Genomic DNA, 57,671 nt, shown 5'->3' with positions numbered 1-57,671 from the left:
GCAGGTACGCGGCCTGCGCTTCGGGCGTGCCCTGCGGCAGGTCCTTGAACTCCGAGCGGACCGACGCCGGGTTCCAGTAGTCGTCGCGCTCGTTCCACGGGCCGATTTCCCACACCGGCGCGTACTCGCAGCGGCTGCCGTCGGTGCGGCACACGCGGGCGGTGTAGTTGCCGGTTCCCTTGGGGGACACGGACTTCCCGGAGGGGAAGGAGACGAAGTGGTCGTGGCTGGTGATGACGTGGCCGTTGGCGGTGGTGCCCCCGACGAGGCCTTCGCGGGTCCCGTAGACCTTGTAGGTCAGCGCGGCCGTGGCGGCGAGCGCGTTCACCTGCGGCGCGCCGGCGGCGCTCAGCGAGACACCGCTGACGGACGGGCGGACGCCGTCGGTGTCGCTGTGCAGGCCGATGCGCACCTGCACGGAGCTGACGCTGGTCTTGAACGCCGTCCCGGCGGGCGTCCACTCGGTCCAGTCGTCCGCGCCGGTGCGGCCGCGGACGTCGACCTCGACCGCGGTGCCCTTCGGCGTGTCGGCGGTCAGCTGCGCGTCGACGCGGTTCGCCGGCGTGCCGAGTGCGTGCTCGGCGGTGACGAGGCTGCCCTCGCTGCCCGCGAAGACCCGCGCCGTTCTGTGCCACGCGGCGTCGGCCAGGGTCAGCGTTCCGCCCGCGCCGGTGACGTTGACGTCGTCACTGTCCACAGTGGACAGGTCGGCCGTCCAGCTCGCGCCGGTCGCGGCCTGGGCGGGGGCTCCGGCCAGCGCCGTCACCGCCCCGGCGGCCAGGACCGCCGCGGTCACGCGGCCGGCCTTCATGATCCGGATCATCCCCGGTTCTCCTCTCGCACTCGTTCACTCGAACGTGGCGAAAGATTGACGGGGTGGCGTACATGATCCGTACAAGCAGGACACGACGTGCTTGTGCGCTGGGGGTCAGGCGGAAAGCTCCCGCCAGATGGCCAACGCCCGCTCCGAATAGTCCCGGGACCGCTCCGGCTGCGAAAGCGCCCGGTGCAGCTCGCCGAGCAGCTGCGAAACCTCGGCCTCGGACCGCCGGTCGCCGTTGCGCCGGTGCACCGACAACGAGTTCACCAGCAGCAGCTGGGCGTGCGCGAAGTCCCCGCTGTGCAGGCACAGCTCCCCGAGGTTCTGGTTGGCGTACCCCACGCAGTGGTCGTCGCCCAGCTCGGTGAAGATCGCGATCGCCTGGTCGACGTGCTCGCGGGCCGCCGCCAGGTTGCCCTGGTGCTGGAACAGCAACCCCAGCCGCTTGTACGCGTGGGCCTCGCGGTGGCGGTCGCCGATCGCCGCCGACAGTTCCAACGCGTCGGTGAACCAGCGCTTCGCTGCCGCGTAGCAGCCTCGCGACATCCAGACCGCGCCCGCGCCCAGCCGGGCCACCGCTTCGCCGTTCGGGTCGCCTTCCTCCGCGAACAGCTTCAGCGCCTCGTGGCAGTGGTCGAGCGCCAGGCCGTCCTCGCCGTCGATGCGCAGGATCGTGGCCAGCCCGGTGAGCGCGATCGCCACGCCCTGCGCGTCGCCGACCCGCTCGAACAGCGCCTTCGACTCTTCGAACGCCACGCGCGATTCGGCGTATTCGTCCTGGTAGAGCAGGTACTGCGCGAGGTTGCGCTGCACGATCGCCTCCGCGCGCAGCGAACCGGTCCGGCGGGCCGCCGCCAGCGCGATCGTGTGCGTGCTGTGCCAGTCGTCCTGGTGGCCGCGCAGGTCGAAGTACGGCGTCAGCGCCGACGCCAGCTGCCACGCGAGGTCGTCGAAGCCGTGCGAAGCGGCCAGCGAAACCGCTGCGACGCTGGTGTGCCGCTCGGCCGCGAACCACGCCGCCGGGTCGTCCGGCAGCACGTCCGCCGGCACCTCCGGCCGCGGCAGCTCGTCGTCGCGGTACATGCCGAAGAAGTGCAGCGGCATCCGCCGCGCGGCTTCCAACGCCAGCGCCAGGTATCCCTCCAGCACCCGGCGAAGCGCGGCGCGCGTCTTCGCCGCGTCGCTCTGCTCCGCCAGTTCCACGGCGTACACGCGCAGCAAGTCGTGCAGCCGGTAGCGCGGCTGCCCGGCCGGATCCGAGCCGACGAGCTCCACGAGGTGGCCGTCGACCAGCACGTCGAGGACGTCTTCGGCGTCCCGGCGGCCCAGCACGGCCGCGACCGCCCACGCCGGGAACTGGACCGGCCCCAGCAGGCCGAGCCCGCGGAACGCCGTCGCCGCCGACATCGGCAGCAGGTCGTAGGACAGCGTCACGCTCGCGCGGACGGCGAGGTCGCCGACGCGCAGCTCGTCGAGCCGCCGGTGCTCGTCGCGCAGCCGGTCGGCCAGCAGCCGCAGCGTCCAGCCCGGCCGGTGTGTCAGCTTCGCGCCGGCCACCCGGATCGCCAGCGGCAGGTGCCCGCACTGGCGCAGGATCGCCGCCGCGCTCTCGGGTTCGGCGGCCACCCGCTCGGCGCCGACGATGCCCTGCAGCAGCCGCGCGGCCTCGGCCTCGGGCAGCAGGTCGACGTCGACCGGCTGCGCCCCGGCCAGTCCGGGCAGCCGGATCCGGCTGGTCACCAGCACCGCGCACGCCCCGGCACCCGGTAGCAGCGGACGCACCTGGGCGGCGCTGCCGGCGTCGTCGAGCACGATGCACATCCGCCGCCCGGCCAGCCGCGACCGCAGCAGCGCCGAGCGTTCCGCCGGTTCGCGCGGCAGGCCGGCGTCCGGGACGCCCAGCGCGCGCAGCAGTTCCGCGAGCACACCCATCGGCGCGCGCGGCGACGACGACGTGCCGGCCAGGTCGACGTGCAGCTGCCCGTCGGGGAAGTCGTCGCGGACCGCGTGCGCGACCCGCACGGCGACCGCCGACTTCCCGACGCCGGGCGCGCCGGAAAGCACGACGACGGCGGGCGTGCCGGAGTCCGCGCGCTCGCGGAGCAGGCCGACGACCTGGCGGAGCACCTCGTCGCGGCCGGTGAAGTCCGGCAGGTCCAGCGGCAGCTGGCAGACCGGGACGAACTCCGCCGGGCGCACGGCGGGCGCGGTTTCGGAGACCAGGGTCGCGCGCAGTTCGCGCAGCCGCGCGCCGGGTTCGGCGGCGAGCTCTTCGCGCAGGACGCGCTCGGCGGATTCGTACGCCTCGACGGCGTCCGCGGTCCGCCCGGCCGCGCGCAACGCGACGATCAGCTGCGCCCACAGCTCTTCGCGCAGCGGGTGCTCGGTGACCAGGCCGCGCAGCTCGGCGACGGCCTCGCCGCAGCGGCCGAGGTCGATCCGCGCCCGCAGGCGCTGTTCCTGCACGGACAGGCGGAGTTCGGCGAGCCGGGCGACGGTCGCGCCCCAGCTGTGGTCGTGCGGCAGTCCTTCGAGGACTTCGCCGCGCCACAGGGCATCGGCCCGGTCGAGGAGCTTGAGAGCGCTTTCGGCGTCGGCGCGGTCGAGCGCTTCCTGCGCTTCGCCGGCCAAGGCCGTGAAAGCGAGGTGGTCCAGTTCTTCCGGCGACGCGGTCAGCAGGTAGCCGGAGGCGCGGCTGCTGATCCGTTCGCCGAGGTCGGGGTCGATCTCGGCGAACCGTCTTCGGAGCGAATGGACGTAGGTGCGGATGTTCGCCGCGGCGGACCGCGGCGCCGAGTCCGGCCACAGGACCTCGACCAGCACGTCGGCGGACACGACGACGTTCGGCTGCAGCGCCAGCGCGGCCAGCAGCAGCCGGGGCTTCGGCCCGCCGAGCGGGATCACCCGCCCGGAAGCGGTGACCTCCAGCGGACCGAGGACACGGATGTTCAGCGAGGTGGCCTCAACCTGCCCGATGAGTTCCCCCATAGCCGGATGCTATGGCCCGTTCGACCCCATGGGCTAGATCCATTCGGAGTGTCTGCGCACGCCGTGGGCGCTTTGTACGAGTCGTGTACGAGCCCCGGTCACGCTCCCGCCATGAAGCGTTCGAACCTCCGGCGTATGGCCGGCCTAGGGGTCGTGCTCGCGACGGTCGGCGCGCTCGCGGTGGGCGGCGCGCTCGAAGCGTCGGCCGCCGCGACCGGCACCGTGAAGACCGCGGGCGACCCCCTCAACGTCCGCCGGGCGCCCACCGCGAGCGCGACGGCCGTCAAGACCGTCGCGAACGGCGCGTCCGTGACCATCGACTGCCAGACCACCGGCACGTCGGTGACCGGGACCTACGGCACGAGCACGTTGTGGGACTACGTGCCCGCGCTCGGCGGGTACATCTCGGACACCTACGTCTACACCGGCTCCGACCAGCGGGTCGCCCCCGACTGCGGGGTCGGCTCGGGCAGCGGCCAGTGCGCCGGCGCCTGCGCGGGCGAGGCGACGTACCGCTCGTCCGACTCGCACTTCCTCGTCTACGACAAGAACGCCGACGGCTACTCGGCCGTCGTCGCCTACTGGCTCAAGGGCGGCGCCGGGCCGTTCTACGTCTGGAACTCCGGTGGCGAGGGCTCCTCGGTGGACAAGGCCGTGAGCGTCCCGCACGGCGGCTGGGTCTTCTACAAGGTCTGCGTCGCCAACTACACCACCGCCAAGCCCGCGCTGCTGTCCTGCAGCGACGGCATCACCGACTTCGCGGCCTGACCGCGTCCCCCGAAAGGCTTTCCGACATGGTTGACCTCACCCGGCGCAAGGTGCTGCTCGGCGGGCTCGCCGCGGTCACCGCCACCGCGGCGTCGGCCGCGCTGCCGTCCTGGGCGAACGCCCGCACCGCCGCGGCCGCACCGGCCATCCACGACCCCTTCCAGCTCGGCGTCGCCTCCGGCGATCCGCTCCCCGACAGCGTGGTGCTGTGGACGAGACTCGCGCCGGCGCCGCTCAACCCGGACGGCTTCGGCGGCATGCCGGACGCGACCTACCCGGTCGCCTGGGAGATCGCGAACGACGAGGCGTTCACCTCGGTCGTGCAGAGCGGTTCGGTGGACGCGGTCCGCGCGGCCGCGCACAGCGTCCACATCGAACCCGTCGGCCTGCAGCCCGCGCGGGAGTACTTCTACCGCTTCAAGACCGGCGGCTACATCTCCCCGGTCGGCCGGACGCGCACCGCGCCCGCCGCCGGCGCCGCGGTCAACCAGCTCAAGTACTGCTTCAGCTCCTGCCAGCATTGGGAGGAGGGCTACTACCACGCGTACAAGGGCATCGTGGCCGACGACCCCGACCTGGTGCTGTTCCTCGGCGACTACATCTACGAGAAGAAGTCGGGGCGCGCCGCGCAGGAGCGCAATCCCCGCAGCCTGGCCTTCACCGAGGACGTCACCACGCTCGCGCAGTACCGCGCCCGCCACGCCCAGCACAAGACCGACGCCGACCTGCAGGCCGCGCACGCGATCGCGCCGTGGATCGTGGTGTTCGACGACCACGAGGTGATGAACAACTGGAACGGCACCACTTCGCCGGCTTCGGCCGCGCGCAAGGCCGCCGGGTTCCAGGCGTTCTACGAGAACACCCCGATCCGCTCGACGGCCAAGCCGAACGGCTCGTCGATCCAGCTGTACCGCCAGTTCGTCTGGGGCAACCTGGCCCGCTTCCACATGCTCGACACGCGGCAGTACCGCAGCGCCCAGGTCCCCGACCCGTCCGGTGACGCCGGCCCGGCCTGCACGGACATGCGCAGCACCTCGCGCAGCATCCTCGGCAGCACCGAGGAAGCGTGGTTGCTCAAGCAGTTCGAATCGCACCCGACCACGTGGGACTTCCTCGGCCAGCAGGTCTTCTTCGCCACCCGCGACGGCGACGGCAACAAGGCCACCTGCGAAAGCCCCGACTCCTGGCAGGGCTACGAGGCCTCCCGCAACCGGATCCAGCAGGGCTGGGTCGACCGCAAGGTCGCCAACCCGGTCGTGCTCACCGGCGACGTCCACCGGCACTGGGCGGCCGACCTGCGGCTGGACTACTTCGACCACAGCGACCCGGTCATCGGCTCCGAGCTGGTCACGACGTCGGTCACGAGCAACAGCGACACCGCGTCCGCGCCGAGCTCGACCTGGTACGCGAACAACCCACACGTCAAGTACTGCAAGGGCGAGCGCGGCTACGTCCGCGTCACGACCACGCCGTCACAGACGCGGGCGGACTTCATGACGACGTCCGACACCAGCGTCTACGACCCGGCGTCGGTCGTGATCAAGAACGACCGCAGCTACGTAGTGCAAGCAGGCAAGCCCGGGCTCCAGCAGGTCTGAGGCCGGGACGCTACGCTGCGTGACGTGACTGAAGAACTGGGCCTGCGGGAGCGCAAGAAGCTCCGCACGCGGGCGGCGATCTCGGCGGCGGCGATCGGGCTCTTCCTCGAGCGCGGGTTCGACGCCGTCGGGGTCGCCGAGGTGGCGCGGGTGGCCGAGGTGTCCAAGCGGACCCTCTTCGCCTACTTCCCGACGAAGGAGGACCTGGTGCTGCACCGGTTCGCCGACCACGAGACCGACGCGGCGGACGTGGTCCGCGCGCGCCGGCCGGGGCAGGGTGCGCTGTCGGCCCTGCGGGAGGCGTTCCTGCGGGGGCTGGAAGAGCGTTCGCCGGTCACGGGCCTCTGCGACGAACCCGCGGTCCTGGCGGTGTTCCGGCTGGTCACCGGCACGCCGGCGCTGCTGGCGCGGCTGGCGGAGTTCACCTCCGCCGGGGAAGCGGCGCTGGCGGCCGCGCTCGCCGAGGCCGGGGTCGCCCCGCTCGACTCGGCGCTCGCCGCGGCGCAGATCGCGGCGGTCCGCCGGACCCTCGCGACGGCCAACATGGACGCGGTCGCCGCCGGCGTCCCCGCGGCCCGGCGGCACCCGGAAGCCGTCGCGGCGGCCGAACGGGCGTTCCACCTGCTGACGTCCGGCCTAGGGTTCGCCTGAGCCACCCGGATCATGCCGGATTCATGGTCCGGACCATGACAAATGCACGGTTTCGCCGGGCCCCGCGAAGGTAGACTGCGGAAATCCTGAAAGGACGCCGGAGCCGGCCCCGGTGTCCCGACCGCTTTCCGGCCTCACGAACACCGGGGGGACCCGCGTCCGACTGGGGGTGGCGCGGGTCCCCCCGGCCTCACGGTGAATGCTTTCCCGGCGATCTTGACACCCCGCTCGCGGCGCTCGTAGGCTGAGTGCTCCGCCGTCATGCCGAGCTTTTCTCGAATCCATGACAAGGCGGTTACCCGTGAAAAGATTCCTGCTGATCTCGTGCGCGGTGGCGGGACTGGTGGTGGCCGGTGCCGGCGTCACCACCGCCGCACCCGGCGGCGTTTACGACGTCAAGGACTACGGCGCCAAGGGAAACGGGTCGACGAACGATTCCGGCGCCATCGACAAGGCGATCACGGCCGCGAACGCTGCGGGCGGCGGCACGGTCCGCTTCACCTCCGGCACCTACAAGTCGGCCAACACCGTCCACCTGAAGAGCAACGTGACGATCCAGCTGGACGCGGGCGCGACGATCACCGGGTCCAGTGCGGACAGTTACGACAAGCCCGAGTCCAACCCGAACGACGACTACCAGGACTACGGCCACAGCCACTTCCACAACGCGATGTTCTTCGGCGACAAGCTGACGAACATCGCGTTCACCGGCGCCGGCACGATCGACGGCGGCGGCAACCTCATCACCGGCAACCCGAAGTCCGGCGAGGCCGACAAGATCCTGTCGCTCACCCGCTGTGACGGGCTCACGCTGTCCGGGATCAAGCTGCGCCGCGGCGGGCACTTCGCGGCGCTGATCAACGGCTGCACGAACGTCGTCTCCGACCACCTCACGATCGACACGGCGAGCGACCGCGACGGCTGGAACATCATCAGCACCACGAACGTCACGATCACCAACGCGACCATCGCGGCGAACGACGACGCATTGGTGTTCAAGAGCGACTACGCGCTCGGCGCGAAACTGCCGAACGGGAACGTGACGGTGACCGGCGCGAAACTGTCGGCGGTGTGCTGCAACGCGCTGATGTTCGGCTCCGAGACGTGCGGTGACTTCACCGGTTACCAGTTCTCGGACATCACGATCACCGGCGCGCACAAATCGGGACTCGGGATCGTTTCGATGGACGGCGCGAAGATTTCCGACGTGCACTACCGCAACATCACGATGTCGGGCACGTACTCGCCGATCATGATGAAGATCGGCACGCGCAAGCGGTGCGGGAACAAGCCGGGTGTCGGCTCGATCAGCGGCATCACCTTCGACAACGTCACCGGCACGCACACGGGCACGAACTTCAGCCCGACGATCTGGGGCGCGGACAGCTCCCACCGGGTCTCGGACGTGACGTTCACCGGCGTGCACCTGAACGTCCCGGGCGGCAACGGCACCATGGGCACCGGGGTGCCGAGCAACGACTCGACCGACTACAACCCGAAGAGCATCGGTACGCGGCCCTCGTACGGCTGGTACGTGCACTACGCGTCGGGCATCAAGTTCGTGGACAGCTCGGTGGAGTTCGCCAAGGACGACGGCCGCCCGGCGAGCATCGTGAACAACAGCTCCGACGTGACGTTCGACCACTTCACGGCGGAGAAGGGCAGCAAGAGCCCGTTCGACGTCGGCTTCCAGACGGTGGCGGGCTACTGCGTCAAGGACTCGGCGACGACGTCGGGTTCGGCCCTGCGGGTGAACACCTCGGGCTCCAGCTCGAACTGCTGACACGAAGGGGCCCCGGCTCGAGAGCCGGGGCCCCTTCTGCGGCGCGCCTGCGTGGTCAGTGCGAGTACTGCTCGTTCATGATCAGGAACGCGCCCAGGCCGTGGAAGTCGTTCGTCTTGCGGGCCCGGGCGTAGTAGTAGGACAGGTCGCCGACGTTCGTGCCCTCGCAGATGTCGGTGATGTTCGTCAGCCCGTCCGAGCCGACGGACACCTTCTTCAGCACGCCGGCGTACCCGCGGTCCGCCACCGCCTGGTACGACGAGGGCAGGTAGCCGCGTTGCACCCCGCGGGCCATCGTGAACGTGTACATCGACGACGCCGAGGTCTCCAGCCAGTTCTTCGAGTCGCCGCCGCGGTCGACGACCTGGTACCAGCGGCCGGTCGCGGGGTCCTGGTACCGCTGGTAGCCCGCCGCCAGGAACTGGACGATCTCGATCAGCGCGGGCCGCCGCGGGTGGTTCGCCGGCAGCACCTCGAGGATGTCGATCGCCGCCATCCCGAACCAGCCGATCGCGCGGGCCCAGTGGTACTTCGAGTGGTGGCCCGCGCCGGACGCCCAGGACTCGGACCCGTCCTCGTCGTAGGCGTGGTACAGCAGGCCCTTCGCCGGTTCGCGCAGGTGGCTGAAGTAGACGACCAGGTTCTTCGCCGACTCCTCGAAGCAGTAACCCCCGTCGCCGAACGCGGCGCCGTAGAGCGCGAGGAACGGCTGGGCCATGTAGACGCCGTCGCCCCACAGCTGGCCGACCTTGCTGGTCGCGTGGAACATGCCGCCGTCGGACGTGCGGGGGTAGCCGGGGAAGCGCTTGCGCAGCTGGTCGGCCGCCGTCTTGTACTTCTTGCGCCCGGTTTCGGCGAACAGCAGCGGCAGCATCTGGCACGAGCGCATCGAGTCCAGGTTGGTGAAGCTGTTCGAGATCCCGCTGTCGGTGATGAAGCGGTCGTACCACGCGACGATGTAGTCGAGGTACTTCTTCTCGCCGGTGCGCTTGTAGAAGAGGTACTGGCCGTAGAGGTACAGCCCTAGGGTGTAGCCCCAGCCGCCGATCTTGTCCGGAGTGTAGCGCTTCATCGTGGAGTCGATGACGGCGCGCGACCAGTCCGGCGGCGCCTCCACGCCGCCGATCGGGGGAAGCCGGTCCGCCGCGCGCGCGACGGGACCCGCCGCGGCCAGGGCGCCCAGCGCGCCCAGGGTGCCGGCCAGGACCGCGCGCCGGGTCGGGCGAAGGGGGTGCTCGGACATTCGACGTCCTTTCGTGCACGGGCCCCGGTGAGCGGGCAGTTCCGCGGGGGCACCTTCGGTGAAGGTGCCCCCGTGGAGTAGGTGGCCGGGATGCCGATCCGCCGTCCGTCGGCATCCCGACCGGCTCAGGGGGTGGGGCGCGGCGTGCTGCCCTGGTCGCCGGAGCGGTGGGGGAGAGCGAAAGCGCTCTCTGGGGAAACATCTACTCGCCCCCGGGAGGCCGAGTCAAGAGAGATCGGATCTCTCGTGTCATATATCAGATATTTAACCCGATCGGCCGCAGTCGCGATGTACCGGCCGCTGGGACGCCGGGAAAAGGTCGGATCTCAGCCTTGACCGGCCCTCGGCGACAGGAGTACACCACCGAGTGGACCAGACCACTGGAGGTCGTTCATGTCAGCCAAGTTCCTGCGCCGGGTCCTCGCCGCGTGCGCTTCCCTGCTGGTGGTGGCCGGACTCGCCGCCGCGCCCGCGTCGGCCGATCTGCAGAAGCCGTCCCAGCAGTGGCTGCGCGACAGCCAGGCGGGCCTGTTCCTGCACTGGGGCATGCGCACGTCGCCCGGCTACACCAGTTGCGGCGCCTGGGAAAAGGCGATCACCGACGGCGGGTGGAGTCCCGCCTACTGGGTCACCGAAGCCAAGAAGCTGCACGCGTCCTACCTCGTGCTGGCGTCGTTCCACAGCCGGCTCGGCTACTCGCGGGCGTGGCCGTCGAAGATCCCGGGCAGCTGCACCACCAAGCGCGACTTCCTCGGCGAGCTGATCGCGGCGGCGAAACCCCAGGGGCTCAAGGTCATCCTCTACATGACCAACGACGCCCAGTGGCACGACGAGGGCGGTCACGAGTGGCTCGACTCGGCGGGCTACTCGAAGTACAAGGGCAAGACGGTGAACCTCGACAGCCAGGACGGCTTCGGCCAGTTCAGCTACGACAACTTCTTCGAGGTCATGAAGAACTACCCGGACCTCGGCGGGTTCTGGATCGACAACGACAACGCCTACTGGGAGTCGCACGACCTCTACCGGCAGATCTACCAGCAGCGGCCGGACTACCTGCTGAGCAACAACAACGAAGACACGCCGATCATGGACACGATCAGCAACGAGCAGAAGACCGGCATGACGCCGGCGTACGACTACCCGCAGGCGACCTACACGGCGATGCCGCGCCTGACCGAGGCGTGCTTCAAGCTGCCCGACACCGGCTCCTGGTGGTACGGCGGCTCCAACTCGGCGGTCAACAAGGCGCTGAACATCGGACGTCTGGTGACGAACTCGGGGTCGTCGATCAAGTCCCTGATGGCCGAGACGGCGATGGTGAACGGGAAGTTCCCGTCGAACCAGGAAGCGTTCAACAACTTCGCCGCCGGGTACCTCGACGGGATCTGGGAGTCGCTCGGCGGCACCGAAGGCGCCGGGTACATGTACGGCGGCATGCAGCCCGGCTTCTGGAACGACGGCGCGCACGGCGTCATCACCATCAAGGGCGCGACGCAGTACGTGCACGTCCTGACCAAGCCGTCGGGCAGCACCCTGAAGATCCGCGACAACGGCTACCGCGTCTCGAAGGTGACGAACCTGCGCACCGGCGCGGCGATCTCCTTCACCCAGGGCGGCGGCAGCCTGACGCTGTCGGGACTGTCCGGCTGGGACACCTACGACACGGTCTACAAGGTCGAAACGGCCGGCCGTACGGGCTTCTACGACCCGAAGACGGTGACGCTCAAGGCGAGCGCGTCCGCCAGTGGCCACAGTGGACAGGCGGCGAGCGACGGCGACTACCTGACGTACTTCGACAACGGCAAGACCCTGCCGGTCAACCTGGACTACGACCTCGGGTCGGCGAAGAAGGTCCAGTACCTCGGCCTGAACCAGCGCGAGGACTCGGTCAGCTACGCCCGGTCCGACAGCGAGCAGTCGGCGCGGATCAAGGCGTACAAGGTGTACGTGTCGGACGACGGCAAGAACTGGGGCAGCGCGGTGAAGTCCGGAACGCTCCCGAGCCACCGCGGCGTCCAGTTCGTCGACCTGTCCGCGGTGACGGCGAGGTACGTCCGCCTGCAGGTGACGAGCACGTACGCGGCGTCGAGCGACAGCACGCGGTACAAGCGCCTGCGGATCGACGAGACCTGGGTGGGTTCGGACTACGCCACCGCGGCGGGCTGAGCCAGCAGGTCGAGGGTCAATGCGGCGGTCCAGCCGAACGACCGGGCGCCGTGCCCGGCGCCGGTCAGCGGGTCGACGTACTCGGCGAAGTCCGTCCGTGACGCCGTCTCGACGAGGTCGGTGCCCAGCCGCGAGGCCAGGGCGTGCTCGCCGTGGTGCAGCAGGCCCTGCCGGACCAGCCAGCCGACGTTCGCCCACGACGGGCCGCGCCAGTAGCGGCCCGGGTCGAACGTCGGCGCGGTCAGGTCGTGGCTGGGGACGCCGTGCACGTGCCCGAGCCGGAACCGCGGCCCGGTGGCCGTCGCCAGCAGCGCCGGGGCGACGGCCAGGTCGGGCAGCAGCAGCGGCAGCAGGCCCGCGCACGTGTACTCCGGCAGCCGCGAGCCGGTACGGACGTCGCGGGCGAAGAAGAAGCCGTTGTCCCACAGCGTGTCCTGCATCGCCTTCGCGACGCGGGCGGCGGACTCGCGGTGCGCGGCGGCGGCCGCGGGCAGACCGAGCAGACCGGCGATCTCGGCCAGGGCCAGCTCGGCGTCGGCCAGCAGCGCGTTGAAGCCCGGGTCTTCGACGACGAACTCGCCGAAGCCCGTGTAGCCGCGGTCGCGGTAGTCCGTCGCGAGCCGGACGTACCGGCCGTAGTCCTCGTCGCTCGGGCGGTCGGCGGCGGCGCCGTGCTCCAGGTCGCGGCGGACGAACCCGGTCGACGGCGTGACGCGCGCGAGCGGGCCGTCCCAGGCCGGGCTGTTGTCCATCCCGGACTCCCACGGGTGCACGATCGCCACCAGCCCGCGCCCCCCGGCGTCCCGGTGGGTTCGCAGGTACTCGTGCCAGGCCCGCAGCTTCGGGTACAGCGTGGCGAGGAACGTGGGGTCGGGGTCGGCCTCGTGCACGGCGAGCGCCGCCCGCGCGTGCACCGGCGGCTGGACCAGCCCCGACGTCCGGCCGGCGCGCCAGAACGCCGGGCCGGGGAAGTACGCCTCGGCGGGCGTGTCCGGGTTGAAGAGGATGTGCGGGACGCGGCCGTCGCGCCACTGCCCGGAAAACAGCGTCAGCAGCTCGCGCCGGGCCCGCGCGGGTGCGGAGTGGCGCAGGCCGATCGCGATGAACGCCGAGTCCCAGCTCCACTGGTGCGGGTAGAGCGAGCGCGACGGCACGGTCGAGGAGCCGAGCCAGTTGCCGTCCAGGACCGCCGAGGCTCGTGTTACATCCATATGTCCAATCTATCTCCGACTTGTGTATTGTCAATGGACAAAAGTCCGGAGGGATGCGATGCCGACGAGTGCGGGGGAGCTGCTGCAGCTGGTCCGGAGCGAGCGGGCGACGACCCGGAAAGCGCTCCTGACCAGCACGGGGCTGTCGCGCACGACGCTCACCGCCCGGCTGGACCGGCTGCTGGAGGCGGGCCTGCTGACCGAGGGTGGCCGCGAGGACTCGACCGGCGGCCGCCCGGCGCGGCAGCTGCGGTTCGACGACCGGCACGCCGTCGTCCTGGCGGCGAGCATCGACACGATGCACGCGGAGGCGGCGGTGACCGACCTGGCGGGCCGCCGGCTGGCCCACCGCGCGGGGGAGGCGCGGGTCGCCGACGGGCCGGAGGTGGTGCTCGACCGGATCGCGGAGTGGTTCGAGTCGATGCTCGCCGAGGTCGGGCGGCCGGTGTGCGGCATCGGCGTTTCCGTGCCCGGCCCGGTCGAGCCGGGCCGCGCCTGCGTGAACCAGCCACCGATCATGCCCGGCTGGGACGGCTACCCCATCGACACGCACCTGGGCCCCCGGTTCGGTGCTCCCGTGCTCGTCGACAACGACGCGAACCTCATGGCCCTCGGCGAGCACCGCGCCCGCTACCCGGACTCCGCCGCGCTCGTGGTGGTCAAGGTGTCCACCGGTATCGGCGCCGGCCTGGTGATCGACCGCGAGGTCTACCGCGGCATCGACGGCGGGGCGGGCGACATCGGGCACGTCCGCCTGCCGGACCACCCGGAGGCGCGCTGCCTGTGCGGCTCGACCGGCTGCCTCGCCGCGGTCGCCGGCGGGGGTGCGCTCGCCGCGCGGCTGACCGAACTGGGCCTGCCGACGACGTCGGGATCGGGCGTGCGCGAGCGGGTCCTGGCCGGCGAGCCCGCCGCGGTCCGCCTGGCCGAAGAAGCCGGGCGGCAGGTGGGCGAAGTCCTGGCGACACTGGTCTGCGTGGTCAACCCGGGCGTGCTCGTGGTGGCGGGAGACCTGGCCGAGCCGCATTTCGTCGCCGGCGTCCGGGAAGTGCTCTACCGGCGGGCGCTGCCGCGGTCGACGCGGAACCTGCGCGTCGAAATCGGCGGGCGCGGCGAGGCGCTCGGCGGCGCGGTGGCGATGGTCGTGGAATCGGTGTTCTCCCCGGCGGCGGTGGACAAGCGGCTCGGCGCGCCCGCCTGACGGCCGAACTACCGTCACCCCCGGACTGTCCGGTGTGGACGGAGCACCCTACTTTGGTAGGTGGCAGAAGGGGAACCCGCGTGTTCCGCGATACGGACACGAACCGGACTTACCTCGCATACGAACTCATTCCTCGCGTTTTCCGTCCGACAAATCGGATTTCGGTACCACGTGTGAATTCGCGACCAGATAACGGTTCCGCAAGTACTTCCCCGCGAGCGGAACACCGATCTAGTCTCGTCCGGTGTTCCAGGCCCATTTCCTGGGGGCCGCTTTCGAAGAGGGAGATTTCTGTGCGAAGAAGCTCCACCCTGCTCCTTTCGCTCGCGGTGGTGGGTGGCCTGACCGGCGCCCTGCCGGCCACGGCGTCCGCGCAGGGGCGTCAGGACATTCCGCAGTCGCACCCGTTGTGGGCGAACGCGCAGGCGAAGGTCGCCGACACGGCGCCCGCGTCGAAGCTGAGCTTCCGGGTCTACCTGAACCAGCGCGACAACGCCGGAGCCGAAGCGCTGGCGCAGGCCGTGTCCGACCCGGACAGCAAGACCTACCGCCAGTACCTCAGCCCCGACCAGGTGCGTGACCGCTTCGCCGCCAGCGACGCGACGGTCGACGCCGTCAAGGCGTGGCTGACCGGCAACGGCTTCAGCATCGGTGACGTGCCCTCGAACCGCGCCTACGTCGAGGCCACCGGCACCGCCGACCAGACGCAGAAGGCGTTCGACGTCAAGCTGGCCAAGTACAAGGTCAAGGGCCAGACCCTCCGGGCCGCCGACAAGAACCTGTCGGTGCCGGCGAACCTGGCGAACGACGTCCTCGGCGTCGTCGGCGTCGACCAGGCGACCAACCTGTTCAAGCCGGACCACGCCACCGGTTCCGGGGCGCCGTCCGACGTCGCGCCCGGCCCCGGGTTCCGCAACGCGCGGCCGTGCAGCGCCTACTACGGCGAGAAGATCGACACCACCGATCCCGCCTACAACGGCCAGCACCTGCCCTACGCCCCCTGCGGCTACACCCCGGCGCAGCTGCGGTCGGCCTACGGCGTCGACAAGGTCGGCGCGGACGGCAAGGGCACCACGATCGCCATCGTGGACGCGTTCGCCTCGCCGACCATCTACTCCGACGCGAGCACGTACGCCAAGAAGAACGACCCGGCGCACCCGCTGAAGGCGAGCCAGTTCAAGCAGCACGTCTTCCCGGCGAACCCGGTCCTCGAGCCGCCGGACCAGTGCGACGCGGCCGGCTGGTACGGCGAGGAGACCCTCGACGTCGAGGCCGCCCACGGTCTCGCGCCGGGCGCCGACATCCTGTACGTCGGCGGGGAGTCCTGCGAGGACAACGCCCTCGACGTGGCGCTCAACTACGTGATCGCCGGCCACAAGGCCGACATCGTGTCGAACTCCTACGGTGACACCGGCGAGGACATCCCGGCCGACGAGGTCAAGGTGTTCAACCAGATCTCGCTGCAGGCGGTCCTCGAGGGCATCGGCGTCTACTTCTCCTCGGGCGACAACGGTGACGAGGTCGCGCGCCTCGGCACGCCGTCGCCGGACTTCTCCGCCTCGGCGCCGTGGATCACCGCGGTCGGCGGCACGTCCGTCGCGATCGGCAAGGACGGCAAGCGGATCTTCGAGACCGGCTGGGAGACCAGCAAGTCGACGCTGACCAACGGCGTCTACGGCCCGGCCAACTACACCAGCGGTTCCGGCGGCGGCACCAGCCGCCTGTTCGAGCAGCCCTTCTACCAGAAGGGCGTCGTGCCGGACGCGCTGTCGACGAAGAACCAGGTCGGCCACAAGAAGGGCCGGGTCGTCCCGGACATCTCCGCGGTCGGCGACCCGAACACCGGCTTCCTGGTCGGCCAGACGCAGACCTTCCCGGACGGCGTCTACTACGACCAGTACCGGATCGGCGGCACGAGCCTCGCGTCGCCGGTGTTCGCCGGCATCATGGCGGTGGCCGACAGCTTCGACCACTTCCACCACGGCTTCATCAACCCCGTGATCTACAAGCTGACCTCCCGCACCGCGGCGATCAGCGACGTGAAGCACGTGGACGCCGCCGTGGAGCGCGTCGACTACGCGAACTCGGTCGACGCTTCGGGCGGGCTGCTCACCTCGGTGCGCACGCTCGACTACCAGGGCCTGACCATCCACACCACCCCCGGCTACGACGACGTGACGGGTCTCGGCACGCCCAACGGGCTGCTGTTCCTGCTGCTCGTCTAGGTCGATTCCGTGAGGGCCCCCGCACCGGCTTTTCCGCCGGTGCGGGGGCCCTCACGGCTTTTCGGTGGCCAGGGGGATGACCGCGCTCACCGCGGTGCCCGCCGCGTCGCTGACGACCGAGAGTTCGCCGCCGAGCGCCTGGACGCGGTCCCGCAGGCCCGCGAGGCCGGTGCCGCCCTCGACGTCGGCGCCGCCGACGCCGGTGTCCGTGACCGCCACCCGCAGCTCGGTGCCCTCGACCGCGATCCGCACGTGGACGTGGTCGGTCTGCGCGTGCTTCATCGCGTTCGTCAGCGCCTCCGACGTCACGAAGTACGCCGTCGCCTCGACCGCCGAGTCCAGCCGGGGCACCGTGCCGACCGTCAGGGCCACCTCCATCGGGATGCGGTCGGCCAGCGACCGCACCGCCGCGACCAGCCCCGCCTCCGTCAGGATCGCCGGCCGGATGCCGCGGGCCAGCTCGCGCAGCTCGGTGATCGCCGTCTGCAGCTCGTCGACCGTGCCGGACAGCAGCGCCCGCACCTCCGTGGGCAGCGACGCGCCGTACCGGCGGCCCGCCATCCGCAGCAGCAGCACGACGCTGACCAGCCGCTGCTGGGCGCCGTCGTGCAGGTCGCGCTCCAGCCGGCGGCGCTCCTCGTCGCCGGCCGCGACGAGCCGGGCCCGCGACGCCCGCACCTCGGCCAGCCGCTGCTCCAGCTCCGCGGTGAGCCGCTGGTTGTCGAGCACCAGCCCGGCGGCCGCGTTGAGCGCGTCGATCGACCGGCTGTCCTTCCACACCTCGTCGTCCTGCACCAGCGCCGCCAACCCGGTGCCGTCGCGCTCCAGCAGCAGCCGGATCATCTCCGCGTTGCCGACGCGGGCGCGCAGCACACCGGCCAGGAACGCCAGTGGCCACAGGCAGAACAGCACCCGGTAGACCTGCAGCAGCGGCTCCGACCACGGGTGCCCGTCGCCGAGCGCGGTGCCGGCACCGGAGGCGAGCGCGCCGAACAGCGCGATCGCGATCACCGGCGACAGCAGCCGCCGCTGCGGCAGCTGCCCGGTCAGCCACCGGTAGAGGAGCACGACGATCACGCCGGCGCTGATCACCGTGGCGGCGAGCTCGAGCACGCGGTCGGCGAACCCGCCGCTCGCCGGGCCGGCCGAGACGGCCAGCAGGTCGCGCGGGTCGTCGCTGACCAGGAGCCCGAGCACGCCCAGCGCGAACACCACCAGGTAGGCCGCGGCGACGAGCAGCCGTTCCCACCGCGACCGGAGCCTGCCGTGCGGGAACGCGAGCACGAGGTGGGCGATCACCGGGCTGGACGCGGCGCGCAGCGGCACGGCGATCGTGTACAGCACCGGGCTGCGCGTGAACTGCAGGTCTTCGAGGAACACCGCGACCCCGGCGAGCGCGATGAGCACGCCGATCGGGTTGGCCGGGCGCCGCACGTGCGCGACGGCGCCGGCGAGCAGGAACAGGAACCCGGTCGCGGTGCTGAGCGCCGTGTCGAGCGCGGAGTGGCTGCCCTCGCCCGCCTTCAGGGTCAACGCCGTGACGCCGAGTGCGAAACCGGCGGCCAGCAGGCCGGTCATCGCCAGTGTCCGCGGATGCTGCACCACGCAACCCTCCCGGTGTGCCTCGCCGGGCAATCCTGGCGGCTATGAGGAGCGGTCCGGCAGCGGCTAACCGTGATTCGCCCGTTCGGGCCGTCGCGTTACACCACGCGGCCGCGCTTTAGGGTGACGCGGGACAGGAGGCAGCACATGAGCGGACTGGGTGCGGAGGTCTTCGGCGGGCGGATGCCCGCCGGCGGCCGTGACCTGGCGATCGAAACCCACGGCATCAAGCCGGTTCCGGAGGGCAACCGGTTCGGGCGGCCGTGGCGGCTGTTCAGCGTGTGGTTCGCGCCGAACCTGACCATGACGGCGGTGTTCACCGGCACGCTCGCCGCGTCGCTCGGCCTCGGGTTCTGGACCGGCCTGGCCGCGATGCTCGCCGGCACCGTGCTGGGGTCGCTGCCGGTGGCGTACCTGTCGACGTGGGGCCCGCGCACCGGCACCGGCCAGCTGCCGCTCGCCCGGCTGCCCTTCGGCGGCGGGGTGGTGCTGCCGGGGCTCGTCCAGTGGCTCGGCTCGATCGCCTGGGACGCGCTGGTCGGCCTGTTCGGCGGCGAAGCGCTCGCCGAGCTGACCGGGCTGCCGTTCTGGGCCGCCGTGCTGATCGTGCTGGTGCTGCAGTGCGCGCTCGGCGTGTTCGGCTACGCCCTGATCCACCGCGTGCAGGCGGTGATGAGCGTGCTGCTGGTGCTCGCGTTCGCCGCGCTCGCCGTGAAGGTCCTTTCCGGACACCCGATCGCCACCGGGAACACGGCTTCGGGTGCCGACCTCGCCGGCGGGGTCGTGCTGTTCACGACGATCACCCTGTCGCTGGCGGTGTCCTGGGCGCCGTACGCGTCGGACTTCAGCCGCTACCTGCCGGTTTCGACGTCGTCGCGGTCGGTGTTCTGGGCGACGCTGCTGGGTCTCGTCGGGTCGTACGCGATCGGTGAGGGTCTCGGGCTCGCGCTGGGGTCGTCGCTGGGCGACCAGACCGCCGCCGGTGTCGCGCACCTGCTCGGCGGCGGGTTCCTCGGCGCGCTGGCGCTGGCGGTGATCGCGCTCGCGGCGGTGTCGTCGAACGCGATGAACGACTACAGCGGCTCGCTCGCCCTGCAGACCGTCGGCGTCCGCCTGCGGCGCCCGGTGTCGGCGGTGGTCGTCACGGTGCTGGCGTTCGCGCTGATCCTCTGGATGCACAGCGGCGACCTGTCGGCGAAGTTCGAGAACGTCCTGCTGTTCGTGAGCTACTGGATCCCGCCGTTCCTCGGCGTCGTCGTCCCGGACTGGCTCGCGCGCACCCGCGGCGGCCGGCGCGTGGACGTCCTGGCGTCGACGTCCGTGCGGCCGTGGGCGGCGCTGGTGGCGTTCGTCGTGGGCTTCGGCGCGGCGGTGCCGTTCATGAACACGTCCCTCTACACGGGACCGGTCGCGGCGGCGCTGCACGGCGCGGACCTCGCCTACTACGTCGGGCTCGTCGTTTCGCTGGCGGCGTATTTCGTTCTGCGTCGCCGCGTTGACCTCAAGTAATGTAGAGGTTTAACGATGGTGTGGTACCCCTCGAAGGAGGAACCATGCCAACCGCACTCGTCACCGGAGCTTCCGCGGGCCTGGGCCGCGCCCTCGCCGCCGCACTGGTGAGTCGCAAGTGGACGGTCATCGGCGACGGCCGGGACGCCGCCGCGCTTTCGGCCGCCGCCGGGGAGATCGGCTTCACGGCGATCCCCGGCGACGTCGCCGACCCCGGCCACCGCGCGTCACTGGCCGGCGCGTGTCCGTCGCTTGACCTGCTCGTCAACAACGCCAGTTCGCTGGGCGTCAGCCCGTTGCCGCCGCTTTCGCGCTATCCCTTGGCCGAACTGGAAAACGTCTACCGCGTCAACGTTTTCGCGCCGCTGGCTCTGACGCAGCTGCTGCTGCCCGCGTTGACGTCCGCGCGCGGCACGATCATCGACATCAGCTCGGACGCGGCCGTCGAAGCGTACGAGGGCTGGGGCGGCTACGGCTCGGCGAAGGCGGCGCTCGACCAGGTCACGGCCGTGCTGGGGGTGGAGAACCCGGAGCTGGCGGTGTACGCGGTCGATCCGGGTGACCTGCGCACGGCGATGCACCAGCGCGCGTTCCCGGGCGAGGACATCTCGGACCGGCCGCTGCCGTCGTCGGCGGTCCCGGCGTTCCTGCGGCTGCTGGACGAACGCCCGCCGAGCGGCCGCTACCGCGCGGCGGACCTCCTGGTGCCGGCATGAACATCCGGTTCGACCTGCCTGCCGAGCTGTCGGCATCGGCCCCGCCGGAGGCCCGGGGCGTGGCGCGCGACGGCGTCCGCCTGCTGGTCGCGTCGCCCGCGGGAGTCCACCATTCGGTGTTCTCGTCGGTGGGCTCGTTCCTGTCCGCCGGCGACCTGCTGGTGGTGAACACGTCGGGAACGCTGCCGGCGGCGGTGGACGCGGTCCGCGGCGGAGAGCCGATCGCGGTCCACTTCTCGACCCCGCTCGACGACGGCTCGTGGATCATCGAGTTGCGCGCCCCGGACGGCCCGCTGCTGGACGGCCGGGCGGGCGAGGCGGTGTCGCTGCCGGGCGGGGCGGCACTGACGTTGCTGGCCCCGTTCGCGCCGGGTTCCCGCCGGCTGTGGCGAGCGGCGGTGTCGGTGCCGGTCCCGGGCTTTCTGGCGTCGGCCGGTCGGCCGATCCGCTACGGGTACGTGCCGGGTGAGTGGCCGCTCTCGGACTACCAGACGGTGTTCGCCCGAGAGCCGGGAAGCGCGGAGATGCCCTCGGCGGCGCGGCCGTTCACGGCGTCGTTGGTGACGCGGCTGGTCACGGACGGGGTGTTGTTCGCACCGGTGGTGCTGCACACGGGGGTGTCGTCCCCGGAAGCGGGCGAGCCACCCCAGGCGGAGAGGTACCGGGTACCGGCTCCGACGTCGGCGCTGGTGTCGTGGGTCCGCTCGCAGGGCGGCCGGGTGATCGCGGTGGGAACGACGGCGGCCCGGGCGTTGGAGTCGGCTGCCGACGGCGCGGCTTCCGGGTGGACCGACTTGGTGCTGGGCCCGGACCGCCCGGCCAGGGTGGTGGACGGGATCGTGACGGGGCTGCACGCGCCGGACGCGTCGCACCTGTTGCTGCTGGAGGCGGTGGCGGGCCGGGACCTGGTCCAGCGCGCGTATGACGCGGCGGTGGAGCGCCGGTACCTGTGGCACGAGTTCGGCGACGTGTCGTTGTTGTTGCGCCGCTGACTCACCGCGCCCCCACACAAGATCCCGCCCTCCCTGGGGGCCTGCCCGCTTCCAGCGTATCGAGGCGGTCCGACGAAAACCCGGCTGAAGCTCCGGCCCGGGCGTGCTTGTCCACATCACGCCCGGGCTGTGGACAACCCGGCAGCTAGTTCCGAACCTCGGACCGCCGTCGCGCGCGCAGCAACCCCGCGATCGCCACCACCGCGATCCCGAACCCGATCCCGGTCACCACCGAAGCCACCAAACTCGCGGTAGCCGTGGCCAACCCGAACACCCCACCCAGATACACCGGGATGCTCACCGCCACCGGCAGCCAGTTCCGCAACGCGAACGCGCGGTCCGACGCCACCCACAGCACCAGCGTCACCGCCGCCCCGGTCAGCACCGGGATCGCCCACACCACCAGGCTCGTCACCGCGTCCATGCCGAGTGACCGGAACCACTCGAACGTCGCCTGGCCCATTCCGATGAACAGCACGACCAGCGCCACGCGGACGCCGGTGGCTCCCTGGCCCCGTCGGCTCGTCACGTTTCCTCCCGTTTCGGTCGGTCACTCGTACCACGTCCGGGTGACGCGGCGGGTTGCCCGCGCCGGGAAGAAACGTCCAGATGCCGGGAACATCCCCCGGATTCCGGGGATTACCGCATGCTCGTCCGGCACCAAAGAGCGAGGACGGCGACCCATACGGCCCCCGAGCCGCCGATGTCAAGGAATCTCACAAGATTTCCCGGGATGCGGATGGCTATGCGCCTTAGTGGGTGACCGTGCGAACCTCGCCCCGACACCGACCCCGAAAGGCGACGCCGACGTGCGCACCCACCACAGAACCCGCTTCCTGGCCTCGGCGCTGGCCGCCCTGACCGCCGTGGGCGTGCTCGCGGGCTGCTCCCGCGCCGCGGAAACCACCGCCGCTCCGGCCGCCAACCAGGGGACCGCCGCCGAAGTGCGGCTCGGCTTCTTCCCGAACGTCACCCACGCGCCCGCGCTGATCGGCGTCAAGAAGGACTTCTTCAAGAACGAGCTCGGCTCGACCAAGCTCACCACCCAGACCTTCAACGCCGGCCCCGAAGAGGTCAACGCGCTGCTCGGCGGCTCGCTCGACATCGCCTTCATCGGCTCCGGCCCGGCGATCAACGCCTTCACCAAGTCCAAGGGCACCATCCAGCTGGTCTCGGGCGCCGTCTCGGGCGGCGCGCAGCTCGTCGTCAAGCCGGACATCACCAGCGTCGACGGGCTCAAGGGCAAGACCATCGCCACGCCGCAGCTGGCCAACACCCAGGACGTCGCGCTCAAGAAGTTCCTGGCCGGCAAGCAGCTGACCGACCAGGTCAAGATCACCAACCTGGACAACTCGAAGACGCTCGACGCCTTCAAGAAGGGCGAGCTCGACGGCGGCTGGCTGCCGGAGCCGTGGTCGTCGCGGCTGGTGCTCGACGCCGGCGCGAAAGTCCTCGTCGACGAGAAGACCCTGTGGCCGGGCGGCCGCTTCCCGACCACCGTCGTCATCGTGCGCAGCGAGTTCCTGCAGCAGCACCCGGACACCGTCAAGGCGGTCCTGAAGGGCCAGCTGGCCGCGATCGACTGGGCGAAGGCCAACCCGGCGGACGCGAAGACCGTGGTCAACGGCGCGCTCAAGGAGCTGGCCGGCAGTAGCCTGAGCCAGGGCGTCATCGACCGCGCGTTCGCGAACATCGAGCTGACCACCGACCCGATCCCGGCCGAGTTCCCGCAGCTCGCGCAGGACTCGGTGACGGCGGGCGTGGTCAAGTCGGCCGTCGCGCTGAAGGGCTTCGCCGACTTCGGCCCGCTGAACGAGGTGCTCAAGGAGAAGAACCAGCCCGCCGTGAACGCGCCCGAACTCGCCAAGTGATCCCGAGAGGCAGCCAGCGATGACCACGACCCTCCCGACCGGCCGGAGCAGCTTCACCGGCGCGACCGCGGTCCGGCTCGACGGCGTCCGCAAGACGTTCGGCCCGGCCGGCCGGGCGGTCGTCGCGCTCGACGGCGTCGACCTCACCGTCGCGCCCGGCGAGTTCGTCTGCCTCCTCGGCGCGTCCGGCTGCGGCAAGAGCACGCTGCTGAACCTGGTGGCGGGGCTCGACGCGCCGTCGGCGGGGGAGATCACGCTGAACACGTCGCGGCCCGCGGTCATGTTCCAGGAGGCCGCGCTGATGCCGTGGCTGACCGCGGCCCGCAACGTGGAGCTGCCGCTGCGGCTGGCCGGCTTCGGGCGCGCCGAGCGCCGCGAAAAGGCCGCCGAGCTGCTGGAACTCGTCCGGCTGAACGGCGCGGGCGGCAAGCGGCCGCACGAGCTGTCCGGCGGGATGCGGCAGCGCGTCGCGCTGGCCCGCGCGCTGGCCGCGACCCTGCGCGTCGGCGGCGACCCGGAGCAGGCGCTGCTGCTGATGGACGAGCCGTTCGCCGCGCTCGACGCCATCACCCGCGACGTCCTGCAGGGCGAGCTGCTGCGCGTCTACCGCAGCACCGGCACGTCGGTGCTGTTCGTGACCCACGACGTGCGCGAGGCCGTCCGGCTCGGCCAGCGCGTCGTGCTCCTGTCGTCGCGGCCGGGCCGGGTGGTGCGCGAGTGGACGGACGTGCCGCTGGCCGACGCCGAGGAGCTGACCGAGGAAATCACCGGGCACCTGCGAGAGGTGATCAGCACCCATGCCGCAGCTTGACCGGCCCGACGTCACCGGGGACGTCGAGGACCTCGACGCGGTAGGCGCCGGACTGGACTCGCTCGACGCCCCGGTCGGTGACCGCCGTCCGGGGTTCTGGAAACGCTTCGCCTGGGGCTTCCTGCCGCCGGTGCTCGCGCTCGTCCTGCTGGTCGTCGTCTGGCAGGTCCTCTGGGCGGCGGCGTTCTGGTCGGAGGCGCAGCTGCCCGCGCCGATCGCGGTGTGGAACGAGTTCTGGGGCATCGTCGTCGACGGCCAGGTGTTCGGCTTCGTCTGGACGTCGGTCCACCGCGCGGCGCTCGGCTTCGTCGCCGGGGTGCTGATCGGTACGCCGCTGGGCCTGGTGGTGGCGAAGGTCCGCGTGGTCCGGGCGGCGATCGGGCCGCTGCTGACGGGGCTGCAGAGCCTGCCGTCGGTGGCGTGGGTGCCGGCGGCGATTCTGTGGTTCGGCATCAACGACGGCGCGATCTACTTCGTCGTCCTGCTGGGCTCGGTGCCGTCGATCGCGAACGGCCTGGTGTCGGGCATCGACCAGATCCCGCCGATCCTGCCGCGCGTCGGCCAGGTGATGGGCGCGAACCGGCTGTCCTCGGCGCGCCACATCCTGCTGCCGGCGGCGCTGCCGGGGTTCTTGGCGGGGTTGAAGCAGGGCTGGGCGTTCTCGTGGCGCTCGCTGATGGCGGCGGAGCTGATCGCGCTGTCCCCGCAGCTGGGCGTGGGGCTCGGCGCGTACCTCAACCAGGGGTCGTCGCTGAACAGCATCGAGACGGTGATCGCGGCGATCTTCCTGATCCTGCTGGTCGGGATCGGGATCGAGCTGCTGGTGTTCCGGCCGCTGGAACGGGCGGTCCTGCGGGCGCGTGGGTTGACGGCCTCGCTGTAGAAATCTTCGTGCCGGTGACGGCGCTCACGGAACGATGCCCGGCCGGCGTTCGTTGTCGGTACCTACGGCACCGTAACTTACGGTCGCGTAGCCCCGATCCCCCGGAAGGACGCGCATGACCGTCTCCGAGAGCACCGCGCTGATGTACGAGCTCGAGGGGACGGTCGAGGAGAACCTCAACCGTCACCTCGCCGCCGCCCAGGAGTGGATGCCGCACGAATACGTGCCGTGGAGCGAAGGCCGGAACTTCGCCGACCTGGGCGGCGAGGCGTGGGACCCGGAGCAGTCGCGGGTGTCGCCCATCGCGCGGACCGCGCTCGAGGTCAACCTGCTCACCGAGGACAACCTGCCGAGCTACCACCGGGAGATCGAGCGCGCCTTCGGCCGCGACGGCGCCTGGGGCACGTGGGTGCACCGCTGGACGGCCGAGGAGGGCAGGCACGGCATCTGCATCCGCGACTACCTGCTCGTGACGCGGGCGGTCGACCCGGTCGAGCTCGAGCGGATGCGCATGGAGACCATGCAGGCCGGCTACGAGACCGGCGACAAGCCGCTGCTGCGGGTCTGCGCGTACGTGTCGTTCCAGGAGCTGGCGACGCGGCTTTCGCACCGCAACACCGGCCGCTACACGCAGGACCCGCTGGCGGAGAAGCTGCTGACCCGCGTCTCCACGGACGAGAACCTGCACATGGTCTTCTACCGCAACCTGGTGAAGGCGGCGTTCGAGATCGCCCCGGACGCGACGATGCGCGCGATCACCGACGAGGTCCTCGACTTCGCGATGCCCGGCGCGGTCATCCCGAGCTTCGCCCGCAAGGCGGCGCTGATCGCCAAGGCGGGTATCTACGACCTGCGCATCCACCACGACGACGTCGTGCAGCCGCTGCTGCGGTACTGGAAGGTGTTCGACCGGACCGGCTTCGGCCAGGTCGGCGAGACGGCCCGCGAGGAGCTCGCGGCGTTCCTCAAGACGCTGAACACCCAGGCCGCGCGCTTCGAGGAGCGGCGCGACGCCGCGGCTGCCCGAGCCGCCGCCCGAGGTCTCCCGGCGCTCTGACGACGGCGAAGGCCGCCTCGGACGAATCCGAGACGGCCTTCACGTGCGTGGGGAGCCGCGGCCGGCCCGGCAGAAGCTGCCCGAGTCGGCCGCGCCGGGCGCCCTCGGGTGCCCGAAGAGAACGCCGCCGGGCCGTGCGGAAGGCCGCGGCGGAGTCGCCGCGGCCTGGCCGGACAGGACCCGGACGTGCCGAAGGCCGCCCCGGAGAATCCGAGGCGGCCTTCGCGAACCCTCTGGCTCAGCGCCCGCTACGCCGCGACCCCGCCCGGGTGCCGGACGAGAACGCCGCCGCACCGCCGGAGCGCCTCGGCGCCCCACCGGAAGCGGCCGGAGCACCCGAGCGACGCGAGCCACCCGAAGCCTGACCACCGGACCGCCGTGCCCCGCCCGAAGCGGCCGGAGTGCCGGAGCGACGCGAGCCCTCCGAAACAGCCGGAGCGCCGGAGCGACGCGGGCCCTCCGAAGCAGCCGGAGCGCCGGAACGCCGTGTCCCGCCCGAAGCAGCCGGAGCGCCGGAGCGCTGCGAACCCGAAGCGCCACCGGAACGGCCGGAGCGGGGCTGCTCCTCGCGTCGCGCCCGGGCCTGCTGCCCGCCGCGGTTCTCCTTCGGCGCGCCACCCCGGCGGCCGCGGCCCGCACCCGGCGCCGCGCCCGAAGCCGTCACCTTCTTCGGCCGGTTGTCCACCGCCGGTGCCTTCGAAAACGTCCGCTCGCCCGGTGCCAGCTCCGCCAGCAAGGGGTGACCCGGCCCGAGCTGGGTGGTGGTCGGCTTGATGCCCGCCTTGCGCGTGAGGTCCCGCACGTCGCGGACCTGCGCGTCCGTCATCAGCGTCACCACCGTGCCCGACGCCCCCGCGCGCGCCGTGCGGCCCGAGCGGTGCAGGTACGCCTTGTGCTCCACCGGCGGGTCCGCGTGGATGACCAGCCGGACGTCGTCGACGTGGATGCCGCGCGCCGCGATGTCCGTCGCGACCAGCGTCTTCGCGGTGCCGGAAGAGAATGCCTCGAGGTTGCGCGTCCGCGCGTTCTGACCCAGGTTGCCGTGCAGCTCCACCGCCGGCACGCCCGACGCCACGAGCTTGCGCGTCAGCGCCTTCGCGCGGCTCTTCGTCCGCGTGAACACGAGCGTGCGTCCGGGCGCCGCCGTCAGGTCGACCAGCACCGGCAGCCGGTGGGTCTCCTCGAGGTGCAGGACGTGGTGCTCCATCGTCGCCACCGGCGACTGCGCCGAGTCGACGCTGTGCAGCACCGGGTCGTCCATGAACCGCTTGACCAGCACGTCCACGCCGTTGTCCAGCGTCGCCGAGAACAGCAGCCGCTGCCCGCGCGACGGCGTTGCGTCCATGATCCGCCGCACCTCGGGCAGGAAGCCCAGGTCGGCCATGTGGTCGGCCTCGTCCAGCACGGTGATTTCGACGGCGTCGAGCTTCACGTGCCCGGAGCGCATGTGGTCGGCGAGCCGGCCGGGGCAGGCGACGACGATGTCGACGCCGTCACGCAGCTTCGTGATCTGCGGGTTCGCGCTGACGCCGCCGAAGATGGTGGTCGTCTTCAGGCCCAGCGGCTTGGCCAGCGGCAGGATCGACGCCTCGATCTGCGTCGCCAGCTCGCGGGTCGGCGCCAGGATCAGCGCGCGGGGACGGCCGGGCTTGCGCCGCGTCGGGCCCGCGGCGAGGCGGGTCAGCACGGGCAGCACGAAGCCGTACGTCTTGCCGGAGCCGGTGCGGCCGCGCCCCAGCACGTCACGCCCGGCGAGGGTGTGCGGCAGGGTCGCCGCCTGGATGGGGAAGGGCTCGGTGACGCCCTGGGTGGCCAGCGCGGCCACGAGAGGAGTCGGCAGGCCCAGTTCGGCGAAAGTGCTCATAAGTACGTGCGGGCGCGCGAAACGCCCTGATCTCCATTACCTGAGAAGGGTTGTCCTGCCCGGCGCAGACCGGTCAACGGCCGCGGCGCGTGGTAGTCGACAACAGCAGCGGGCCGAGGCAGAACTGAGCGGCCCGCATGATCAGTGTACCGAACGAGGGTGACGTACCCCTAGTGAGATTGCCCGCACCTAGGGGGCTTGCTAAGTTACCGGTCGGTAATCGAGGAGGACGACCATGCTGCTGAACCCGCGCGAGTACGACCCGGCGCACTTCGACGCCGAGACGCGGCGCCTGCTGCGCGCCACCATCGACTGGTTCGAGCAGCGCGGCAAGGCGAAGCTGACCGAGGACTACCACAACCGCACCTTCTACGCGGACTTCCTCGAGTTCGCGGGCAAGGAAGGCCTGTTCTCGACGTTCCTGACCCCGGCCGCGAACGCCGACGGCAACCCCGACAAGCGCTGGGACACCAGCCGCATCGCCGCGCTGTCGGAAATCCTCGGGTTCTACGGCCTGAATTACTGGTACCCGTGGCAGGTCACGATCCTCGGCCTCGGCCCGGTGTGGCAGAGCGGCAACGCGAAAGCACGCGAGCGCGCGGCGGCCGCCCTCGACGCCGGCGGCGTCGGCGCGTTCGGACTGTCCGAAAAGGACCACGGCGCCGACATCTACTCGTCCGACATGGTGCTCACCAAGGACGGTGACGGCTACCGCGCGACCGGTTCCAAGTACTACATCGGCAACGGCAACTGCGCGCGCACGGTGTCGGTGTTCGGCCGCATCGACGGCGTCGAAGGTCCGGACCAGTACGTCTTCTTCTACGCCGACTCCGAGCACCCGAACTACCACGTCGTGAAGAACGTGGTGCCGTCGCAGATGTACGTCGCGGAGTTCCGGCTCGAGGACTACCCGGTGCGCGCCGAGGACATCCTGCACGTCGGCGCCGAAGCCTTCAGCGCCGCGCTGAACACCGTCAACATCGGCAAGTTCAACCTCTGCTTCGGCGGCATCGGCATGGCGACGCACTCGCTGTACGAGGCCATCACGCACGCGCACAACCGCGTCCTGTACGGCAAGCCCGTCACGGACTTCCCGCACGTGCGCCGCGAGTTCGTCGAGGCCTACGCGCGGCTGACGGCGATGAAGCTGTTCTCCGATCGCGCCGTCGACTACTTCCGCAGCGCGAACGCCGAAGACCGCCGCTACCTGCTGTTCAACCCGATCACCAAGATGAAGGTGACGACCGAGGCGCAGAAGGTGATCGGCCTGGTCGCCGACGTCGTCGCGGCCAAGGGTTTCGAGGCCGACACCTACCTCGCGATGTCCAAGAACGACATCGACGGCCTCCCGAAGCTCGAAGGCACGGTGGCGGTGAACCTCGCGCTGATCGCGAAGTTCATGCCCGCGTACCTGTTCGCGCCGCAGGAGTACGCGCCGGTCGGCACGCGCACCGACGCCGCGGACGACGAGTTCCTCTTCCGCCAGGGCCCCGCGCGCGGCCTGTCGAAGATCCGGTTCCACGACTGGAAGACCGCCTACGCCGAAGCCGCGCACATCCCCAACGTCGCGCTGTTCACCGAGCAGGCGGGCTACCTGGTCAAGCTGCTCACCGAGGCGGCGCCGGACGAGGCCCAGCAGGCCGACCTCGACTTCGGGCTCGCGCTGACCGAGCTGTTCACGCTCATCGTGTACGGCCAGCTGGTCCTGGAGCAGGCGCGGATCACCGGCCTGGACGAGGAGGTCGTCGACCAGATCTTCGCGGTGCTCGTCCAGGACTTCAGCGCGGCGGCGGTGGACCTCAACGGCAAGGCGAGCTCGACCGACGCCCAGCAGGCGATCGCGCTGGCCGCGCTGCGCAAGCCGGTGGTGGACGCCGAGCGCTTCGAGAACGTCTGGGCGCGCGTCCGCGCGCTTTCCGGGGTCTACGCGATGAACCCGTAAGCCGATCGACACCCGGTCGTCCGATTGGCAAGATCACGAGCGTGAACCGAGAGCGGGCGGCGGAACTCATCTGGGACGCGTGGCAGACCGGGAAACGCCTCGACGGCCTGCCGGACGACGCCCGCCCGCGCGACGCCGCCGAAGGCATGGCCGCCCAGACCGCGCTCGCCGAGCTGGCCGGGCCGGTGTCCGGCTGGAAGATCGCCGCGACGACCGCGTACGCGCGGCAGTACCTCGACGTCCCCGGCCCGCTGCCTGGCGTGATGTTCGAGCGGTTTCGCCACGCCGAGGGCGAGCCCGTGCCCGCCGACACCATGACCATGGGCGTCGCCGAACCTGAGTTCGCCTTCCGGCTCAAGGCCGACCCGGGGCCGTCGCCGTCGCTGACCGCGGTGCTCGACGCCGTCGACACGATGTTCCTCGCGCTCGAACTGCCGGACAGCCGCTACACCGACCACCAGCACGCGGGCGGCCCGCAGCTGCTGGCCGACGTCGCCTGCGCGGGCCGGTTCGTCGAAGGACGGCCGGTGCCGGGCTGGCGCGACCTCGACCTGCCGCGGCGGGGCGTCGTCCTGCATGCCGACGGCGCGGAGTTCTCGCGCGGCAGCGGGAGCCTGGTGCTCGGCGACCCGCGGCTGGCGCTGCACTGGCTGGCGATGGAGCTGAGCCGCCACGGCCGGTCCCTGCGCCCGGGCGACGTCGTGACGACCGGGACGGCGACCCCGCCGTGCCCGATCCACGCCGGCGGCCACGTCGTCGCTGACTTCGGCGCGCTGGGCAGCGTCGAGGCGCGGTTCGCCGGGGGAGGGTAATTCGGCGGCCGGAGGGCTATCGTCGGCGCGTGGGCGAGCGCGGCAGGCCACGGCACCCGGACCGGCTGACCCCCGCCGAGTGGCGGGTGGTCGACGCGGTCCGCCACGGCCTGTCCAACGCCGAGATCGCGCGGCGGCGCGGCACCAGCCGGGACGCGGTCAAGTTCCACGTGGGCAACGCCGTCCGCAAGCTCGGCCTGGCCGGGCGGGCCGAGCTGCGCGCGTGGCGCGGCGCCCCGGCGGACAGCGCGCTCGGCCGGGTTTCCGAGGAGGAACCGATGCTGGGACCGATCGGGCAGGTTTCGCGGACGGTCACCGACCTCGAGCGCGCGAAGGCGTTCTACGGCGACGTCCTGGGCCTGCCGCACCTCTACACGTTCGGCGACTTGGCGTTCTTCGACTGCGACGGCCTCCGGTTGTTCCTGACCGCCGGCGAGCCGAAGGGCACCGAATCGGTGCTCTACTTCCGCGTCCCGGACATCGACGCGGCCTACGACGCGCTGCGGGCGAAGGGCGTCGAGTTCCTCGGCGCGCCGCACCTGATCTTCCGGCACGAGTCCGGGGTGGAGGAGTGGATGGCGTTCTTCACCGACCCCGACGGCCACGTCACCGCGATCATGAGCCAGGTCTCGCTAGGGTGATCGGGTGCTGACGTTCCGTGCCGGGTTCCTGGTGCTCGCCGCGGTCGTCCTGCTGCTCGACGCGGGGTTCTGGTGGTTCGCGCACGCCCAGCACCGGACGACCGCACGGATCGGCTTCCTGGTGGCGTTCGTGCTGCTGCTGGCGCTGCTGGCGGCGGCCGCGGGCGTGGTGCGGTGGGAGATCGCGGCCCCACTGGCGGCGGCGTCGACATCAGGCTTGTTCTTCGTCGGCGCGGCGGCGATCTTCAGCGTCGGCCTGGGATTCCTGCTGACGGCGGTGGTCGAGGCGGCGCTGGTGCGCAGGCTGGTGCTCGACGCGTCCCCGGCAGGCTGGCGCGGCGGGACGTGGCTGATCAGCGGGTCGGCGGCGGTGGTGCCGGCGGTGTTGTTCGCCGTGGGGCTCTTCGCGCTCCGCTGATTCCGGGTGGGACTTGTTCGGCGAACTCGTCTGGCAGTGGCATGGGAAGGCCCGCACAACCGAATTGGCGGGTTCGCCGCACCCGTTCGGGACGCGGTGGTGGACGAGCCGCGGCGTCGTTCGCGGTAGGGCTGGTCATGTTGCGTTGCGTTGAGCGGGCGCGGGGGAGGGCCCGCACCGGCAGGTCAGCGGGTTCGCCGCACCCGCGGGGGACATGGCGGTGAATGAGCCGCGGCGTCGTTGGCGGTGGGGCTGGTCGAGTTGCGCTGAGCGGGCGCGGGGAAGGCCCGCACCGGCAGGTCAGCGGGCTCGCCGCACCCACGCGGGACGCGGCGGAGAACGAGCCGCGGCGCCGTTCGCGGTGGGCCGGCCGCATTGCGCCGAACCGGCGCAATGCCGACAAGGAAGCCCCCCAGGAGTGGCCCCGCCACTCCCAGGGGGCTGACCCCGGTCCAGTCTATCCCCGCCCACCGACAAACCCGGCCAGAAAGCCACCGACCGGAGAAGTTGTCCACATCCCCAATTACCTGTGGACAACCGGAGTTCTACTTACCGAACCCCGCCCGCCGCAGGGCATCCGCCATGGACCCACTGGCCGCGGAGTTGCCCCCACGGTCCCGGCCGCCGCCACCACGCCGATCGCCGCCACCACGACGCTGACCGCCGCCACCCTGCTGGCCCCGATCACGGCCACCGCCACCACCGCCACCGCCGCGCGAGGCGCCGGCCCCGGGCTCGTCGTCCAGCCGCAGCGTCAGCGAAATCCGCTTCCGCGGCACGTCGACGTCGAGCACCTTGACCTTCACGATGTCCCCGGGCTTCACGACCTCGCGGGGATCCTTCACGAAGTTCTTCGACAGAGCCGAAACGTGCGCGAGCCCGTCCTGGTGCACGCCGACGTCGATGAACGCGCCGAACGCCGCCACGTTCGTCACGACACCTTCGAGCCGCATCCCCGGCTTCAGGTCGGAAATCTTGTCCACGCCCTCCGCGAACGTCGCCGTCTTGAAGGCGGGGCGCGGGTCGCGGCCCGGCTTGTCCAGCTCGGCCAGGATGTCCGTCACCGTCGGGAGACCGAACGTGTCGTCCACGAAGTCGGCGGGCCGAAGAGACGACAGCGTCCGCGTGTTGCCGATCAGCGAGCGGATGTCCGTGCCCGTCTTCGACAGGATCCGCCGGACCACCGGGTACGCCTCCGGGTGCACCGCCGACGAGTCGAGCGGGTCGTCGCCGTCCGGGATGCGCAGGAAGCCAGCGCACTGCTCGAACGCCTTCGGGCCCAGCCGCGCGACCTCCTTCAGCGCCATCCGGGAGCGGAACGGCCCGTTCGTGTCGCGGTGCGCGACGATGTTCTCGGCGAGCCCGGTCGTGATGCCCGAAACCCGGGTCAGCAGGGGAGCGGACGCGGTGTTGACGTCGACGCCGACCGCGTTCACGCAGTCCTCGACCACCGCGTCCAGCGAGCGCGACAGCGACACCTCGGACAGGTCGTGCTGGTACTGCCCGACGCCGATCGACTTCGGGTCGATCTTCACCAGCTCGGCCAGCGGGTCCTGCAGCCGGCGCGCGATCGAGACCGCGCCGCGCAGCGAGACGTCCATGTTCGGCAGCTCCTGCGAAGCGAACGCCGACGCCGAGTACACCGACGCGCCCGCCTCCGACACCACGGCCTTCGTCAAGTTCAACGACGGGTGCTTCTTGATCAGCTCCTGGGCCAGCTTGTCCGTCTCGCGCGACGCCGTCCCGTTGCCGATCGAGATCAGGTCCACCTTGTGCCGCGCGCACAGCGCGGCGAGCTCGGCGATCGACTGGTCCCACTTGTTCGCCGGCTGGTGCGGGTAGATGACGTGGGTGTCGACGACCTTGCCGGTCGCGTCCACGACGGCCACCTTGACGCCGGTGCGGAAGCCCGGGTCGAGGCCCATCGTGGCGCGGGTGCCGGCCGGCGCCGCGAGCAGCAGGTCACGCAGGTTCGACGCGAACACGCGCACGGCGTCGTCCTCGGCCGCCTGGCGCAGCCGCATCCGCAGGTCGATGCCGAGGTGCAGGAGGATCTTGGTGCGCCACGCCCAGCGCACCGTGTCGCCGAGCCACTTGTCGGCCGGCCGCCCCTGCTGCGTGATGCCGAACTTCGCGGCGATGCGCTGCTCGTACTCCGTCGGGCCGACCTGCGGCTCGTCGCTGGGCTCGTCCGGCGCCATCGTGAGGTCGAGGACCTCCTCCTTCTCGCCGCGCAGCATCGCGAGGATCCGGTGCGAGGGGAGCTTGGTGTAGGGCTCGGAGAAGTCGAAGTAGTCGGAGAACTTCGCGCCTTCCTCCTCCTTGCCGGCGCGGACCTTGGCGACCAGGTGGCCCTGGCCCCACATCTTCTCGCGCAGGTCACCGATGAGATCGGCGTCCTCGGCGAAGCGCTCGACGAGGATCGCGCGGGCGCCGTCGAGCGCCGCCTGCGCGTCCGCGACGCCCTTGTCCGCGTCGACGAACACCGCGGCCGCCGCCTGCGGGTCCGTGGTCGGGTCGTTCAGCAGGCCGTCGGCCAGCGGCTCGAGACCCGCTTCGCGCGCGATCATGGCCTTCGTGCGGCGCTTCGGCTTGTACGGGAGGTAGATGTCCTCCAGCCGTGACTTCGTGTCCGCGGCGAGGATCGAGGCCTCGAGGGCGTCGTCGAGCTTGCCCTGGCTCCGGATCGACTCGAGCACGGCGAGCCGTCGCTCGTCGAGTTCCCGCAGGTAGCGCAGCCGCTCCTCGAGCGTGCGCAGCTGCGCGTCGTCGAGCATGCCGGTGACTTCCTTGCGGTAGCGCGCGATGAACGGCACGGTCGACCCGCCGTCGAGCAGCTCGACGGCGGCCTTGACCTGTCCTTCGCGCACGCCCAGTTCTTCGGCGATCTTCTGCTCGACCGACACGCTCACTGCTACACGCTCCTGCTTCGCCTGGTTCCGATCGTCTCATTCTGCCGTTTCCGCCACCCCGACTTTCGGATGGGGCTCCTTGACAATCAGATTGGTCTAGTCCATTTTGTGGTGACCTGCCTCACCACCGTCGTGGAGGTCGCCCGTGGTCCCCAAGGTCCGGCTAGCACTGCTTTCGTTACTTTCCGTGGTCGCGCTGAGTCTCGGCGTGACGTTCGTCCTCTCCGGCAACGCCGCGGCGGCGAACATCCTGGCCAACCCGGGCTTCGAGTCCGGCACCGCGGGCTGGACGTGCACCGCCACGCCGACCGCGGTGAGCACCCCGGTGCACAGCGGCAGCCGCGCGCTGAGCGCGACGCCGACGTCGTCCGACAACGCGCAGTGCTCGCAGACGCTCACCGTCTCGGCGAACACGGCGTACAAGCTGTCGGCGTGGGTCCAGGGCAGCTACGTCTACCTGGGCGTTTCCGGCTCGGCGACGACCAGCACGTGGACGCCGGGCACCAGCGGCTACCAGCAGCTGTCGCTGAGCTTCACGACCGGCGCGAGCACGTCGCTGACGGTGTACCTGCACGGCTGGTACGGCCAGCCGACGTACTACGCCGACGACGTCAACCTCGACGGCCCGGGCACCCCGCCGCCGACGACACCGACCACGCCGACGACGCCCACCACACCGCCGACCACCACGACCCCGCCGACGACGACCACGCCGCCGCCCACGCAGGGTGACCTGCCGAAGCACGTCCTGACCGGCTACTGGCAGAACTTCTACAACGGCGCCAAGGCGCTGAAGCTGGCCGACGTCCCGGCGAAGTACAACATCATCGCGGTGTCGTTCGCGGACGCGACGGGTACGCCGGGCGCGGTGAGCTTCACGCTCGACTCCGGGTTGTCGTCGCAGCTCGGCGGCTACACGGACGCGCAGTTCAAGGCGGACGTGAAGACGGTGCAGGCGCGCGGCCAGAAGGTGATCATCTCGGTCGGCGGCCAGAACGGCACGATCAGCGTCGCCGACTCGACGTCGGCGAACAACTTCGCGAACAGCGTGAAGTCGCTGATCTCGACCTACGGCTTCGACGGCGTCGACATCGACCTCGAGAACGGCATCAACGCGACGTACATGGGCCAGGCGTTGCGCAGCATCTACAACGGCGGCGGCAAGGTCATCACGATGGCGCCGCAGACGATCGACATGCAGTCCACTTCCGGTGGTTACTTCCAGCTCGCGCTGGGCATCAAGGACATCCTGACGGTCGTCAACATGCAGTACTACAACTCCGGCACGATGCTCGGCTGCAACGGCAGCGTGTACGCACAGGGCACGGTCGACTTCCTGACGGCACTGGCGTGCATCCAGCTCCAGGGCGGCCTGCGGGCGGACCAGGTGGGCCTGGGCCTCCCGGCGTCGTCCCAGGCGGCCGGCGGCGGCTACCAGGCCCCGTCGAACACGGTGTCGGCGCTGAACTGCCTGGCCCGCGGAACGTCGTGCGGCTCGTTCAAGCCGTCGACGACGTACCCGACGATCCGCGGCGCGATGACGTGGTCGATCAACTGGGACGCGTCGAACGGGTACGCGTTCGCCAACACGGTCTCGGCGGGGCTTGCGGGCCTGCCGTGACCGTGCGCTGAGGAAGGCCCTCCCGGAAGCGCGGCCGGGAGGGCCTCTTCACGCGCTCAGCGAGGCGTGATCGGCAACCTCAACGCTCCCGGTGCCTCCGCCGGCACCACCGGCTTCAAAGGTGCCACCGGAGCCACCCGCTCATACGGCGACCCCAACGCCGGCCGCGGATCCGCTTCCCCCCGATTGGGCCAAAACGCCATCGCCCGCTCCGCCTGCGCGGTGATCGTCAAAGACGGGTTGACCCCCAGGTTCGCAGTGATCGCCGACCCGTCCACTACGTGCAGCCCCGGATACCCGTACACCCGCTGGTAAGGGTCGATCACCCCCGACGAAGGCGAATCGCCGATCGTGCAGCCGCCGATGAAGTGGCCCGTGATCGGGATGTTCGCCAGGTCCGTCCACGCGCCCTGCGGGAGCCCGCCGATCTTCTCGGCCACCCGGCGGGTCACCTCGTGGCCCGCCGGGATCCACGACGGCGACGGCGCTCCCGTTCCCTGGCGCGTCGTCATCCGGCGGCCGAACAACCCACGCTTCGTGTACGTCGTCACGGAATTGTCCAGCGTCTGCATCACCAGCAGCCCGATCATCCGCTCGGACCACCGGCGCGGGTTGTGGATCCGCAGCAAGTTGCGCCGAGCACGCCACAGTTCCCGCAAGCCCAGCACCCAGCGACGACGACCCGGCTCGCCGTCCACCAGCACCGTCGCCAGCAAGCCCAGCACGTTGCTGCCGCGCCCATAACGCACCGGCTCCACGTGCGTCACGGAGTCCGGGTGGATCGACGACGTGATCGCCACCCCGCGCGTGTAGTCCGTGCCCGGCCGCAGCGAGCGCGCCGCCAGCACGGCTTCCGAGTTCGTCCGGGCCAGCAGTCCCAGCCGAGGCGACAACCCGGGCAGCGTCCCGTTGTCGCGCATCCGGTGCAGGAGCCGCTGTGTCCCCAATGAAGCCGCCGAAAAGACGACCTGCGACGCCGTGAACGTCCGGCGGGAAAGGCCGCCGGTGCGCCGCGTGCCGACCGCGTACCCGCCGGGAATCGGCCGTACCGACACCGCGGTGGTCAGCGGGTGCACCACCGCACCCGCCTGTTCCGCCAGGTACAGGTAGTTCTTCACCGTCGTGTTCTTCGCCCCGACCCGGCACCCGGTCATGCATTCGCCGCACAGGGTGCAGGGAGAGCGCAGGGGGCCGGCGCCACCGAAGAACGGGTCCACTCCGGACTGTCCGAAGTAGACACCGACCGGCGTGCGGCGGTACGTGTGCCCGATGCCCATGTCCTCGGCGACGTCCCGCAGCACCCGGTCCGCGGGCGTCGTCGCCGGGTTCTCGACCACGCCCAGCATCCGCTTCGCCTGGTCGTAGTACGGCGCCAGCTCGGCCTTCCAGTCCGTGATGTGCGCCCACTGCGGGTCTTCGTAGAACTTGTCCGGCGGTTCGTACAGCGTGTTCGCGTACACCAGCGAACCGCCGCCGACACCGGAGCCGCTCATCACGAACGTGTTCTTCAGCAGGGTCAGCCGCTGGATGCCGAAACACCCCAACGCGGGTGCCCACAAGTACTTGCGCAGCCGCCACGACGTCTTCGCGAACTCGTCGTCGGCGAACCGGCGGCCGCTCTCCAGCACGCCGACGCGGTAGCCCTTCTCGGTCAGCCGCAGCGCCGTGACGCTGCCGCCGAACCCGGACCCGATCACCAGGACGTCGTAGTCCATCACGCCACCACCCGGTAGTCGCCGACGTCGAGCCGCCGGGTCCGGCGGTCGTACTCGGTGACCAGGCCCGGCCAGTTCGTCGTCACCCGGCCGTCGGCCTGGCGGTACCAGCTGGTGCACGCGCTCCAGACGCTGCGGCCCAGCCGCCGCTGGACCTCCCGGTCGTACCGCTCCTCGACGTCGGCCCGGACGTCTACATAGGACACCCCGGGCCGCGCGAGCTGTTCCACCGCCTGGCGGATGTAGCGCGCCTGGCGCTCGATCATGTAGATGATGGACCCGGCGCCGAGGTTGGTGTTGGGCCCGTAGACGCAGAACATGTTCGGGAACCCGGGCACCGCCATGCCCAGGTACGCCCGCGCGCCGCCGGCCCACTCGTCCTGCAGCGACCGGCCGCCGAGGCCGGTGACCTTCATCCGGCCGAGGAACTCCGTCGCGGCGAACCCGGTGCCGTAGACCAGGACGTCCGCCTCCAGTTCGGTTCCGTCTTCGACGCGCACTCCGCGTGCGGTGATCGACGAGATCCGCCGCGTCTCGACGTCGACGTTCGGCTGCGCCAGCGCCGGCAGGTAGTCGTTGGTGAACAGGATCCGCTTGCAGCCCAGGGGATAGGACGGCTTCAGCTTCGCGCGCAGCTCGGGGTCCTTGATGTGGCGGCGCCGCAGCTGCGCGGTCCGCAGCTCGAACATCTTCGCCAGCGCGGGGTGCTTCGTCATCGCGTACGTGGCGTACTCGGCCAGCAGGAAGATCCGCAGCCGGCCGAGCAGCTGCGTGGGCGGCAGGTGCTCGAACAGCCAGTGCTGCCACCGCCGGTAGGACGGATCGGACTTCGCCATGACGTACGGCGGCGTGCGCTGGAAGACCGTGACGTGCTTGGCGTACTTGCGCAGCTCGGGCACGAACTGGACGGCGCTGGCCCCGGTGCCGATCACGGCCACGCGCTTGCCGGTCAGCTCGACGCCGTGGTCCCACCGCGCGGAGTGGAAGGCGTCGCCGGTGAAGCTCTCGCGGCCGGGGATGTCCGGCAGCACCGGCCGGGACAGCTGACCGACGGCGGGCACGAAGACGGTGGCCTCGTACGTCCGGTCCGGCGTCTCGACGCGCCAGACGCCGCGGTCGGCGTCGAACGCCGCCCCGGTGACCTCGGTCCGGTACCGGATGTGCGGCTCGAGGCCGTACTTGGCGATGACGCCGCGCAGGTAGGCCAGGATGTCCGGCTGGTGCGAGAACCGCTTCGGCCACCGCGGGTTCGGCTCGAAGGAGTACGAATACAGCGGCGACGGGATGTCGCACGCGGCGCCGGGGTAGGTGTTGTCCCGCCAGACGCCGCCGGCCTCGGCCGCGCTCTCCAGGATCGTGAAGTCGGTGAACCCGGCGCGCTTCAGCTCGACCGCCGTGCCGATGCCGCCGAACCCGGTGCCCACGATCAGCACCGACGGCCCCTTCGCCGAACTACTCATGCGGAAAAAGCTACGCAGCGGGAGCCTGTGACAACAGGCCACGAACGGTCACCCAATCGAGAATTCCGGCCAGCCTCACTCCGGAGCCAGGATCCGCACCTCCCGGGTCTCCGCGGCCGGCTCCGCCCACTCCACCAGCCGCCCGGCCGCGCTCTCCAGCGCACCCAGGTCGCGCTTCGGCAGCTTCTCGAACGGCGACAGCTCGACCACCGCCGCCTTGCGCTCCTTCCGCAGTTCCCAGAAGCCCCGCACCTGGCCGCCGACCAGCAGGGTGCCCTTGACCAGGCCGTTCTGCGTGATCACGCGCTTGCGGTAGGCGTCGGAAATCACCCGCGTCCGGTCCGCGAACGACAGGATCATCTGGTCGAACGGCCCGAGCAGCCTTGGCGGCGCCGGCACGTCCTCGTCCGGCACGGTCAGCTCCGGCAGGTCCAGCAGCTCGCGGCCGTCCGGGTCGCGATACCGCTTCAGGTCCATCGACGCGGCCACTTCGCCCAACCGGGTGATGCCCGCCCACGCCTGCACGTCCGCCACCGACGCCGGCCCGAACGCGCGCAGGTACCGCGCGATGAGCGAAGCGGGCGAAGGCGGCGGGAGCGGCTCGCCGACCCACTCGTCGAGGCACGCGTACGTCGTCTGCCCGGCCTTGCCCCAGATCGCCCGCGGTGGGGTCTGCACCAGCGGCAGCCGCGCCCGCGCCAGGTGGGTCAGGGACGCCGCGGGGACGTCCCACTTCTCCGCCAGTGCCGCACCCAGCGCCGTGCTCGACAACGGCGACCGCGAAAGCAGTTCACGCGCCGCGGAGGCGACCGCGGCGTGGTCCAGCCCGGCCAGTGCCGGCGCGTGCTGGGTGTTCGTCTTCAGGTCGCGCTCGTAGAGCACCTGGACGACGGGCCGCCACGCCAGGGCGTCCGCCGCCGTCACCAGGTGGACCGTGCCGCGCATCAGCGCGATCCGCACGACCTGCCTGCTCTCCAGCAGGTCCGCGAGATCGGCCGGCCGGAACCCGTGCAGCCGCGACCACAGCGCGAAGTACGGCGGGAACGGCGCCTGTGCCTGCAGCCCGGCCAGGTGTTCCACCGCGTCGAACGCGGACATCTTCGCGCGGCGCAGCAGCAGCTGGCGCTCCAGCGTCGCGCGGTTCAGGGCCCGCCTGCTCAAGGTCTCCACGCCGTCACCCTAACGATCACCCCGGACAGTTCCGGTCCTCGATTCGACGCGCGAACGGCCGTCATCCATAATTCCGGCCATGGCCGAGCTCGCCGCGCCCGCCGTCGGGGACTGGGACTTCCCGCGCGGCACCGCGAGCATCGAGCTGATGACCCGGTTCGCCGCCGACCGCGGCCTGCCCGCCGGGAAGCTCCTGGCCGCGACGACGCTCTCCCCGGAACTGCTCGCCGACCCCTCGGTGCAGGTCGACGCGCGGCAGGAGCTGGCCGTCGTCCGGGCGCTGGCCGAGCTGGACGGTTCGGACGCGACGGCGCTGGAGCTCGGGCGCCGCTACCGCGTCACCACCTTCGGCATCTTCGGGTTCGCCTGCATCAGCAGCCCGACCCTGCGCGACGCGATGCTGTTCGCGCTGCGCTACTTCGACCTCAGCTTCGCCTTCTGCATCCCGCACGTCGAGCTGGCGGGCGGGAAGCTGACGCTGGAGCTCGACGACAGCCGCGTGCCCGCCGACGTCGCCCGGTTCCTCGTGTTGCGCGACCTGGCCGCGATCTTTTCGGTCATGCGCGACCTGCTGCCGGAGATCACCCTGGAAGACCTGGGCTTCCGGCACCGGTCGTCCACAGTGGACCCGTACCGGGCGGCGTTCGGGGTGGTGCCGCGGTTCGGCGCGGACGCCTGCCGCGCGACGCTCGACCCGGCGCTGCTGGCCCGCCCGCTGCCGCAGGCCAACGAGCAGACCGTCGCCCTGTGCGCCGCGCAGTGCGAAGCGCTCGTCGCGCGCAAACGCCGGCGCTCGGGAATCTCGCAGCAGGTCCGCGAGCGCCTGGTGCGGCTCGGCGGCGTCGACGCCGGCATGGACGAGATCGCCCGCCAGCTGGCGCTCAGCACGCGCACGCTGCGGCGGCGGCTGACCGAAGCCGGCACGAGCTACCGCGCGCTCGTCGACGAGGTCCGCCAGACGCTGGCCGAGGAGCTGCTCGACACCGGTGTCCTGTCCGTCGAGGACGTCGCGTACCGGCTCGGGTACGCCGAGGCGTCGAGCTTCATCTACGCGTTCAAGCGGTGGACCGGGATGACCCCGGCGGCGTTCGCCCGGCGCTTCCGGGCCGCTCGGCAAGCACCGCCGGGTAGGTGAGCTTCAGCAGGTTGAGGATCGAATCGGTGAGGAAGGTGCGCAGCGCCGCGCGGTCGAGCGTGCCGCGGATCAGCCACTCGCGCGAGGCCGCACGCAGCATCCCGCCGAACGACCGGATCATCGCCCGCAGCTCGTCGCGCCCTTCGGTGACGTCGGTCATCAGCGCGGCTTCCAGGACGCGGTCGGCGGCGACCTCGTCGGCCTCCAGCATGATCCGCTCGATTTCGGGGTCGCGGCCCGCCGACTCGGGGCCGATGACGGTCAGCCAGGCGTCGCGGTTGCGGTCCACGACGTCGATCCAGCGTTCGACGCCGATCGCCAGCCGCTCCTCCATCGTGGTGTCCGGCAGCGCTTCGGTGACCGGCGCCGGCACGATCATCAGCTGCCGCACCACTTCCAGGTAGAGCTCGCGCTTGCCGCCGAAGTAGTGGTTGATGAGCGGGCGCGCGACCCCGGCGGCCTCGGCGATGTCCGAAGTGGACACCGAAGCGTAGCTGCCGGCGCCGAACAGGTGCCGCGCGGCGGCGAGGATCTCCGCCCGCCGTTCGGCCGGTTCGAGGCGGCGCCGCCGCGGCCGGGTCCCACTGGTCATCCGCCCAGCCTCGCCGGGGATCGGCACGCTGTCAACAAGTAGTTGACTCTTCGTCAAAAGGTTCGTTTCGGGTGGGACACCGTCGTTACGCAACCGGAACAACCGGCCGGTAACTCCCCGGCGCCCGGATGCGACGAGACGGCAGGGACCCGCGACCGGGGGCAGGAGCAGATGACCGAAGAAGACGCGCCGATCCGGCCGGCCGGACGCTGGGTGAGCGTCCGCCTGCAGCATCGCCACGTCAGCTTCGACGAGGAGTTCGAGCCGGACGAGCCCCTCCCGGACGGCGACTGCGCGGACGAGGGATCGCTGTCGTACTCCGGCATCGTGATCACGGGCTACGACGAGGGGGCGAAGGTGTCCGAGCGCTGGATCCCCCTGGGGGTGGACCCGTCCGAAGCGGACGACGAGCGGCTGATCCAGCAGCTGCGCGACGCCTTGCTTTGGCAAGCGGGCCGGCCGCCCCAGACCGCCGGGGACTGACCCGCCGACGGGCACTTCCGGCTAAGTTGTCCGGGTGATGCCTCCTCGCGGCCAAGATGCCGAGCCCGGGTCGGAGGGAGGCCGACGCTCCGAGCGGCCGTACCCCGTGCTGTCGAACCGGGCCATCACGCTCTTCTTGATCGGGCTGATCGTCCTCGGTATCGGCCTCGCTGTGATCCTTCTGCTGCTCTTCGGCGACGGCAAGCACACCGACCAGCTCGACGCGGTCAAGACGGCGGGAACGATCGTCCTCGGGACAGGTGGCGCGGCCGCCCTCTGGCTGGCCGCCCGCCGTCAGCGGACCGGGGAGATAGCCCTGAACCAGAAGCACGCCGACCAGGAGGCGGCGGACCGGGCGTTCGAATTCCAGCGGCAGCTCGCCGAGCAGAACCGACTGCACCTGGACCGCGTCGCCGCCGCCACGGAGCATGATGCGGCGGAACGCCGCTTGACCGACTTGTACGTGAAGGCGGTGGAGCAACTGGGTTCGGACAAGGCGGCGGTGCGGCAAGGCGGCATGTACGCCCTCGAACGCGTGGCTCAGGACAACGTCACGCAGCGGCAAACCATCGTCGAAGTGTTTTGCGCGTACCTTCGGGCACCCTTCGACGCTGCTCGCGTGGAGCTGGTGCGAGGAGCGTCCCGTTCCGGCGCGAAGCCGGCCGGTGTCGCGCGCAGGATGAGCCCGAGCCCGAGAGTGCACCAGGCGGGAGCCGAGGAGTTTCTGGCTGAGTTGGAAGTACGGCTCACCGCGCAACGGCTGTTGACGAAACACCTCAAGAAGCCGGACGAAGCGGCTCCTGAGAGTGCAACTGCCCTGCGTTTCTGGCCGGAGACGGACATTGACTTGCGAGGGGCCACCCTGGTCGGGTTCGACTTCGAGGGTTGTCACGTCGGAAGCGCCGATTTCAGCCAGGCGACATTCATCGACACGGCCTTGTTCGAAGATGTGGTATTCGGCGGCTCTTCGAGTTTTGTGCATGCCCGGTTCGATCACGCTTTTTTCGGCGACGCGTCGTTCCTGGAACGAACATGGTTCTTCGTGTGCAGGTTCCGAGGCCGAGCCTCGTTCGGTAGTGCCAAGTTTTCGGGTGGCGCTTCCTTCGCGCAGTGTCATTTCGAAGCCGACGTGGACTTTGCTCAGGCAGAATTTGGAGACAAGTCGTTTTTTAACCGCGCGAAAGTTCCCCAAGGGGCCAACTTCGAGGGGGTCGATCCAGCCAACATCGAGGGTGCCGAAGCGTTCCTTCCGAAGAGGGACTCACCGTCCTGACTCCGTACGCAGGCCTTCGAAAGCCACCTTGCACACCGCGTCCGCCACTTCGGTCGCCGCCGAGCCGCGGCGCGGCTTGTACCACTCGATCAGCGAGTTCACCATGCCGAAGATCAGCCGCGCCGTCACCGACGGGTCGACGTCCGGCCGGATGTCGCCCTCCGCCTCGGCCTGCTTCACCAGGTCCGTCACCAGCCGGTCGAACTCACGACGCCGCGTCAACGCCGCCCGCTCCACCTTCGTGTTGCCCCGCACGCGCAGCAGCAGCGTCACGAACGGCAGCCGGTCCGCCAGCACCAGTACGCTGCCGCGCACCAGGTGCTCCAGCCGGTCGATCGCGCGCCCGTCCAGCTGGTCGGTCGACGCCGCGACCTCGAACAACCCGTCCAGTGCCCGGTCCACCGCCAGCCGCAGCAGCTCCTCCTTGCTCGGCACGTGGTGGTAGATCGCCGACTTCGTGATGCCGAGCTTGCGGGACAGGTCCTCCATGCTCGTGCCGTCGTAGCCGCGCTCGTTGAACAGCTTCACCGCCACCTGCAGCAGCGACTCCAGGTCGTAGCCCGGACGCCCGCGCCGCGGGGCCGTCACGGCCGCTCCCGCTGGTCGATGATCCGGCGCATCTTGCCCATCGACCGCTCCAGGGTGTCCGGGTCGACGACCTCCACCGAGACGGTCACGCCGACGCCGTCCTTCACGCCCGAAACCAGCGAAGCGGCGGCCGCGTCACGGTCTCCCGAAGAAGCGTCGTGACGCGCCTCCACCCGGACGGTCAGGTGGTCGAGCCGCCCGCGCGTGGACCGGACGAGCTGGAAGTGCGGGCTCAGCCCTTCGGTCCGCAGCACGATCTCCTCGATCTGCGTCGGGAAGACGTTGACCCCGCGCAGGATGATCAGGTCGTCGGTGCGGCCGGTGACCTTGGCCATCCGCCGGAACGCCGGCCGCGCGGTCCCCGGCGAAAGCGCCGTCAGGTCCCGGGTGCGGTAGCGGATGATCGGCAGCGCCTGCTTCGTCAGCGACGTGAACACCAGCTCCCCGGTCTCGCCGTCGCCGAGGACCTCCTCGGAGTACGGGTCGATGACCTCGGGGTAGAAGTGGTCCTCCCAGATGTGCAGGCCGTCCTTCGTCTCGACGCACTCCTGCGCGACACCCGGCCCCATCACCTCCGACAGCCCGTAGATGTCGACGGCGTCGAGCGCGAACCGCTCCTCGATCTCGGCGCGCATCTGCTCGGTCCACGGCTCGGCGCCGAAGATGCCCACCTTCAGCGACGACGAACGAGGATCCACGCCCTGGCGCTCGAACTCGTCGAGCAGCGTCAGCATGTACGACGGCGTGACCATGATGATCTCGGGCCGGAAGTCGGTGATCAGCTGGACCTGCCGGGCGGTCATGCCACCGGACGCCGGGATCACCGTGCAGCCGAGCTTTTCGGCGCCGTAGTGCGCGCCGAGGCCGCCGGTGAACAGGCCGTAGCCGTAGGCGACGTGCACCTTGTGCCCCGGCCGGCCGCCGGCCGCGTGGATCGACCGGGCCATCACCGTCGCCCACGTGTCGATGTCCTGCTCGGTGTAGCCGACGACGGTGGCCTTGCCGGTGGTCCCGCTGGAGGCGTGGATCCGCCGGACCTGGTCCTGCGGCACGGCGAACATCCCGAACGGGTAGTTCTCGCGCAGGTCCTGCTTAGTCGTGAACGGGAACTTCGCCAGGTCGGCCGGTTCCTTGCAGTCGTCGGGGTGGACGCCGGCCTCGTCGAACTTCCGCGTGTAGGCGGGCACGTTCGCGTACGCGTGCCGGAGCGTCCACTGCAGACGTTCCAGCTGGAGGGCGGCCAGCTCGTCCGCGCTGATGTCCGTCTCGATCATGGTCAGTCCCGTTTCGCGGAGATGGCGCGGCTGCGGCCGCGGAATTCGGCGACGACCTCGGGCCCGCCGGGGGTCTCCCGGTGCACCGTGACGTCGTAGATGCCGTTGCGGCCGTAGCGGGTGCGCTCGGTGGCCGTCGCGACGAGGTGGTCGCCGAGCCGGCCGGCGGCGACGAAGGAGATCTCGGCGCCCGCGGCGACCGTCACCGGGCCGTGGGTGTTGCACGCGCAGGCGAACGCGGTGTCGGCGAGCAGGAAGACGTACCCACCGTGGGCGATGTCGTGGCCGTTGACCATCGCGCGGGTGATCGTCATGGTCGCCACGGCGTGCCCGTCGCTCGCTTCGACGAGTTCGATGCCGAGCGCGCGCGAGGCCTCGTCGGCGGCGAACATGGTGTGCGCGGCGTTGGTCATCTGCTCTCCGTCCCCACTGACCGAATGGACGGTCACCTCGCGGTGCCGCCCAGTAAAGGCAGTGGTCGGGGCCGGTGTCAAGCGTCGCCCCTTCCGATCTTCGGGCGCGGCGGCTACCATGCGATTAACTGAACGTCCGGTAGGTAATTCGGCGAGAGGGACCTGATGGCACTGCTGCGCAGCTACGTCTCCGGAAGCTGGCACACGGCGGCGGACGAGGGCGTCCCGCTGCACGACGCGGCCACGGGCGAGGAGGTCGCCCGGATCTCGTCGAAGGGCGTCGACTTCGCGGACGCGCTGGACTACGGCCGCCGGGTCGGCGGCCCGGCGCTGCGGGAGCTGACGTTCCACCAGCGCGCGGCCCTGCTCAAGGCGCTGGCCTCGCACCTGCGCGAACACCGCGAGGAGCTGTACGCGCTCTCCGCGCGCACCGGCGCCACGCTCGGTGACTCGAAGTTCGACATCGACGGCGGCATCGGCGTCCTGTTCAGCTACGCCTCGAAGGGCAAGCGCGAGCTGCCGAACGACACCGTCTACGTCGAAGGCAACGTCGAGCCGCTGTCGCGCGGCGGCACGTTCGTGGCCCAGCACATCGCGAGCCCGCTGCGGGGCGTGGCCGTCCAGATCAACGCGTTCAACTTCCCGGTGTGGGGTCCGCTGGAGAAGTTCGCGCCCGCGTTCCTCGCCGGCGTACCGAGCCTGGTCAAGCCGGCCAGCTCGACGGCCTACCTGACCGCGCGGCTGGTCGAGCTGATCATCGAGTCCGGCATCCTGCCCGAGGGCTCGCTGCAGTTCGTCGCCGGCAGCGTCGGCGACCTGCTCGACCACGTCACCGCCCAGGACCTGGTGTCCTTCACCGGCTCGGCGTCGACGGCGCAGAAGCTGCGGGCGCACCCGGCGATCATCCGCAACGCCGTCCGCTTCAACGCCGAGGCCGACTCGCTGAACTGCTCGATCCTCGGCCCCGACGCGGTGCGCGGGACCACCGAGTTCGACCTGTTCGTCAAGCAGCTGACCACGGAGATGACGGTCAAGGCGGGCCAGAAGTGCACCGCGATCCGCCGCGCGTTCGTCCCGGCTTCGCTGCTGGACGACGTCGCCGCGGCCGCGTCCGAGCGGCTCTCGAAGGTGACCGTCGGCAATCCCACGAGCGAAGGCGTCCGGATGGGCGCGCTGGCCAGCCTGGAGCAGCGCGAGGAGGTCCGGCGCTCGCTGAAGGCGCTGCTGGACGCCGGGAGCGTCGTGTTCGGCGACCCGGAGCAGGTCGACGTCGTGGACGCCGACGCCGAGCGCGGTGCGTTCATCTCGCCGGTGCTGCTCAAGGCCGACCCCGAACGCGCCGAGCCACACGAGGTCGAGGCGTTCGGCCCGGTCTCGACGCTGATGCCGTACACGTCCACCGAGCAGGTCGTCGAGTTCGCCGCGCGCGGCGGCGGCAGCCTGGCCGGGTCCGTGGTCAGCGCGGACAAGGAGTTCGTGCGCGAGGTCGTCCTCGGCGCGGCGCCGTTCCACGGCCGGCTGCTGGTGCTGGACGCCGACGACGCGAAGGAGTCCACCGGCCACGGCTCACCGATGCCGCAGCTGGTCCACGGCGGCCCCGGCCGCGCGGGCGGCGGCGAGGAGATGGGCGGCGTCCGCGGCGTGCTGCACCACATGCAGCGCACCGCCGTGCAGGGCTCGCCCGCGGTGCTGTCGGCGGTCACCGGCCGCTGGGTGACCGGCGCGCCGCGGAGCGAAGGCGTCCACCCGTTCCGGAAGTCCCTGGCCGAGCTGCGCATCGGCGACTCGGTGGTGGCGGGGCCGCGCACGGTCACGCAGGAGGACGTCGACCACTTCGCCGAGTTCACCGGCGACACGTTCTACGCCCACACCGATCCCGAGGCCGCCGCCGCGAACCCGCTGTTCGGCGGGATCGTCGCGCACGGCTACCTGGTCGTCTCGTTCGCGGCAGGGTTGTTCGTCTCGCCGGAGCCGGGCCCGGTGCTGGCCAACTACGGCCTGGAGAACCTGCGGTTCCTGACCCCGGTCAAGGTCGGCGACTCGCTGACGGTCACGTTGACCGCCAAGCAGATCACCCCGCGGATCGACCAGGACTACGGCGAGGTCCGCTGGGACGCCGACGTCACCAACGCCGAGGGCGAGTCCGTCGCGAAGTACGACGTCCTGACCCTGGTTTCGAAGGAGCAGCCGTGACGGCCACTGTGTCACTGGAAGAACACTTCGAGCACACCATCGAACGCGACCAGCGCATCGAGCCGCGCGACTGGGTGCCCGAGGGCTACCGCAAGACGATGATCCGGCAGATCGCGCAGCACGCGCACTCGGAGATCATCGGCATGCAGCCCGAGGGCAACTGGATCACGCGGGCGCCGTCGCTGCGGCGCAAGGCGATCCTGCTGGCCAAGGTTCAGGACGAGGCCGGCCACGGGCTCTACCTGTACTCCGCGGCGGCGACGCTGGGCGCGGACCGGGCGGACCTGACCGACAAGCTGATCAACGGCAAGCAGAAGTACTCGTCGATCTTCAACTACCCGACGCTGACCTTCGCCGACGTCGGCGTGATCGGCTGGCTGGTCGACGGCGCGGCGATCTGCAACCAGGTGCCGCTGTGCCGGTCGTCGTACGGGCCGTACGCGCGGGCGATGATCCGGATCTGCAAGGAGGAGTCCTTCCACCAGCGGCAGGGCTACGAGCTGCTGATGACGATGATGAAGGGCACCGATCAGCAGCGGGAAATGGTCCAGGAGGCCGTGAACCGGTGGTGGTGGCCGTCGCTGATGATGTTCGGCCCGCCGGACGCCGACTCGCCGAACACCGCGCAGTCGATGGCGTGGAAGATCAAGCGCCACACCAACGACGAGCTGCGGCAGCGGTTCGTCGACATGTCGGTGCCGCAGGCCGAAGCGCTGGGCGTCACCTTCCCGGACCCCGACCTGAAGTGGAACGCCGAGCGTGGCCACTACGACTTCGGCGCGGTCGACTGGGACGAGTTCAAGAACGTGCTGAAGGGCAACGGCCCGTGCAACGCGTCGCGGATCGAGCACCGGCGACGCGCGCACGAAGACGGCGCGTGGGTGCGTGAGGCCGCCGTGGCGCACGCTGCGAAGAAGGAGTCCAAGTGAGCGACCTGACTGCCGAAGGCGGCCACGGCGCCGTCCCGCTGGAGGGCGTCCCGGCCGCGCCCGGTCCGGTCAAGCACGACTGGCCGCTGTACGAGGTGTTCGTGCGCGGGAAGCGCGGGCTGAACCACGTGCACGTCGGGTCGCTGCACGCGGCCGACGACCAGATGGCGCTGCACCACGCGCGCGACCTCTACACCCGCCGCAACGAAGGCGTGTCGATCTGGGTCGTTCGCGCCTCGGACATCACGGCGTCGTCGCCGGACGAGAAGGACCCGTTCTTCGCACCGAGCGGCGACAAGGTCTACCGGCACCCGACGTTCTACGACATCCCCGAGGAGGTGCCGCACATATGAGTTTCGACAACGTCTACGAGTCGCTGACCGAGGAGAACGACGCCCGCTGGGCGTTCGGCACCGGCTTCGAGGATCCGCTGTCCGGAGTGGACACTTCGGTTCCGTCCGGTGTGGACGGTGCCGCGCTGGCCGCCTACTGCCTGATGCTGGGCGACGACGCGCTGGTCTTCTCCCACCGGCTGCAGGAGTGGTGCACGAACGCGCCCGAGCTGGAGGACGAGGTGGCGATCGCCAACATCGCCCTCGACCTGCTGGGGCAGGCGCGGCTGCTGCTCGCCCGGGCGGGCAAGGCCGACGGCAGCGATCGCTCGGAGGACTCGTTCGCGTTCCAGCGGGCGGAGAACGAGTTCCGCAACGTCCGGCTCGCCGAGCTGGGCGGCGGCCACTTCGGGCACCTGATCGCGCGGCTGTTCGTGTTCTCGACGTGGCGGCTGGCGCTGCTGCAGCGGCTGGTGTCCTCGGTGGACCCGGTGCTGGCGGCCATCGCGGACAAGGGCGTCAAGGAGGTGACCTACCACCGCGACTACGCGGCGCAGTGGCTGGTCCGCCTCGGTGACGGGACGCCGTTGTCTCACGAACGGATGCAGGAGGGACTGGACGCGGTCTGGCCGTACGTCGGGGAGCTGTTCCGCACGCACCCGCTCGAGCTGGTGGACGCGGCCTCGCTGCGGCCCGAGTTCGACGCGGTGCTGGACCAGGCGCTCGCCGCGGCGACGCTGGTTTTGCCCACCGCGGGTGAACTGGCCGGCGTTTCGGGCCGGACGGGCCGCGACGGCGTCCACACCGAGTCTTTCGGGTTCCTGCTGGCGGAGCTGCAGAGCGTGGCCCGGGCGATGCCGGACGCGAAATGGTGACGGCGGAAGCGGTCGCGGCCACGGTCACCGACCCCGAGCTGCCGATGCTGACGCTGGCCGACCTGGGCGTGCTGCGTTCGGTGTCCGAAGAGGACGGTCGCGTGGTCGTGGCGATCACCCCGACGTACACGGGCTGCCCGGCGATGGACACCATGCGCGACGACCTGGAGCACGCGCTGGTGTCGGCGGGTTATCCGGACGTCGAGATCCGGACGCAGCTGACGCCGGCGTGGTCGTCGGACTGGATTTCTTCCGCGGGCCGCCAAAAGCTGGCCGCGGCGGGCATCGCGCCCCCGGGTGCGGCGCCGCTGCGGTCGGGGCCGATCCCGCTGACGTTGTCGGCGCCGGTTTCCCGGGTTTCCTGCCCGTTGTGCGGATCGCCGGACACCGAGGAGCAGTCCCGCTTCGGCGCGACGGCGTGCAAGGCGCTGCGGCGCTGCCGTTCGTGTCTTGAGCCGTTCGAACACGTCAAGGAGATTTAAGGTGGCGTTTCACCCGTTGAAGGTCGCGGACGTCGCGCGGTTGTGCGACGACGCGGTCGCGGTGACGTTCGACGTGCCTGCGTCTTTGTCGGCGGAGTACGACTTCAAGCCGGGCCAGTCGCTGACGTTGCGCCGTTCGATCGAGGGCCGCGACGAGCGCCGCTCGTACTCGATCTGCGCCCCGGCGGGCGCGGCGCCTCGCGTGGGCGTCCGCCTGGTCCCGGACGGGCTGTTCTCGTCGTGGCTGGTCAACGAGGTCCGCCCGGGCGACACGATCGAGGTGGCGACCCCGACGGGGTCGTTCACGCCGGACCTGTCCGAGGGCGGTCACCACGTGCTGATCGCGGCGGGCTCGGGCATCACGCCGGTGCTGTCGATCGTGTCGTCGCTGCTGAGCCAGTCCACGGCCACGGTCACCGTGGTGTACGGGAACCGCCGCACGGACACGGTGATGTTCGCGGACGAGCTGGCGGATCTGAAGGACCGCGCGCCCTCCCGCTTGGAACTGATCCACGTTCTCTCGCGCGAGCCTCGCGAGGCGGAGCTGTTCACGGGCCGCTTGGACGTGCCGAAGCTGCGTTCGTTGTTCTCGTCTCTGGTACCGGTGTCCTCAGTGGACCATTGGTGGCTGTGCGGCCCGTTCGAGATGGTTTCCGGTGCCCAGGAGCTGCTGACGTCCCTGGACGTGCCACGGTCGCGGATCCACCAGGAGCTGTTCTACGTGGACACGCCGCCGGCGCCGGTTTCGCACGTGGACCCGTCGGTGGCGGGGGAGTCGTCCGAGGTCCGGGTGGTGCTGGACGGCCGTTCGTCGACGATGACGTTGCCGCGGGAGTCGTCGGTGCTGGACGGGGCGCAGAAGTTCCGGCCGGACCTGCCGTTCGCGTGCAAGGGCGGGGTGTGCGGAACGTGCCGGGCCCGGGTGACGGAGGGCAAGGTGGACCTGCGGAGGAACTTCGCACTGGAGGAGTCGGAGGTGGCGGCGGGGTTCGTGCTGACGTGCCAGTCCTACCCGGTCTCGGAGACGGTCACGGTCGACTTCGACGCCTGAGCTAGAGGATGCGGCGCCGGCGTCGGCGGCGCGGTGGGGGTGGCTCGGTTACCTCGTCCTCCGGTGCCTTCTCCGGCACCCGGGCCGCCGGGTCCGTCAACCCCAGCATCTCCGCCGCCAGCTGCTGGGAACTCGCGAACATCCCCGTCGGGGCCTCACTCGCCCGCCGCAGCGCTGCCGGCCGCAACCGGTTGTAGCCCCGGACCGTCACCGGCCGGCGCATTCTCAGCTCGTACGCCTTCTCCTCCGAAAGCTGCGCAGCCAGCTCCCGGTCCACCAGGATCGTCCCCGGGCGGGCCACCGACGTCAGGCGGGCCGCCAGGTTGACCACCGACCCGTACACGTCGCCGAAGCGGGACAGGATCCGGCCCGATGCCATCCCCGCCCGGACCGCCGGCAGGCTCTCGTCCGCCGAGGTGCGCTCTGTCAGCGTCAACGCAATCTCCGCCGCGTCGACCGCCGAGTCGGCCACGAACAGGACCTCGTCGCCGATCATCTTCACCACGCGGCCGTGGTGCTCGGCGATCACCTCCGTCGCCAGCGTCTCGAACGCGTCCAGGACCCGGCTCAGCTCCTCCTCGTCGATCTGGCGCGTCAGGCGCGTGTAGCCCACCATGTCGACGAACCCGACCACCTCGGTGCGCGTCTCCACGTTGTCACCCGCGGCCGCGAACGCCCGGCCCGCGTACGCCGCCAGGTGACGGCGCCAGACGAAGTTCTGGACCCGCTCCAGCTCCGGCAGCAGCCGGTCGACCAGGCGAGCCACCTGGCGCTCGCTGCGCCCCAGCTCCGGCTGCTCCTCGATCAGCTGCCACAGCATGTCGACCTGCCACTCGGCCAGCCGAGACAGGTGCTGGCCGAGCGCGCGCGTCACCGGCACCTCGATGCTCGGGTCGATCAGCCCGGACTGGACCAGCTCGTCCGCCGTCCGCATCGCCTCGACGTCGGCGTCGGTGAAGACCACCTCGTCGTCGCGGACCGTCGCGAACCCCAGCGCACGCCAGAGCCGGCGTGACCGTTCGTCGGGCACGCCGGCCTTTTCGGCCACTTCCAGCCGGGTGTACTTCCGCCTGCCGCCGAGCAGGACGCGCTCGAGCCGCTGCTGGAGCTCCTCGCTCGGGTCGGTCACCGGCTCAGGTCGTGTGGACGATCAGCACGTCCACGCCGGACTTGCGCGCCACCTCCGACGGCACCGAGCCCAGGATCCGCCCGGCGATCGTGTTCAGCCCGCGGTTGCCGACCACCAGCAGGTCGGCCTCGCGCTCGTGCACGACCTTGCGCAGCGAGTCGACCGGGTCGCCCTTCACCGCGACCGTGTCGATCTTCTCCGCGCCCGCCTTCGTCGCGCGGTCCCGCGCCGACTGCAGCGTGTCCTCGGCCGGCGCCGAGCCGACGACCTGGTACGCCTCGTCGCCGAGGACGTCCTGGGCCTTGTCGACGTCGGACTTGCTGGCCGGGTAGTACGCACACGCGATGACGAGCGTGGCGCCCGCGTCGCCGGCCACCGCCGCCGCGCGGTCCACCGCCGCGAACGAGGACTCCGAGCCGTCCGTGCCCACCACCACGGTCCGATATGCCGCACCCATGCGCAAAACCTCCAGGTGATCCCGCGTGAGCAGGGACGATAGCCGGTCGGTTCCGACCGTGCAGGCTCGTCCGCGCCCGTGTCGGGTGGAAGGTTACTCGCCAGTCGCTTTCTGCGCTCCGCTCGCCCGCGGAGCCGGCTTCGGCGCGGGCTTCGGAGCCGGCTTGGGGGCCTGCTTCGGCTTCGGGACGTCGGACGCCTTGATCCGGATCGTCTCCTCGACGTCGCCCACCGGCGCCGTCTTCCCGGTGTCGGCCGGCTTCAGGTCTTCGCCCTTCAGGTCGGCCGTGACGTCCGCGGGGACCTTGACCTCGTCGCCGAGGACGGTGTGCGCCTCGGCCAGCACCGCCCGCGCCGCGCGGACCTGTTCGGCGAGGCCGCCGCGCACCTTCCGCAGCGCGTCGACGCGCTCGTTGGCCTGGGTGATCCGCCGGTTCGACTCCTCGGTCGCGGTCGTCACGCGGCGCCGCGCCTCGTCGGCGGCCTCCGCGAGCCGGGCGTTCGCCTCGGTGATCGAGTCCTGACGGCGCTTGTTCGCCTCCGCGACGGACTCGCGCTGACGGCGTTCGATGTCCGCCTTCGCGGCCTTCTCCTCTTCGAGGACCTTCGCGCGGATGTCGGCGGCGTCCTGCGTCGCCTCCTGGACGCGGCGGGCGGCCTCGGCCTTGCTCGCGGCCTCCTGCTCGGCCAGCACGCGCATCGCCTCGGTGCGGCGCGCGGCCATGGCGATCTCGAAGTCCTCTTCGACCTTGGTGCGGCGGTCGGACGACTCGGTGTCGAGCCGCTTGCGCTCCGCCTCGGCCTCGTCGGTGATCTTCTTGGCCTCCGCGCGGGCGTCCTCGAGCACCTTGCGGTGCTCCGCCTCCATCTCCTTGCGGCGCAGGTCGAGCTCGGTGAGCAGCTGCTCGTAACGGGCGCGCATCGCGCTCGCGTCCGTCTCGGCCTTGGCCCGGATGTGCCCGGCTTCGGCCTCGGCGCGGGCCCGCGTGTCGGCGGACTCGTCCTGCGCGAGGCGCAGCATCCGCTGCAGCCGTTCGGACAGGCCTTCGACGCTCGTCGGCGGCTGGGCGAGGCGGTCGACCTGCCCGCGCAGGTCCGCGATCTCGCCGCGCGCGATCTCCAGCTGCCGGGCCAGGTCGCCGGCCTGCGCGATGGCCGCGTCCCGGTCGGCGGTGAGCATCTTGAGGTCGGCGTCCAGCCGTTCCAGGTGCTCGTCGACCTGCGCTCGGCTGTACCCGCGCTTCGCCACGTCGAAGCCGGCTCCCAGCGGCACAAGCTCCCGTTCATCGCCAAGGCTCATGGGCCTACCGTAGTCGCAGCCGGGTCACGGAAGGGTGAGCACCCGTGCGGTGCGCCGAACGTGCCGTGTGGTGCGGCGGGAGGGACTGGCCCGATCGGGCCGGAACCCGGCGCTTTCCGACACCGGGATCCGGCCCGCTTTCGGCTCAGGCGCCGCGGAAGGCGTTGATCCCCTCGATGTGCTTCGCGCGCTTCTCTTCGTCGCGGACGCCGAGGCCCTCCTGCGGGGCGAGCGCGAGCACGCCGACCTTGCCCTGGTGGGCGTTGCGGTGGACGTCGAGGGCGGCCTGCCCGGTCTCCTCGAGCGCGTACGTCTTCGACAGCGTCGGGTGGATCAGGCCCTTCGCGATCAGCCGGTTCGCCTCCCAGGACTCGCGGTAGTTCGCGAAGTGGGAGCCGATGATCCGCTTGAGGTTCATCCACAGGTAGCGGTTGTCGTACTGGTGCAGGTACCCGGAGGTCGACGCGCAGGTGACGATCGTGCCGCCCTTGCGCGCGGCGTAGACGGACGCGCCGAACGTCTCGCGGCCCGGGTGCTCGAACACGATGTCCGGGTCGTCGCCGCCGGTCAGCTCGCGGATCTTCGCGCCGAAGCGCTGCCACTCCTTCGGGTCCTGCTCGGTGTCGTTCTTCCAGAACCGGTAGTCCTCGGCGCTGCGGTCGATGATCAGCTCGGCGCCGAGCTTGCGGCAGATCGCCGCCTTCTCCGGGCTGGAGACGACGCAGACGGGGATCGCGCCGCCGTTCAGCGCGTACTGCGTCGCGTAGGAGCCGAGGCCGCCGGAAGCGCCCCAGATCAGGACGACGTCACCCTGCTTCATGTCCGCGCCGTTGCGCGAGACGAGCTGGCGGTAGGCGGTGGAGTTGACCAGGCCGGGGGAGGCGGCTTCCTCCCAGGTCAGGTGGTCCGGCTTCGGCATCAGCTGGTTGGCCTTGACCAGCGCGATCTCGGCGAGCCCGCCGAAGTTCGTCTCGAAGCCCCAGATCCGCTGCTCGGTGTCGAGCATCGTGTCGTTGTGGCCGTCCGGGCCTTCGAGCTCGACGTTCAGGCAGTGCGCGACGACCTCGTCGCCCGGCTTCCAGTTGTGCACGCCGACGCCCGTCCGCAGCACGACGCCGGACAGGTCCGAGCCGACCACGTGGTAGGGCAGGTCGTGCCGCTTGGCCAGCGGCGAGAGCTTGCCGTACTTCTTGAGGAACTTGAACGTGGGGATCGGTTCGAAGATCGACGTCCACACGGTGTTGTAGTTGATGGCGCTGGCCATCACGGCGACCAGCGCCTCGCCCGGGCCCAGCTCGGGGACGGGGACGTCGTCGACGTGCAGCGACTTGCGCGGGTCCTTGTCCCGGCTTTCGAGGCCCTCGAACATGTCGACCTCGTCGGCGTGCACGGTCACCCCGCGGTAGCTCTCGGGCACGGGCAAGGACCCGACCGCGGCGGACTCGCCGTTCAGGATGGCCTGCTGGATCTCGCCGAGCTGCGTCATCGGTTCCTCCGCGGAGATGGGGGTCAACGGCGTTGGCGGCAGAAATTACTCGCCGGTAACTCGCGGACACAACTGTACGAGACGGAGGGCACGATTACACGTCGAACTGTGACCGATCAGTCTTGACCGGCCGGCCAGTCAAGCGGATCATCCGCCGTGGGAACACCCACCCGACCAGCAGTTTCACCGACGGAGGTGAGCACGAATGAGTGAAGTCTCTACGCGCGCATGGACCCGGCCGCACGATTGGGCCGAGGTCGTCATCGGGGTGGTCGCCGCTCTTTCACCCCTTTGGCTGAGCACGGACACGACCGCGATGTGGACGATGGTCATCTTGGGCGCCTTGATCGCACTCGACGGCCTGGTCTCCCTGGCGATGCCGGGCATGGTCTACGGCGAAGGCATCCAGATCGCGCTAGGCGTGCTGCTGTTCATCGCGCCGTGGGTGATGAGCTACACCGAGTTCAACGGCGCTTCCTGGACGTCCTGGATCGCCGGGGTGCTGACGGTCATCGCCGGCGCGGCAGCCATGCCGGTCGCGAACGCCGCGCACCGCACCGCCGGCCAGCACTGACGCCGCAGGAGGCACGCATGACCGAGGATTCGGCGAAGGAGCGCATCCTCTGCGCCGCCGAGGCGCTCTTCGCCGAGTCCGGCTTCGACGCCACCCCGACCTCCCGCATCGCGGAGCAGGCCGGGGTGCCGAAGGGGCTGGTGCACTACTACTTCCGGCACAAGGCGGACCTGCTCACCGCGCTCGTCGAGCGACTGCCCGACGAGCGCATCGAGCCGTCCGTGGTCGTCGTCCCCGGCGACCTCGCGGGCAGCCTGCGGCGGCTGGTCCGCGAACTCGACCACCGCTTCAGCCGATCGCTCGGGCTCTCGCACCTGCTGTGGCGCGAAGCCGACACCCACCACGTCGTCCGCGACGCCCTCCACGAGCGCTTCCAGGTGCTGGTGCGGCAGGTCCGCGCGGTGATCCTGGCGGCAACGGGCGGCGTCCTGCCCGCGGCCGACGTCGACCGGGCGT

Annotated in this window: 49 protein-coding genes (2 of these 49 running past the window's edge); 30 read left to right on the top strand and 19 right to left on the bottom strand. The window is 70.8% G+C overall.

The features are described from left to right. Window positions 1-823 carry the 5' portion of a hypothetical protein gene (locus tag AB0J40_RS27295; RefSeq protein WP_364457793.1) on the bottom strand. 392 nt of this gene lie to the left of the window's left edge, so only the first 823 of its 1,215 coding nucleotides appear in the window; the start codon lies at window positions 821-823; its stop codon lies off the left edge, out of view. Between the two features lie 105 nt (window positions 824-928). Beyond that, complete coding sequence (locus tag AB0J40_RS27290; RefSeq protein ID WP_364457791.1) at window positions 929-3,808, bottom strand: BTAD domain-containing putative transcriptional regulator; 2,880 nt, start codon at window positions 3,806-3,808, stop codon at window positions 929-931. Window positions 3,809-3,919: 111 nt separating this feature from the next. Here AB0J40_RS27290 and AB0J40_RS27285 point away from each other — a divergent pair, with 111 nt between their 5' ends. The 4 genes from AB0J40_RS27285 (at window position 3,920) to AB0J40_RS27270 (ending at window position 8,608) form a co-directional block, all read left to right on the top strand. After that, window positions 3,920-4,576, top strand: a complete 657-nt coding sequence (locus AB0J40_RS27285) for a hypothetical protein (RefSeq protein WP_364457789.1) — start codon at window positions 3,920-3,922, stop codon at window positions 4,574-4,576. A gap of 26 nt (window positions 4,577-4,602) precedes the next feature. Continuing rightward, entirely contained in the window at window positions 4,603-6,174 is a 1,572-nt protein-coding gene (locus tag AB0J40_RS27280; RefSeq protein ID WP_364457787.1) for an alkaline phosphatase D family protein, read from the top strand. A 24-nt stretch (window positions 6,175-6,198) separates the two neighbouring features. Next, window positions 6,199-6,825: a TetR family transcriptional regulator gene (locus AB0J40_RS27275; protein ID WP_364457785.1), complete on the top strand. Its 627-nt coding sequence runs from the start codon at window positions 6,199-6,201 to the stop codon at window positions 6,823-6,825. 301 nt (window positions 6,826-7,126) lie between these two features. After that, window positions 7,127-8,608 carry a glycosyl hydrolase family 28 protein gene (locus tag AB0J40_RS27270; RefSeq protein ID WP_364457783.1) on the top strand — a complete coding sequence of 494 codons (1,482 nt, stop codon included), beginning with the start codon at window positions 7,127-7,129 and terminating at the stop codon, window positions 8,606-8,608. Between the two features lie 55 nt (window positions 8,609-8,663). Here AB0J40_RS27270 and AB0J40_RS27265 read toward each other — a convergent pair whose 3' ends face one another. Next, complete coding sequence (locus tag AB0J40_RS27265) at window positions 8,664-9,851, bottom strand: glycoside hydrolase family 88 protein (RefSeq protein WP_364457781.1); 1,188 nt, start codon at window positions 9,849-9,851, stop codon at window positions 8,664-8,666. Window positions 9,852-10,244: 393 nt separating this feature from the next. On the opposite strand from AB0J40_RS27265, the gene AB0J40_RS27260 reads away from it, so the two are divergent. After that, window positions 10,245-12,017, top strand: coding sequence for a discoidin domain-containing protein (locus AB0J40_RS27260; protein ID WP_364457779.1), 1,773 nt, complete (start codon window positions 10,245-10,247; stop codon window positions 12,015-12,017). Here the strand turns inward: AB0J40_RS27260 and AB0J40_RS27255 are convergent. Further along, entirely contained in the window at window positions 11,996-13,228 is a 1,233-nt protein-coding gene (locus AB0J40_RS27255; protein WP_364457778.1) for a trehalase family glycosidase, read from the bottom strand. The genes AB0J40_RS27260 and AB0J40_RS27255 overlap by 22 nt on opposite strands. A 58-nt stretch (window positions 13,229-13,286) precedes the next feature. Here AB0J40_RS27255 and AB0J40_RS27250 point away from each other — a divergent pair, with 58 nt between their 5' ends. Together AB0J40_RS27250 and AB0J40_RS27245 are read left to right on the top strand one after the other, a co-directional pair. Further along, window positions 13,287-14,429: an ROK family transcriptional regulator gene (locus AB0J40_RS27250; RefSeq protein ID WP_364457776.1), complete on the top strand. Its 1,143-nt coding sequence runs from the start codon at window positions 13,287-13,289 to the stop codon at window positions 14,427-14,429. A gap of 293 nt (window positions 14,430-14,722) precedes the next feature. Beyond that, complete coding sequence (locus tag AB0J40_RS27245; RefSeq protein WP_364457774.1) at window positions 14,723-16,654, top strand: S53 family peptidase; 1,932 nt, start codon at window positions 14,723-14,725, stop codon at window positions 16,652-16,654. A gap of 51 nt (window positions 16,655-16,705) precedes the next feature. Here the strand turns inward: AB0J40_RS27245 and AB0J40_RS27240 are convergent, their stop codons facing one another. Further along, window positions 16,706-18,256, bottom strand: a complete 1,551-nt coding sequence (locus AB0J40_RS27240; protein ID WP_364457821.1) for a sensor histidine kinase — start codon at window positions 18,254-18,256, stop codon at window positions 16,706-16,708. 147 nt (window positions 18,257-18,403) lie between these two features. On the opposite strand from AB0J40_RS27240, the gene AB0J40_RS27235 reads away from it, so the two are divergent. From AB0J40_RS27235 to AB0J40_RS27225, 3 genes are read left to right on the top strand one after another with little or no spacing between them, the layout of a single operon-like run. Continuing rightward, a complete protein-coding gene (locus AB0J40_RS27235; protein ID WP_364457772.1) occupies window positions 18,404-19,765 on the top strand; it encodes a cytosine permease in 1,362 nt (453 codons plus the stop codon). Window positions 19,766-19,809: 44 nt separating this feature from the next. Then, on the top strand, window positions 19,810-20,481 hold the full coding sequence (locus AB0J40_RS27230; protein ID WP_364457770.1) for an SDR family NAD(P)-dependent oxidoreductase: 672 nt from the start codon (window positions 19,810-19,812) through the stop codon (window positions 20,479-20,481). Next, the gene (locus AB0J40_RS27225; protein WP_364457768.1) at window positions 20,478-21,473 is read left to right on the top strand and encodes an S-adenosylmethionine:tRNA ribosyltransferase-isomerase; all 996 of its coding nucleotides are present in this window, start codon (window positions 20,478-20,480) and stop codon (window positions 21,471-21,473) included. Before AB0J40_RS27230 ends, AB0J40_RS27225 begins: the two co-directional genes overlap by 4 nt. 145 nt (window positions 21,474-21,618) lie before the next feature. Here AB0J40_RS27225 and AB0J40_RS27220 read toward each other — a convergent pair whose 3' ends face one another. Further along, on the bottom strand, window positions 21,619-22,002 hold the full coding sequence (locus AB0J40_RS27220; protein WP_364457766.1) for a hypothetical protein: 384 nt from the start codon (window positions 22,000-22,002) through the stop codon (window positions 21,619-21,621). Between the two features lie 280 nt (window positions 22,003-22,282). On the opposite strand from AB0J40_RS27220, the gene AB0J40_RS27215 reads away from it, so the two are divergent. From AB0J40_RS27215 to AB0J40_RS27200, 4 genes are all read left to right on the top strand, one after another. Next, window positions 22,283-23,344, top strand: a complete 1,062-nt coding sequence (locus AB0J40_RS27215) for an ABC transporter substrate-binding protein (protein WP_364457764.1) — start codon at window positions 22,283-22,285, stop codon at window positions 23,342-23,344. 19 nt (window positions 23,345-23,363) lie between these two features. Further along, window positions 23,364-24,155, top strand: a complete 792-nt coding sequence (locus AB0J40_RS27210) for an ABC transporter ATP-binding protein (protein ID WP_364457762.1) — start codon at window positions 23,364-23,366, stop codon at window positions 24,153-24,155. Next, a complete protein-coding gene (locus AB0J40_RS27205; protein WP_364457760.1) occupies window positions 24,142-25,038 on the top strand; it encodes an ABC transporter permease in 897 nt (298 codons plus the stop codon). Before AB0J40_RS27210 ends, AB0J40_RS27205 begins: the two co-directional genes overlap by 14 nt. Before the next feature lie 115 nt (window positions 25,039-25,153). Further along, on the top strand, window positions 25,154-26,095 hold the full coding sequence (locus AB0J40_RS27200) for an acyl-ACP desaturase (protein ID WP_364457758.1): 942 nt from the start codon (window positions 25,154-25,156) through the stop codon (window positions 26,093-26,095). 238 nt (window positions 26,096-26,333) lie between these two features. Here AB0J40_RS27200 and AB0J40_RS27195 read toward each other — a convergent pair whose 3' ends face one another. Further along, on the bottom strand, window positions 26,334-27,959 hold the full coding sequence (locus AB0J40_RS27195; protein ID WP_364457756.1) for a DEAD/DEAH box helicase: 1,626 nt from the start codon (window positions 27,957-27,959) through the stop codon (window positions 26,334-26,336). A gap of 235 nt (window positions 27,960-28,194) precedes the next feature. Here AB0J40_RS27195 and AB0J40_RS27190 point away from each other — a divergent pair, with 235 nt between their 5' ends. The 4 genes from AB0J40_RS27190 to AB0J40_RS27175 are packed head-to-tail and all read left to right on the top strand — an operon-like array spanning window position 28,195 to window position 31,772. Further along, window positions 28,195-29,901, top strand: coding sequence for an acyl-CoA dehydrogenase (locus tag AB0J40_RS27190; RefSeq protein WP_364457754.1), 1,707 nt, complete (start codon window positions 28,195-28,197; stop codon window positions 29,899-29,901). A 41-nt stretch (window positions 29,902-29,942) separates the two neighbouring features. Next, a complete protein-coding gene (locus tag AB0J40_RS27185; protein WP_364457752.1) occupies window positions 29,943-30,713 on the top strand; it encodes a fumarylacetoacetate hydrolase family protein in 771 nt (256 codons plus the stop codon). Window positions 30,714-30,742: 29 nt separating this feature from the next. Next, the gene (locus AB0J40_RS27180) at window positions 30,743-31,354 is read left to right on the top strand and encodes a VOC family protein (RefSeq protein ID WP_364457750.1); all 612 of its coding nucleotides are present in this window, start codon (window positions 30,743-30,745) and stop codon (window positions 31,352-31,354) included. Window positions 31,355-31,358: 4 nt separating this feature from the next. After that, window positions 31,359-31,772, top strand: coding sequence for a hypothetical protein (locus tag AB0J40_RS27175; protein WP_364457749.1), 414 nt, complete (start codon window positions 31,359-31,361; stop codon window positions 31,770-31,772). Between the two features lie 545 nt (window positions 31,773-32,317). Here AB0J40_RS27175 and AB0J40_RS27170 read toward each other — a convergent pair. Further along, window positions 32,318-34,684: a Tex family protein gene (locus tag AB0J40_RS27170; protein WP_364457747.1), complete on the bottom strand. Its 2,367-nt coding sequence runs from the start codon at window positions 34,682-34,684 to the stop codon at window positions 32,318-32,320. 145 nt (window positions 34,685-34,829) lie between these two features. On the opposite strand from AB0J40_RS27170, the gene AB0J40_RS27165 reads away from it, so the two are divergent. Continuing rightward, a complete protein-coding gene (locus AB0J40_RS27165; protein WP_364457745.1) occupies window positions 34,830-36,305 on the top strand; it encodes a glycosyl hydrolase family 18 protein in 1,476 nt (491 codons plus the stop codon). A gap of 56 nt (window positions 36,306-36,361) precedes the next feature. On the opposite strand, the gene AB0J40_RS27160 is transcribed toward AB0J40_RS27165, so the two are convergent. The 3 genes from AB0J40_RS27160 to AB0J40_RS27150 all read right to left on the bottom strand — a co-directional run bounded on the left by AB0J40_RS27160 (window position 36,362) and on the right by AB0J40_RS27150 (window position 40,650). Beyond that, a complete protein-coding gene (locus AB0J40_RS27160; RefSeq protein ID WP_364457743.1) occupies window positions 36,362-38,020 on the bottom strand; it encodes a GMC family oxidoreductase in 1,659 nt (552 codons plus the stop codon). Continuing rightward, window positions 38,020-39,480 (bottom strand): NAD(P)/FAD-dependent oxidoreductase, encoded by a 1,461-nt coding sequence (locus AB0J40_RS27155; RefSeq protein ID WP_364457741.1) that lies wholly within the window; start codon window positions 39,478-39,480, stop codon window positions 38,020-38,022. Before AB0J40_RS27155 ends, AB0J40_RS27160 begins: the two co-directional genes overlap by 1 nt. 75 nt (window positions 39,481-39,555) lie before the next feature. Continuing rightward, window positions 39,556-40,650 (bottom strand): winged helix DNA-binding domain-containing protein, encoded by a 1,095-nt coding sequence (locus AB0J40_RS27150; RefSeq protein WP_364457739.1) that lies wholly within the window; start codon window positions 40,648-40,650, stop codon window positions 39,556-39,558. Between the two features lie 79 nt (window positions 40,651-40,729). On the opposite strand from AB0J40_RS27150, the gene AB0J40_RS27145 reads away from it, so the two are divergent. Further along, a complete protein-coding gene (locus AB0J40_RS27145) occupies window positions 40,730-41,785 on the top strand; it encodes an AraC family transcriptional regulator (RefSeq protein WP_364457737.1) in 1,056 nt (351 codons plus the stop codon). Here the strand turns inward: AB0J40_RS27145 and AB0J40_RS27140 are convergent. After that, complete coding sequence (locus tag AB0J40_RS27140; protein ID WP_364457735.1) at window positions 41,706-42,377, bottom strand: TetR/AcrR family transcriptional regulator; 672 nt, start codon at window positions 42,375-42,377, stop codon at window positions 41,706-41,708. The two genes, AB0J40_RS27145 and AB0J40_RS27140, sit on opposite strands and share 80 nt — an antisense overlap. A 171-nt stretch (window positions 42,378-42,548) precedes the next feature. Between AB0J40_RS27140 and AB0J40_RS27135 the strand changes: the two genes are divergently transcribed. Both AB0J40_RS27135 and AB0J40_RS27130 read left to right on the top strand, forming a co-directional pair. Beyond that, complete coding sequence (locus AB0J40_RS27135; protein ID WP_364457733.1) at window positions 42,549-42,860, top strand: hypothetical protein; 312 nt, start codon at window positions 42,549-42,551, stop codon at window positions 42,858-42,860. 106 nt (window positions 42,861-42,966) lie between these two features. Continuing rightward, a complete protein-coding gene (locus AB0J40_RS27130; RefSeq protein WP_364457731.1) occupies window positions 42,967-44,133 on the top strand; it encodes a pentapeptide repeat-containing protein in 1,167 nt (388 codons plus the stop codon). On the opposite strand, the gene AB0J40_RS27125 is transcribed toward AB0J40_RS27130, so the two are convergent. From AB0J40_RS27125 to paaI, 3 genes are read right to left on the bottom strand one after another with little or no spacing between them, the layout of a single operon-like run. After that, window positions 44,122-44,721, bottom strand: coding sequence for a TetR/AcrR family transcriptional regulator (locus AB0J40_RS27125; protein WP_364457729.1), 600 nt, complete (start codon window positions 44,719-44,721; stop codon window positions 44,122-44,124). The two genes, AB0J40_RS27130 and AB0J40_RS27125, sit on opposite strands and share 12 nt — an antisense overlap. Further along, a complete protein-coding gene (paaK, locus tag AB0J40_RS27120; protein WP_364457727.1) occupies window positions 44,718-45,995 on the bottom strand; it encodes a phenylacetate--CoA ligase PaaK in 1,278 nt (425 codons plus the stop codon). Before paaK ends, AB0J40_RS27125 begins: the two co-directional genes overlap by 4 nt. Before the next feature lie 2 nt (window positions 45,996-45,997). Then, entirely contained in the window at window positions 45,998-46,408 is a 411-nt protein-coding gene (gene paaI / locus AB0J40_RS27115) for a hydroxyphenylacetyl-CoA thioesterase PaaI (protein ID WP_364457725.1), read from the bottom strand. A gap of 165 nt (window positions 46,409-46,573) precedes the next feature. Between paaI and paaZ the strand changes: the two genes are divergently transcribed. From paaZ to paaE, 6 genes are read left to right on the top strand one after another with little or no spacing between them, the layout of a single operon-like run. Then, window positions 46,574-48,601 carry a phenylacetic acid degradation bifunctional protein PaaZ gene (paaZ, locus tag AB0J40_RS27110; protein WP_364457723.1) on the top strand — a complete coding sequence of 676 codons (2,028 nt, stop codon included), beginning with the start codon at window positions 46,574-46,576 and terminating at the stop codon, window positions 48,599-48,601. Then, window positions 48,598-49,530 carry a 1,2-phenylacetyl-CoA epoxidase subunit PaaA gene (paaA, locus tag AB0J40_RS27105; protein WP_364457721.1) on the top strand — a complete coding sequence of 311 codons (933 nt, stop codon included), beginning with the start codon at window positions 48,598-48,600 and terminating at the stop codon, window positions 49,528-49,530. The genes paaZ and paaA overlap by 4 nt, the downstream gene beginning before the upstream one ends. 38 nt (window positions 49,531-49,568) lie before the next feature. After that, entirely contained in the window at window positions 49,569-49,883 is a 315-nt protein-coding gene (gene paaB / locus AB0J40_RS27100) for a 1,2-phenylacetyl-CoA epoxidase subunit PaaB (RefSeq protein ID WP_286003483.1), read from the top strand. Beyond that, window positions 49,880-50,737: a 1,2-phenylacetyl-CoA epoxidase subunit PaaC gene (paaC, locus tag AB0J40_RS27095; RefSeq protein WP_364457719.1), complete on the top strand. Its 858-nt coding sequence runs from the start codon at window positions 49,880-49,882 to the stop codon at window positions 50,735-50,737. Before paaB ends, paaC begins: the two co-directional genes overlap by 4 nt. Beyond that, window positions 50,731-51,219, top strand: a complete 489-nt coding sequence (gene paaD, locus AB0J40_RS27090) for a 1,2-phenylacetyl-CoA epoxidase subunit PaaD (protein WP_364457717.1) — start codon at window positions 50,731-50,733, stop codon at window positions 51,217-51,219. Before paaC ends, paaD begins: the two co-directional genes overlap by 7 nt. Before the next feature lies 1 nt (window position 51,220). After that, a complete protein-coding gene (gene paaE, locus AB0J40_RS27085; protein ID WP_364457715.1) occupies window positions 51,221-52,270 on the top strand; it encodes a 1,2-phenylacetyl-CoA epoxidase subunit PaaE in 1,050 nt (349 codons plus the stop codon). A 1-nt stretch (window position 52,271) separates the two neighbouring features. Here paaE and AB0J40_RS27080 read toward each other — a convergent pair whose 3' ends face one another. From AB0J40_RS27080 to ccrA, 4 genes are all read right to left on the bottom strand, one after another. Next, window positions 52,272-53,399 (bottom strand): adenylate/guanylate cyclase domain-containing protein, encoded by a 1,128-nt coding sequence (locus AB0J40_RS27080; RefSeq protein WP_364457713.1) that lies wholly within the window; start codon window positions 53,397-53,399, stop codon window positions 52,272-52,274. A 4-nt stretch (window positions 53,400-53,403) separates the two neighbouring features. After that, complete coding sequence (locus AB0J40_RS27075) at window positions 53,404-53,856, bottom strand: universal stress protein (protein ID WP_364457711.1); 453 nt, start codon at window positions 53,854-53,856, stop codon at window positions 53,404-53,406. Between the two features lie 93 nt (window positions 53,857-53,949). Beyond that, window positions 53,950-55,155 carry a chromosome segregation protein gene (locus AB0J40_RS27070; protein ID WP_364457709.1) on the bottom strand — a complete coding sequence of 402 codons (1,206 nt, stop codon included), beginning with the start codon at window positions 55,153-55,155 and terminating at the stop codon, window positions 53,950-53,952. 145 nt (window positions 55,156-55,300) lie between these two features. Further along, window positions 55,301-56,641, bottom strand: coding sequence for a crotonyl-CoA carboxylase/reductase (gene ccrA, locus AB0J40_RS27065; protein WP_364457707.1), 1,341 nt, complete (start codon window positions 56,639-56,641; stop codon window positions 55,301-55,303). A gap of 205 nt (window positions 56,642-56,846) precedes the next feature. Here ccrA and AB0J40_RS27060 point away from each other — a divergent pair, with 205 nt between their 5' ends. After that, window positions 56,847-57,215, top strand: coding sequence for an SPW repeat protein (locus tag AB0J40_RS27060; RefSeq protein WP_364457705.1), 369 nt, complete (start codon window positions 56,847-56,849; stop codon window positions 57,213-57,215). Between the two features lie 17 nt (window positions 57,216-57,232). After that, window positions 57,233-57,671, top strand: partial view of a TetR/AcrR family transcriptional regulator gene (locus AB0J40_RS27055; protein ID WP_364457703.1) — the 5' portion only. 134 nt of this gene lie beyond the right edge of the window; only the first 439 of its 573 coding nucleotides appear in the window; it begins with the start codon at window positions 57,233-57,235; its stop codon lies off the right edge, out of view.

The organism is Amycolatopsis sp. NPDC049691 (assembly GCF_040675005.1).
GTDB lineage: Bacteria > Actinomycetota > Actinomycetes > Mycobacteriales > Pseudonocardiaceae > Amycolatopsis.
Note: the sequence above shows the minus strand (reverse complement) of the source record. Positions and strands in the feature narration are given on the sequence as shown.

Excerpts from the sequence above, each read along its gene's own strand:
- AB0J40_RS27290 (WP_364457791.1), bottom strand. The coding sequence starts at position 3,808 with ATGGGGGAACTCATCGGGCAGGTTGAGGCCACCTCGCTGAACATCCGT.
- AB0J40_RS27285 (WP_364457789.1), top strand. The coding sequence starts at position 3,920 with ATGAAGCGTTCGAACCTCCGGCGTATGGCCGGCCTAGGGGTCGTGCTC.
- AB0J40_RS27280 (WP_364457787.1), top strand. The coding sequence starts at position 4,603 with ATGGTTGACCTCACCCGGCGCAAGGTGCTGCTCGGCGGGCTCGCCGCG.
- AB0J40_RS27265 (WP_364457781.1), bottom strand. The coding sequence starts at position 9,851 with ATGTCCGAGCACCCCCTTCGCCCGACCCGGCGCGCGGTCCTGGCCGGC.
- AB0J40_RS27260 (WP_364457779.1), top strand. The coding sequence starts at position 10,245 with ATGTCAGCCAAGTTCCTGCGCCGGGTCCTCGCCGCGTGCGCTTCCCTG.
- AB0J40_RS27255 (WP_364457778.1), bottom strand. The coding sequence starts at position 13,228 with ATGGATGTAACACGAGCCTCGGCGGTCCTGGACGGCAACTGGCTCGGC.
- AB0J40_RS27250 (WP_364457776.1), top strand. The coding sequence starts at position 13,287 with ATGCCGACGAGTGCGGGGGAGCTGCTGCAGCTGGTCCGGAGCGAGCGG.
- AB0J40_RS27235 (WP_364457772.1), top strand. The coding sequence starts at position 18,404 with ATGAGCGGACTGGGTGCGGAGGTCTTCGGCGGGCGGATGCCCGCCGGC.
- AB0J40_RS27230 (WP_364457770.1), top strand. The coding sequence starts at position 19,810 with ATGCCAACCGCACTCGTCACCGGAGCTTCCGCGGGCCTGGGCCGCGCC.
- AB0J40_RS27225 (WP_364457768.1), top strand. The coding sequence starts at position 20,478 with ATGAACATCCGGTTCGACCTGCCTGCCGAGCTGTCGGCATCGGCCCCG.
- AB0J40_RS27210 (WP_364457762.1), top strand. The coding sequence starts at position 23,364 with ATGACCACGACCCTCCCGACCGGCCGGAGCAGCTTCACCGGCGCGACC.
- AB0J40_RS27205 (WP_364457760.1), top strand. The coding sequence starts at position 24,142 with ATGCCGCAGCTTGACCGGCCCGACGTCACCGGGGACGTCGAGGACCTC.
- AB0J40_RS27200 (WP_364457758.1), top strand. The coding sequence starts at position 25,154 with ATGACCGTCTCCGAGAGCACCGCGCTGATGTACGAGCTCGAGGGGACG.
- AB0J40_RS27195 (WP_364457756.1), bottom strand. The coding sequence starts at position 27,959 with ATGAGCACTTTCGCCGAACTGGGCCTGCCGACTCCTCTCGTGGCCGCG.
- AB0J40_RS27190 (WP_364457754.1), top strand. The coding sequence starts at position 28,195 with ATGCTGCTGAACCCGCGCGAGTACGACCCGGCGCACTTCGACGCCGAG.
- AB0J40_RS27160 (WP_364457743.1), bottom strand. The coding sequence starts at position 38,020 with ATGGACTACGACGTCCTGGTGATCGGGTCCGGGTTCGGCGGCAGCGTC.
- AB0J40_RS27155 (WP_364457741.1), bottom strand. The coding sequence starts at position 39,480 with ATGAGTAGTTCGGCGAAGGGGCCGTCGGTGCTGATCGTGGGCACCGGG.
- AB0J40_RS27145 (WP_364457737.1), top strand. The coding sequence starts at position 40,730 with ATGGCCGAGCTCGCCGCGCCCGCCGTCGGGGACTGGGACTTCCCGCGC.
- AB0J40_RS27140 (WP_364457735.1), bottom strand. The coding sequence starts at position 42,377 with ATGACCAGTGGGACCCGGCCGCGGCGGCGCCGCCTCGAACCGGCCGAA.
- AB0J40_RS27135 (WP_364457733.1), top strand. The coding sequence starts at position 42,549 with ATGACCGAAGAAGACGCGCCGATCCGGCCGGCCGGACGCTGGGTGAGC.
- paaK (WP_364457727.1), bottom strand. The coding sequence starts at position 45,995 with ATGATCGAGACGGACATCAGCGCGGACGAGCTGGCCGCCCTCCAGCTG.
- paaI (WP_364457725.1), bottom strand. The coding sequence starts at position 46,408 with ATGACCAACGCCGCGCACACCATGTTCGCCGCCGACGAGGCCTCGCGC.
- paaZ (WP_364457723.1), top strand. The coding sequence starts at position 46,574 with ATGGCACTGCTGCGCAGCTACGTCTCCGGAAGCTGGCACACGGCGGCG.
- paaC (WP_364457719.1), top strand. The coding sequence starts at position 49,880 with ATGAGTTTCGACAACGTCTACGAGTCGCTGACCGAGGAGAACGACGCC.
- paaD (WP_364457717.1), top strand. The coding sequence starts at position 50,731 with ATGGTGACGGCGGAAGCGGTCGCGGCCACGGTCACCGACCCCGAGCTG.
- AB0J40_RS27075 (WP_364457711.1), bottom strand. The coding sequence starts at position 53,856 with ATGGGTGCGGCATATCGGACCGTGGTGGTGGGCACGGACGGCTCGGAG.
- AB0J40_RS27070 (WP_364457709.1), bottom strand. The coding sequence starts at position 55,155 with ATGAGCCTTGGCGATGAACGGGAGCTTGTGCCGCTGGGAGCCGGCTTC.
- ccrA (WP_364457707.1), bottom strand. The coding sequence starts at position 56,641 with ATGACGCAGCTCGGCGAGATCCAGCAGGCCATCCTGAACGGCGAGTCC.
- AB0J40_RS27060 (WP_364457705.1), top strand. The coding sequence starts at position 56,847 with ATGAGTGAAGTCTCTACGCGCGCATGGACCCGGCCGCACGATTGGGCC.